The organism is Saccharopolyspora gregorii, from assembly GCF_024734405.1.
Lineage (GTDB): Bacteria > Actinomycetota > Actinomycetes > Mycobacteriales > Pseudonocardiaceae > Saccharopolyspora_C > Saccharopolyspora_C gregorii.
The window spans coordinates 2,750,654-2,807,373 of record NZ_CP059556.1; the positions used below are offsets into that span (position 1 = coordinate 2,750,654).

The window sequence follows — 56,720 nt, forward strand, 5'->3', positions numbered from 1 at the left end:
ATCGGGACGGTGATCCCGGTGTCGGCGAGGGCCTGCTTCAGCCGGTCGATCTCGGTGCGCCGGGCCGCGTCGGTGGCGTCGAACGGGAACAGGTCGTCGTCGTGGAAGGTGAGGCCGGCGGCGCCGAGCTCGGCGAGCTTCTCCACCGCGTACCGGGTGTCCATCGCGGACCTGGTCGGGCCGCCGAACGGGTCGATGCCCCGGTAGCCGATGGTCCACAGCCCGAAGGAGAACCGGTCGGCGGGGGTGGGGGTGCGGCTCATCGGAAGTCCCTCCCACGAATTTGTTCTTGTGCAGAACATACTAGGCTTCCGAGTGATCAGCGGGCAAGATCCGGCGGACGGGGAGCGGATGCGCGGCAGCAACTCGGACCGCGTGCGGCGCGACAACCTCGCCGCCGTGCTCGACCTGGTGCACCGCACCGGGCCGCTGTCCCGGGCCGGCATCACCCGGGCCACCGGGTTGAGCCGTTCCACGGTCGCCGCACTGATCGCCGAGCTCACCGGCATGGGCCTGGTCGCCGAATCCGGTCCGCAGGGCACCGCCCGCGTCGGCAGGCCCTCCCCGGTGGTGCACCCCGACCCGGACTGCGTGGCGATCGCGGTCAACCCGGAACTGGACGCGATCACCCTCGGCGTCGTCGGCCTCGGCGGGGAGGTCCGCTCCCGCCGCCGGATCGAGATCGCGCGGCCCGGCACGGCGCGGACCGTCGAGGTCGTGGCCGCCGAACTCGGCTCCGCCGAACTGGACGGGAAGCGCATCGCCGGCATCGGCGTCGCCGTGCCCGGCCTCGTCCGCGACGGCGACGGCGTGGTGCGGTGGGCGCCGCACCTGGGCTGGCGCGAAGAACCGATCGCCGCCGAGCTCACCCGCGCCACCGGGCACCCCGCGTTCGCCGGGAACGACGCGACCCTCGGCGCGCTCGCCGAGCACCTGTTCGGCGCCGGAGTCGGCGTCCCCGACCTCGTCTACCTCAACGGCGGGGCCAGCGGTATCGGCGGCGGCATCATCGCCGGGGGGAGCCCGCTCGGCGGGACCGGCGGCTACGCGGGCGAATTCGGGCGCAACCGGCCCGCGATCCGCGACCCGGCCGACCGCGCGGTGCCGGACGGGACGCTGGAGGACGAGGTGAACCGGGCGCGGCTGCTGGAGCTGCTCGGGCTCGGCTCCGCCGACCAGCTCGCGCTGTCCGGGGCGCTGGCCGACTCGGCCGATCCGCGGGTGCGCGCCGAACTGGCGCGGCAGGCGCGGGTGCTCGGCGGGGCGGTCGGTGCCGCGGTCAACGTGCTCAACCCGCGGCTGGTGGTGCTCGGCGGGTTCCTCGCCGACGTGCTCGGTGCCGACCCGGCGCGGTTCGCCGACCTGGTGGCCGAGCAGTGCTCCGCGCCCGCGTTCGAGGAGGTGCGGATCGTGCCCGCCGCGCTGGGCGCCGACCTGCTGATGATCGGCGCGGGCCAGCTCGCGCTGCACCACCTGCTCACCGACCCGGCCGCCATCCGCACGCCCGCCGCGGAGGCGGAGTGAACGGCCCGTTCGTCCAATGGAGCTGGACGAACGGTCCGTTCACTCCCGACCAGGGCGCCGGGTGAACGGCCCGTTCGTCCAACGGGACTGGACGAACGGTCCGTTCACCCGCGGCGGATTCAGGCCGGGGGGTGCGGCGCGGGGACGAGCTCACCGGAGCCGACGTACTCGCGGGCGAACCGCTCCGCCTCGGGGTTGTTCCCGGCGAGCCACCGGACCCGGTTGCGGCGGGAGTCCAGCTCGGCCGCGGTGTCGGCGGCGTCCGGGGGCAGGTGCAGCAGCTGCAGCAGTTCCTCGGAGAACGCGAGCGTGTGCTCGGCCTGCACCCGCCGCCGCTCGCCGTACCCGTCCAGCGCGGCCGGATCGTCGTCGCGGTAGCGCCGCACGAGGGAGCCTGCGAGGTCGGCGGCGTCGGCGATGGCGAGGTTCATGCCCTTGGCGCCGGAGGGGGTCAGCACGTGCGCGGCGTCCCCGGCCAGGAACGCCCGCCCCCGCTGCAGCACACCCGCGATGCCGCTGCGCATCCGCAGGACGTCGGCCTCCCGGATGCGGACGATGCCCGGGCGGCCGGAGTCGGTGCCCAGCCGCCGGTCCAGCTCGTCGCGCATCCGCGCGGTGCTCCAGCGGGCGATGTCCTCGTCCGCGGGGACCTGCAGGTACAGCCGCCCGAGCGCGCCCGCGCGCGGCATCATGCCCGCGAAGCCGTCCGGGTGGATCGCGTACCGGATGCCTTCGACGGGCGCGGTGAGGTGGGCGAGCATCGTCAGCCAGTCGTAGGGGTACCGCCGCTGCACGTTGCCGCCGGTGCCGTCGGGGAAGGAGCGGGCGACGACGCTGCGCGCGCCGTCGCAGCCGACCACGTAGTCGCTCTCGACCTCGAATCCGGCGCCGCGCAGCCGCGGTCGGCGTCCGGTGAGGTCCACCTCCAGCACCGGCCGCTGGAAGCGCGGGGTGCGGTCGAGCGCGGCGAGCAGGTCCTGGACCAGCAGCTGCTGCGGGTAGATCCAGTGCCGGTCGCCGCCGGAGAGCGCCGCGTAGTCCAGCCGGAACGGTTCGCCGTGGACGACGACGTCGCACCAGCCGTGCCGGGTGGCGCGGGCGAGCAGCCCGTCGGCGAGGCCCCAGCGGCGCAGGTGGTCGACGACGCGGTGTTCGACGAGCCCGGCGCGCGGCGAGTTCTCGACGTGCTCCCGGGAGTGCTGCTCGAACACCTGCGCGTCGATCCCGGACCGCTGCAGGACGTTCGCGAGCACCAGGCCCGCGGGCCCGGCTCCGACGATCGCGACCTGGGTGTGCTGCACGTCGGTCATCGCGCCGCTCCCGGGGGCGTGCGGTCGGCGGGGACGAATTCGGGGTTGAACAGTTCGCTGATGGCCACGGCCGGGATGTCGTGGTGCCAGATCAGGTAGGTCTTGAAGGCCGCGGGCGGTCGTCCCGGATCGGGGTGCCAAGCGCGGCGGCCGACGTGCAGCACGGTGCGCCGGAACCCGGTTCCCGCGGCGTGCAGTGCGAGGCCGAGCGGGGCGGTGCCGTCGGTGAGGCACCGTTCGGCGCCGGGGACGTCGGTGCGCGCCACGACCTGGTTGCTGGCGAGCACCCGGCCGTCGACGGCGGCCGTCGTGGAGCGCCGGACGATGAGTTCGTCCTGCGCGGTGACCTGCAGCAGCTCGGCGGCGCCGGTCGGGGCCGCGTCGGCGGGGACCCGGTCGTGCCGGGCGTCGCGGACGTGGGTGCGCAGTCCGGTGGCCGATTCCAGCAGCGTGGTGGTGAGGCCGTCGCTGCTGAGCAGCATCCGCGTGATCGGGGACGCGAACAGCGCGGCGTCAGTTGGATTCGCCGCGGTTCGGGTGAGGGCGAAGGGGTTCTCGTGCAGGACGAGCGGCCCGTTGTCGAGAAATGTCATGGTGCCTTGAGGGGATCGTCCCTGGATGCGATGCCGCGCGGATGCGGAATCGGGTCTCGGGTGGCCCGCTTCCGTTCCTGTTCCAGAGGAGTGAATGTGATCGTCCGGGACTCTAGCATGATCAACTTTGGGATTTCACCGGCCTTGATCATGGCGGTGACCAGTGCTGATGCTATTCGTCGTGATTCACGATAGTCGAAATGGCGCATTTGCCCCCGTGTTCCGCCGAGTGTCGCAATGGTGGTCCGGAAGGTGTTGCTGCGCTTTCAGCGTAGTCGCTTGAGCCTCTTGGTGGAGCGGTTTTCCGGCGGCCTCCGAAAATTCATCGGATGTGATCTCCTTTCCCGCTCAAGGAAGATTTTGCGCGTCATCGGAGGTGTCGCTGATTCCGCCGGGAGTCGCTTTCCGGCCCGGCGGCGGACCGTTCGCTCGGGGGGGCGCGCCTTCCGATGCGTCAGCCTCCGCTGTGCTGTTCAGCGCATGTTGACGAGTGCGGCGAGGGAAGCGGCGCTCGCCCGGGCGGGAAGGCGCGGAGCGGCGGTCCCTGCTCCAGCGGCGGATCCGGCGGCTGGTCGCCGCGACGATCACCCACCACGTGGTCGAAGCGGTCGTCGTGGTCACCGCCGGGTCCCAGGCGTCCTCGGTGGCGCCGAGCGGCCGTGTTCGCGGCGGGCTGAGCGATCGGCGGAATGGATCGGACGAACGGTCCGTTCACTCCGTGGAGGACGCGTCGGGTGCGGTGAGCCGCCCCGTGGGGTGGGTCCGGTACGACCGAAGTGGACGGAGCGTGCGCGCGCCGGTGCAGCGGAGGTCACCGCAGAATTCACCGGCATCACCCGAACGGGGCCTCTAGACTGGCGTGGCTGGGCGCGGGCGGTGGATCCGCGGCGCGCATGCCGTGCGGGGAACCGCACGACTGGGGAAGTGCCGAGGCCACCGGTTCGCGGGGGCGGCTCGGCGGCATCGCGACACCTTCGACTCCGCCCCGCGGGCGAACCGCTGCGGGGGCGGCAGCCGGTTCCGCCGCGCCGGTGGACCGACCGAGTTCTGCGAGAGGTATTGGAACCATGACCGACTCCACGGGGACCGTGGACGCGGGGACCGAGCGCGAAGCGGCACCGCCGCGGGCGAACGTGCTGTTGAGCGTGCTCGTCGTCTCCGCGTTCGTGATGATCCTCAACGAGACGATCCTGAGCGTCGCGCTGCGCGACCTCACCGTCGACCTCGACGTCTCCACCACGACGGTGCAGTGGCTGACCAGCGGGTTCCTGCTGACGATGGCGGTGGTCATCCCGATCACCGGCTTCCTGCTGGAGCGGTTCACGCCACGGCAGATCTTCCTGGCCTCGCTGACGATGTTCAGCATCGGCACCCTGCTCAGCGCGGTGGCGCCCGGTTTCGCGGTGCTGCTGGTGGGCCGCGTGGTGCAGGCCTGCGGTACCGCGGTGATGATGCCGCTGCTGATGACCTCGGTGATGCGGCTGGTGCCCGTCGCCAAGCGCGGCGCCACGATGGGCACGATCACCATCGTGATCGCGGTGGCCCCGGCGGTGGGGCCGACGATCGGTGGTGCGGTGCTGGCTTCGCTGAGCTGGCGCTGGATGTTCCTGCTGGTGCTCCCGCTGTCGCTGATCGCCCTGGTGATCGGCGCGGTCTGGATGCGGTTGGACGACGAGACGCGGCGGGTGCCGCTGGACGTGCTCTCGGTGGTGCTGTCGGCGGCCGGTTTCGGCGGCCTGCTCTACGGGTTGTCCTCCATCGGCGAGTCCGGCGGCGGGGGCGGCTCGGTGTCGCTGTGGCTGCCGCTGCTCGTGGGCGTGCTGGCGCTGACCGCGTTCGTGCTGCGACAGCTGCGGTTGCAGCGCGAGGACCGGGCGCTGCTGGACCTGCGCCCGTTCGGCCTGCGCTCCTTCGTGGTGGCGCTGGTGCTGACGGCGCTGCTGTTCATGTGCCTGCTGGGTGCGGGCGCGATCATGCTGCCGCTGTACCTGCAGACCGTGCTGGGGGCGAGCACCTTCACCAGCGGACTGGCGGTGCTGCCCGGCGGGCTCGTGCTCGGGCTGCTCGGGCGCCCGGTGGGCCGGTTGTTCGACCGGTTCGGCGCGCGGCGGCTGGTGATCCCGGGTGCGGGCGCGATGGCGGTGGCGCTGTGGCTGTTCGCCTCGCTGGACGCGCAGTCCTCGATGGTGTCGGTGATCGCGATCCACGTGCTGATGATGGCCGGTCTGGGCCTGATGATGACGCCGCTGATGACCGAGTCGCTGAGCGCGCTGCCGGACCACCTGCACTCGCACGGCAGCGCGATCCTCGCGACGTTGCAGCAGGTGGCGGGCGCGTTCGGCACCGCGGTGTTCGTGACCGTCGCGTCCGTGGGCAGCGCGGTGCCCTCCGGTCCGCCGGACGCCTCCGGGTTGCGGACGGCGTTCGTGGTGGCCGGGGTGATCGGCGTGCTCGCCTTCGGCACCTCGCTGTTCGTGCGGTCGAGCGGGCGGTCCGGCGACGACTCCGGTTCGGCGCGGACCGACGCGGATGCGGTGCGCGCCGGCCACTGACCCGCGGTTTCGACTCGGCGCGACCACCGGAGTGGTCGCGCCGAGTCGTGTTCCCGCCTCCCCCGCGGCAGGGCGCGCCGGCTGTTCGGGGGCCGCGGCGCGCCCTGCCCGCCTCCCGCGCGCGGGATCGCGGCGGCGGGAGGCGTCCCGGACCGGTGCGCGGGGGAGGGCGTGGGGCGCACCGGCCGGGAGGTTCACGGGCGAGGGGCGGTCTCCTCGTCGAGCAGGTGCGCGGGTGCGCGCGCCGGATCGTCGGCGCACTCGACCAGTTCCGGTCCGGTCGCCCAGATCTCCAGCCCGCCGGCGTAGACGACCTCGCGCACCGTTCTGCCCGCCACCGCGCCGGATGCCCGCGCCAATGCGTCCGCTTTTCCTTCGAACACCCGATCGGGCGTTTTCCGCTGCGACAAAGCCGTTCCTCCGAATAGACGCGGGTGCGGTGCGACAGAATCGGATTCACGCCATTCCGGCGTCCCCGCGATCCCGTCCCGCACAACGGTGGCCGGTTGCGCACCGGGACCACCAGAGCGCCGATCGCGTGATCGAGGAGAACAGCGACGACAGGTAGGTGTTGCATGGTCGCCACCGCAGGTACGCCCCGGGCCAGAGCCCTTTCCGCCGCGTTGCGCGATGCGCGGGAAACGCGCGGAGTGGGCCTCCGGGTGTTAGCGCGCCAGCTCGAGATCTCGCACACCCAGATCTCGCACTGGGAGACGGGGCACCGGGTCCCCGGCGTCGAAGTGGTCGCGATGATCCTCGCGGCGCTTCGGGTACCGCCGGGGGAGCGGGAACGCATCCTCGACCTCGCGCGCAACCTCGGCGAGCCGAGCTGGCTCACCGTCGGGATCTCCGGCATCCCGCAGCAGCTGGCGGGCGCGATCGAGTGCGAACGGGCGGCTTCGGCGATCGTGGAGTGGTCGCCGATGGGAGTTCCCGGCCTGCTGCAGACCAGCGATTACAGTCGCGCCATCCTCGAGGAGGCGGATCTTCCGGAGCACGATCTGGACGTGCGGGCGATGATCCGCGCGAGCCGCAGTGAGGTGCTGTCCCGACCCGAACCGCTGGAGTTCGAGGCGTTGGTCAGCGAGGCGGCGTTGCACGAGCCGATCGGCTCACCGCGCATCATGCGTTCGCAGATCACCCATTTGCTCCACATGAGCGAGAAGCCGAACGTCGTCATCCGAATCGTGCCGCTGCGTGCGGGTTGGCATCCGGGCTGGTCCGGCCCGTTCGTCATCTACGACTTCCCGTCGGCGCCCTCGGTCGTGCATTTCGAGCACTACAGTTCCGGAGCCTTCATCCCGGTTGAGCACGACCTGCGCGAATATCGCAAGGCGGTCGTCAAGATTCGAGAAGTTACCCTCAGTCCCGCTGACTCGCTAGACTATCTCGTGCAGGCTGGCGAGAAGTGGGAGGTCGGTTGATGGCGGCGATGCGGTGGCAGAAGTCCAGCTACACCAATCCGAACGGGAACTGCGTCGAACTGTCGAATCCGCGTGGTTTGATCCGGGATTCGAAGGATCCGCGTGGTCCGGTGCTGCGGGTGGACGTGGCGGGTTTCCTCGCTTCGGTCAAGCGCGGCCGCTTCGACCCGAGCTGACGAGTCCGCCGGTTCCGCTGAGCCGTGGTGCGACCGCCTGGGCCGTGCCGGGCCCGCGCGCATGCCGGGGTGCTGGTGCACGACTCCGGTTCGAGGGTGCCGCCGCGGCACGGTGTTCACTGATCCCCTGATCGTGCGAGTGAGCCGGATAGCGAGCGGGGGAGTGGGCACCGATGGAACTGCACCGCCCGGCGTGGCGGCCGATCGTGCTCATCGCCGGGGTCGTCGCCTTAGCGCACCTGGGCGTGGCAGCCGTGCCGCGCCGCTGGTTCGACGAGGACCTGGTGGTCGCGATCGGCCGCCACCACCTGGACTGGGGCGCGGTGGACCAGCCGCCGCTGACCCCGCTGCTGGCGCGGCTCGCCGACGCGATCGCCCCGGGCAACCCGGTGGTGCTCGCGGTTCCGGCGGTGCTGGCCACCGCGGCCGCGGTGGTGCTGACCGCGCTGATGGCCCGGGAGCTCGGCGGGGACGCGCGGGCCCAGGTACTCGGCGCGCTCGGTTCGGCGACCTGCGTGGCCGCTGCCCAGTTCGGGCACTGGCTGACGCCGTACTCGCTGGAACCCGCGCTGTGGGCGGTGCTGTTCCTGCTGCTGTTGCGGTGGATCCGCACCCGGGACGACCGGCTGCTGCTCCTGCTCGGCGTCGCCGCCGGGATCACCGCGCAGACCCGGTTCCAGGTGCTGGCGCTGGGCGTCGCGGTGCTCATCGCGGTCGCCGTGGCCGGGCCGCGCGACCTGCTGCGCCGACCCGCGACCTGGGCGGGCGTCGCGCTCGCGCTGCTGATCACGGCGCCGACGCTGGCCTGGCAGGCCGCCCACGGCTGGCCGCAGGCCGCGATGGGCGCGGTGGTGGCGGCCGAGAACCAGCTGATCTACGGCGGGCGGGCGCTGGTGGTGCTGCACGGGCTCGCGGTGATCGGGCCGCTGGCGCTCGGGCTCGCGGGCTGCGGGCTGGTGGCGATGGTGCGGGACCGGCGGTGGCGGGAGCACCGGTTCCTCGCGGTGGTGTTCGCAGTCCTGTTCACCGCGTTCGCGCTCGCCGCGGGACGGCACTACTACCCGTTGCCGCTCTACAGCGCTTTCGTCGCGATCGGCGCGGTCGCGCTGCAGCACCGCCGGGAGTCGGGGCGGCGGCGGGCCGCGTGGCCGGTCGTGCTGCTCAGCGGGGTGCTCGCCACCGGAGCGCTCGGGTTCACCTCGGTCATGGCCGCACCGAGGTTCGCGGACGCGCTGGTCGCGGCGTCCGCCCGCGCCTACCGGGACGTCCCGGCCGCCGAGCGGGACCGCACCGCGCTCGGCGCCGGCCCCTACGTGTACGCGACCTACTTGGACACCGCCGCGCCCGAGCTCAGCCTGCCGCCCGCGGTGAGCACGAATCGCGCCTACGGCTGGTTCGCGCCGCCGCCGGAACACCAGGACCGGATGCTGTTCGTCGGAGAGCCCGGCCGGTTGCGCGACCGGTTCGCCGCGGCGCGGCGGGTGGCGGTGGTGGACGCGCCGACCCCGCTGGGCACCTACGGCGGGCTCGTTCCGGAGCGCGCCGAGCTCTGGCTCCTCACCGGCCGCACCGCCCCGTGGGCGGAGATCTGGCCGGAGCTCCGGAACCTCACCCTCGACCCGCCCTGACCGCCTGCCTCGCGCCTTCTGCTGCGGAGCGCTCGGGTGCCGGACCCGCCGAGAACCCGTCGGTGGTCGCGCTGGATGGGGGCCGGCTGCTCAGCGGCCCCGCCGCCGGCAGGACACCGGCGAAGAACCATCGGGCCGGTTCGGGGACGGGCAGTGATCCCGGCCGCCCGCACGCGCTCGCGCTGGTGCCGACCAGCCGCGACCTCGCGGGCCGCGCGGATGCCCGAACCACCGCTCGACGCGGTGCCGTCCCGCACGGTTCCCGCCGCCCGGATTCCCGCGGACCGGCAAGCGGACGAGCATCGGGACGACCAGATGCAGGGACAGTCCTAAATAGACTCAAGGAAATCGGCTGGGCCACGCCGCCGTGCCCGCCCCGGTCCGCGCCGCCCGATGGCGATGCGGACCGGGTTCGGAATCGCACCCGACCCTGAGAACCAGCCCGGGATCGGTGCCGACCGGCTGCCGGCTAGCGCGGCCCCGGCGCCACGTCCGAGCGGGTGTTGGAGTCCGGCACGTCCCCGGGCAGCACGACCGGGTTCGGCGTCGGGCCGGGGCTCCACAGGCCCCAGTGGTCTTCCTCGTGGGTGTGCGCGGCCGCCGACGCGGGCAGCGCGTCCGGCTCGTACGGGTGCACCGCGTACAGCGAACCCCAGTCGTTGCCCAGGTCGTTGCGCAGGTACGTCGGCAGCTCCGTCATGCTCGTCGCCACGTTGAGGTACCCGAACGGCCCGCCCGCGTCCGGCGCCGACCAGCCCTGCCCGGTGCCGCGCACGTCCCCGCCACCGGAGACCCGGAACCGAGGCAGCTCGGCGATGCCGTGGTGGATCGAGGTCATGTTCAGGCACGGGTGCACCATCGCCGCCGGCCACTCCACGAACGCCGGAGCGTCGCCCACCACGTCCGTCATCCGGGTCAGCCGCGGCGCGCGGGGAGCGCTGACCGCCAGCCAGCCCTCCTCGCCGAGCGCGCGGTCCTCGGCGACGACCCGCACCCGGGTCGCCTCCGCCGGGGCCGCGACGCGGTGGTCCCGCCAGCGCTGCTCGTCGTCCTGCCCGATCGGATCGCGGCGCAGGATCTCGAAGCCCTCCGGGGTGTCGCGGCCGAACTCCACCGACAGCGAGTTCGCGCCCGAGGTGCGCCCGGCGGAGCTCACCACGATCGGCACCTCGCCGCTGGTGGCGCGCTCCGGCAGGTCGTACCAGCCGGTGCGCAGCTTCCCGGTGCTGGTCGGGGAACCGTAGCTGCCCCACACCGGCGCCTGGTCGCTGCCGAAGCGGTACGGCGGCGTCCACAGCGGCTGCCCGGTGTCGATGTTCCGGGTGTCCGGCAGCCCGCCCCGGACGAATCCGGCGTCGCTGCCGCGCAGGTACTCGTCCGGGGTCTCGTCCTCGTCGGTCTTCCCGTCCGGGACCGCGCGCCCGGGCTGCGGCGCCGGGGCGAGGACGCCGGACGCCGGATCGGTCTCGGCGTACACCGAGTCGGACAGCCCGCAGCTCGCCCCGGCCAGCTGGCGCACGTTGTCGGTGGCGAGGTTGTAGGTGTCCCAGCGCTCCGGGATCACCTTCGCCAGCGAGGCCAGCTCGGCGAGCATCAGCAGCGCGCACACGATCGACAGCGGCGCCGTGCCCAGCCGCAGCGCCCGCGACCGGTCCTCGGTCGGTGCCGGGGGGTTCCGGTCGTCGAGCTTGAGGTGCTCGCGCAGCGCCACGCCCAGCGCGACCGCCGCGATGATCAGGAACCCGGTGCTGAACTCGTAGCCCTTGATCGACGGCGGCTTGTCGAACCACGGCACGCCCCAGCCGGAGGCGTACCACCAGGCGTTGGTGCCGGTGAACGTGAACGCCAGCACCACCATGAGCCCGCCGAAGAACACCGCGCGGTTGCGCTTCGACCGCAGCACCGTGCTGCTGGTCGCCAGCGCGGTCAGCGCGGCCACGGCACCGCCGACGGCGGCGAGGATGCCGAAGTGGTGGGTGTGCTTGGTCGGCGTGAGCGCCAGCGCGACGAAGTACAGCCCGGCGACGGTGAGCAGACGCCTGGCCGGCCCGAGCGCGGCACCGCGGATCCGGCCGCGCCGCAGCAGCACCACCGCGCACATCGCCAGGCACAGGATCAGCAGCAGCACCGGGAACCGGCGGGTCAGCGAACCGTCCGGGGACATGCCGAACAGCAGCTCGTAGCGGCTGAGCTCCTGGTACCAGGCCTGCGACGGCCCGATCTCGGAGCGCACCGCCGTGGCGTCGGCGACCGTCTGCAACGACTGGTCCCCGAACGAGGCGACCAGCACCACCAGGCCGGCGGCCGCGACCGGGCTCAGCACCGCCACCCAGCCGAACCGCTCCGCGCGGTCCCGCACCAGGTGCAGCAGCGGTTTCGCGGCGGCCAGGAACGGCAGCACCGCGACCATGCCGTGCGGGTTCACCGCCACCGAGAACGCGGCGACGATCAGCCCGAGCGCGGCGGGCGCCAACCGGCGGGTCGCCACCGCGTACTCCACCGCGCACAGCGCCAGCAGCGCGAGCACCACCACGACCGGTTCCGGGCGCAGCCCGTTGTCGTAGGGCAGCCAGCAGGCGAGGAACACCGCGGCCGCGGCCCACCCGGCGGCGCGGCTGCGGCGGACCCGCTGGCCGAGCCGGGGCAGCACGAACCGGCTGATCAGCACCCAGCTCAGCAGGCCCATCAGCAGCGCGGGCACCCGCAGCCACGGCGTCGCCGTGGACACCGACACCCACAGGGACTGCAGCTCGACGAACCAGCCCATCGGCGCGACCGGGCCGGAGAACCACCGGTAGAAGTCGTTGACGTAGCCGAGGTCACCGCTGACCCGGGCCATCGTGAGGAAGTACCCGTCGTCGGAGGTCATCGCTCCGATCAGCCACCACGCCAGCAGCGCGGCGGCCACCGCCGCGTCCCGCCCGGTGGGCTTCCACCGCCCGCGGCCCAGCCGCACGGGCCGCCGCCCGGCGAGCGCGTCGATCCGGTGCAGCGCCCCGAGCGCCCCGGCGCAGCCGAGCACCGCGAGCACCATCGCCGCGATCTTCAACGGGGTGGGGTGGCTGTCGTAGCGGTCGTCCACCTGCGCGGAGAACGACAGCCCCCGCACGTCGTCGACCGCACCGTCCACATCGGAGTAGATCCCGGTCAGCTGCGGCCGGGCGTCGCCGCCGACGCGGGCGAAGGTCTCGTCGCCCACCGAGGCGGTGGTGGCCCGGCCGTCGGAGTGCACCCGCACGGTGCAGTCCCCGGCGGGCAGCGCCGCGGTGCCGAGCTGCTGGCCCTGCGAGATCAGCCGCAGCTGCCCGTCGTGCACGTCCAGCCGCAGGCCGGTGAGGTCGCCGTACTCGGCCTTCGGCGGGTTGGTGCTCAGCAGCACCGCCGGGTCCGGGCTGCGCTCGTCGAGGCCGCGCGCGGTCGCGCACGGGATCTCCAGGTCCAGCCGGATCGGCTGGTACGCGGACAGCGGTGCGGACACCGCCTGGGTCCCCTGCGGGGTCGGCCAGCGCAGCTCGGTGATCTCGAACCGCACGGGCAGGAACGGCACGAGCACCGCCGCGACCGCACCGATCAGGCCGCAGACCACCGCGATCCACCGCAGTGGTCGTTCCCGTGTGGACACCGGGTTCACCTTCCTTCTGCCGGAGACGGGCCGCGCACGGCCGAAGCGGTGAGCGCCGCACAACCGACGAGCACCAGTACCACGATCATCGCGTACCGCAGTCCGAAGTGGTCACCGAGGGAACCGAGCAGCGGCGGCCCGACGAGGAACGCCAGGTAGCCGGCGGTGGCGACCGCGCTGACCCGAGCGGTGGAATCCCCGCCACCATCTCCCGCAGCCGAGATCGCCAACGGGAACCCGAGCGCGGCGCCCAATCCCCACAGCACCACCCCGGCGGACGCGGCCACCGGACTCGACGTGAAGATCACCGCGATGAGCCCGAGCGCCGCCAGCCCCGCGCTCGCCCGCACCACCGCGGCACGCCCGAACCGGACCACCAGCGCGGAACCGGCGAAGCGCCCGGTCGTCATCGAAGCGGCGAACGCCGCGAACAGGACCGTCCCCGAAGCCGGGTCGAAACCGTGCGCGTCCACCATCAGCAGCGGCAGCCAGTCGTTCGCCGCGCCCTCCGCCAGCGCCATGCCCAGCACCACGCAGCCGATCAGCGCGATCCGCGGCTGCGTCCACAGCGCGAACTGCTCCCGGGCGGCCGCACCGGCACCGCGCCGCGAACCACCGCGCTGCTTGCCGAAACCGGTCGGCACGGCCGGAACGACCGCGGTCGTGATGATCCCGGCGAGCACCGCGACGCCCAGCAGGTGCCACTCGACGGCGACCTCGGCTCGGGTGAACACCATGCCGAGCACCGCGCCCGCCACCGTCCCGGCGCTGAAGGTGCCGTGCAGCAACGGCATCAGCGGGCGCCCGGCGAGCCGCTCGACCTCGGCTCCCTCCACGTTCGTCGCGATCTCCGAACAACCCATGCCCAGGCCGAACAGCAGCAGCCCGGCGAACGCGCCCGGCGCGGTGGCGAGCGCCGTGGCGACGCCGAGCACGGCGAGCCCCGCCACCGCCAGCGCCATGCTCACCGCGATCACCGGCCGGGTGCCGAAGCGCCGCACCACCGGCCCGGCGGCGAGGATGCCGGTCATCGATCCGACGGAGAGGCCGAACAGCACCAGGCCCATCTCGCCGGTGGAGGCGGCCAGGGCGTCGCGGATGGCGGGCGTGCGGGTCACCCAGGAAGCCAGCGAGACGCCCAGCAGCAAGAAGATCCACTGGAGTGCGCGGCGGCGGCCGGTGGGGGCGGTCGGCGGCGCGCCGCCACCCGGGTGCTCGGTCATGGTTCCTCTCGGTGGCGGCGTGAACGCAAGCCGTTGCGTACGACCGTACGCAATGATGCGCACGAGCGTACGTGAGAGGGTTTCGGGATCGACCGGCCTCCGCCCCGCCCGGGCCCGCATCGGACGCGAGGTCACCCATCGACTACCTTCTGTCGAGGTGACGCGGGACATGCCACCGAAGGGCCGCCGGTTCGACCCGCAGCGGCGGGCGCGCATCATCGACGCGGCACTGGGGCTCATCGCCGACGAAGGCGTCGCGGGCACCTCGCACCGCAAGATCGCCGCCCGCGCCGACGTGCCGCTCGGCTCGATGACCTACCACTTCGCCAGCATCGACGAGCTGCTGCGCGAAGCGTTCTCTCGGTTCACCGGCGCGGTCATCGCCCGCTTCGAACGACGGCTCGGCGCCGCGCACGGCATCGCCGAAGCGCGCCTCGCGGTCGCCGAGCTCATCCACGAAGACCTGTTCGCCACCCGGGCCGACCTGGTGCTCACCCACGAGCTCTACGCGCTCGCCGCCCGCGAACCCGCCTACCGCGAGCTGATCGACGAGTGGATGCGGCGCAGCCAGGAAGCCCTCGGCAGGCACTTCGACGCGGACACCGCGCGCGAACTCGACGCGCTGATCGAAGGGCTCACCATCCACCGCGCGCTCGGCACCAGGTCCGGCGACGACCGGGAACTCACCCTCGACGCGATCCGCCGAATCACCGCGGGAGCCGGCGAGGCGGAGTAGCGCCCGAGGCGGGGCGGGCCCGGTGCCGGGGAATCCCGTGGGAGATCCGGCCTGAGGAAGCGGCTGGCCTGAGAAAGCGGGCGACCCGAGTAAGCGGGTGGCCTGAGGAAGCGGCCGGCCTGAGTAAGCGGGTGGCCTGAGTAAGCGGGTGGCCTGAGTAAGCGGGTGGCGCTGGAGAAACGCGGGCAGCACTGGTGAATCCAGGCACCGCTGGAGGATCCGGAACCGGCCGAGGCTCATCCAGGCGGCGCTGGAGAACCTGCGGCTCCGGGCGGTCCCGAGCAGGGGACCTGGCGGGGCGCCCGGCCGCGGAACCGCGACCGGGCGCCGCGGCCTCACTTCGGGTCGAGCACGAACACCGGGATCAGCCGGTCGGTCTTCTCCGCGTAGTCCGCGTACGACGGGAACGCGGCCACCGCCCGCTCCCACCACTGCGCACGCTCGTCGCCGGACACCTCGCGGGCCAGGTAGTCGCGGATGGTCGTCCCGTCCTGCAGCGAGATCTCCGGGTGGGCCTTGATGTTGTGGTACCAGGTGGGGTGCTCCGGGGCGCCGCCCTTCGAGGCGATCACCGCGTAGCTGCCGTCGTGCTCCACGCGCATCACGGGTGTCGGGCGCAGCTTGCCGGACTTGGCGCCGCGCAGCGTCAGCAGCACGATCGGCGCGCCGCGCACCTCGAGGCCCTCGGTGGTGCCGGTGCGGCGGATCTGCTCGACCTGCTGCCGGACCCAGTCGGGCACGTTGCCGTTCTCGTCACTCATACCGCCCGCAACCACGGCCACCCGTGATTCATTCCCCCGAATCCCCCCACCCGAGGTGAGTGGCCCACCCACCCAGCGAGCCGGGTCGAATGGGCCACTCACCTATCGCGACCCGTGGGTAGGGCGCCAGGTGGGTGGCCCAACCGCCCAGCGAGCCGGGTCGAGCGGGCCACTCACCTGCATCCCACCGAGGGCCGCTTACTAGGTGAGTGGTCCGCTGGCCCAGTGTGCTGGGGTGAGTGGGGCGTTCACCTGGGGGTCAGCGGGGGAGTGGGGCGGGTGGCGCGTCCGACGGGTCGGTGGCGGCGGCGAACGACCAGAACAGGAGGGCGATGCCCAGCGCTCCCGGATCCGGTTCGCCGAGCGCCCGTTCCCCGACGTAGCTGGCCCGGCCCATCCGGGCCCGCAGCCGCGCGGTGCCCTCCGCGCCGTCGGCGGCGGCGCGGGCGGCGGCGGCGAACCCCTGCTCGACAGCGTCCACGGCGGGGGCGAGCGCGTCGACCAGCGTCCGGTCGCCGACCTCCGCCTCGCCGACCCGCTGGATCGCGGCCAGCCCCGCACCGGTCCCGGCGCGGAACCCGGCGAGGTCGTCGGACTCGGCGAGCGCGCGGGCGATCTCAGTGAACAGCAATCCGAACAGCGGGCCGCTGGTGCCGCCCACCTCGTCCAGGAACACCTCGCCCAACGCGTCGAGGGCGCGGCCGCCGTCGGCGTCGAAGCGGGCCACGGCGGTGCGCACCCCGGTGCGCAGGTTGTCGCCGAAGTCGCCGTCGCCGCTGCGCTGGTCCAGCTCGGTCAGCTGCGCGTGCGCGTCCTCCACCGCGGCGGCGAACCGGCGCAGCACCGTCTCCTGCTCGATCATGATTCCTCCGAGGTACGCGGGAAGGCGGGCGTGATCGCGGGCGCGGTCCACCAGGGCCACCAGTCCGGTTCCATCCTGGTCACCGTCACCGAGAACCCGGCCATGTCCAGTGCGGGAACCAGGGTGCCGACCAGCGCTCCCGCCACGTCGAACCCGCGCCGCGCGAGCCCGTCCGAGACCAGGTCGTGCAGCCCGTAGAGCTCCAGCTGGGTGGTGCCGCCGAGCCCGTTGAGCACCGCGACCACCCGGTCGGGCCCCGGCGGCAGCCCGGCGACGAGCTCGTCGAGCAGCTTCTCCACCAGTTCCTCCAGCGGCGGCCGGGCGACGGTCTTGCGGGCCCGTTCGCCGTGGATGCCGACGCCGTACTCCAGCTCTGCCGCGTCCAGCGCGAACGACGGTTCCCCGGTGTGCGCGGAGGTCTGCGCGCGGGACGCGACCGCGAGGCTGCGCGAGGCCGCGGCGAACCGCCCGCCCAGCTCGGCGAGCTCGTCGAGGCCCAGGCCGGTGTCGGCGGCCGCGCCGAGCAGCTTCTCCACCACGACCGTCGCCGCGGTGCCGCGCCGCCCGGTCGCGGTCTCGGCCGACTCGGTGGCCAGGTCGTCGTCCACCAGCACCCGCCGCACCTCGACGCCCTCCAGGCGCAACCGCTCCGCGGCGATGCCGAAGTTGATCCGGTCCCCGGTGTAGTTCTTCACCACGTGCACGACGCCGTCCGGCCCGGCGGCGGCGCGGCTGGCCGCGAGGACCTGCTTGTTGTGCGGGGAGGCGAACACGCTGCCCGGTGCCACGGCGTCGAGCATCCCGCGGCCGAGGAACCCGGCGTGCAGCGGCTCGTGCCCGGAACCGCCGCCGGAGACCAGGCCGACCCGGCGGGCCGGATCGCGGTGCCGGGCGACGAGATGGGCCGGTCCCTCGCGCAGCTCCACGAGGTGCGCGTGCGCGCGGGCGAACCCGCGCAGCGCGGGCGGCACCGGGTCGCCGTCGGACGGGTGGAAGGGAAGGGGCATCAGCGGACCTCCTGGACGGGAGCGGTCGGTGCTCGGATCAGCGGACCTCCGGTTCGAGGTGGTCGCCGCCGAGCACGGGGCGTGGCGGGCTCACCACCGGGTGCGGCGGCGAGCCGGTGCGGCCGCGGAGCGCACCGATCATGATCGGAACCGTAGCGCCACCGGGGCTCGCGTAGAACCCGAACACGCCCGGTTCACCGCCGCACGACCCCCCCGGCTCGGCCGGTCCGTCGTGCACCGCGAGCACGCACTCGGGTACCCGCGGTCACGGCGAAACGCGCCTCCCGTCGAATTCGGCGCCGCCCCCGGTCGACCGCCGCCGTGGCGGAACTCCACCGCTCGCCTTCCGGCGTCGCGCAGCACTCGGGGGCGGCGGAACCTCGGCGGTTCCCCCGCTGCCGGGTCTCCCGCCGCGATCCCCGATGCGGCCGGTGGCGCGCGGCGGGTGGCTCCACCGGCCGGCCGGAAGCCGTCCCCGCTTGACCGTGCCCCTGGGGCATGGTGTGGAAAGGGGGCAAGAGCGGGAGGATCTCGATGGCGTGGAGCACGCGGCAGGTGGCGGAGCTGGCGGGGACGACGGTGAAGGCGGTCCGCCACTACCACCGGATCGGGCTGCTGGAGGAGCCGGAGCGGGCGTCGAACGGGTACAAGCGGTACGGCATCAGCCACCTGACGCGGTTGCTGCGGATCCGGCGGCTGGTGGACCTGGGCGTCCCGCTGGCGGAGATCGCGGTGGTGGAGGGCCCGGACGACCGCGCCGAGCAGGCGCTGCGGGCCCTCGACGCCGAGCTCGCCGCGAGCATCGAACGCCAGCAGCGGATGCGGGCGGAACTCGCGGCGGTGCTGCGGAACCGGACGCTGGCCGAGCTGCCGCCCGGGTTCGACGGGATCCGCGAGGAAGTCCCGCGCTCGGGCCGATCGCTGATGCTGCTGTACGCCAGGGTGTTCAGCCCCGAAGTGATGGATGCGCTGCAGGAGATCGTGTCGCGGCCGATGCTGCCGGTCGAGACCGAGTTCGAGGGACTGCCCGCGGACGCCGACGAGGCCACCCGCGCCGACCTGGCACGGCGCTACCTGCCCGAGTTCCACCGGCAGTACGAGGCGTACCCGGCCATGCGGGACGCGTGGCGGACCGCGCCGGGCGGGGAGGCGTACGCCGCCTCCGTCGTCGTCCCGGCGATGGTCGAGTACTACAACTGGGCGCAGCTGGACGTGCTGCAGCGGATGAACGCCCTGCTCGCCGAGGAGTGAGTCACTCGTGCTCGCCGTCGACGTAGTACCAGTCCCCACCGCTGCGGGTGAAGCGGCTGTGCTCGGTGAGCGACCCGGCGCGGCCGTCCAGCCGGTAGTGCGCGCGGAACCGGACCGTGCCCGCGGAGTCGAACGGGCCGCCGCCGCTGCGGTCCAGGACGTCGAGGCGGGTCCAGCGCTGCGCCGGGTCCAGCTCCACCGAGTCCGGCCGGGTCGACGGGTCCCAGGTCCGCAGCAGGTGCTCGGCGTCGCCGACGGCGAACGCGGCGAACCGCGAGCGCATCAGCTGTTCGGCGGTGGCCGCGCGGCGCGCGCCGGTGTGCAGCGGTGCGCAGCAGTCCGCGAACACGTCGCCGGAGCCGCAGGGGCATCGATCGGTCTTCACCGGCCCAGTCTCGCAACCGGGTGGTGCACGGCGGGATCCGGTGCCGCCGGTGCACGCCGGACCAGCGGCCCGCGCGCTTCGCTACTCTGGGGCCAGGGGAAATCTCGATCTTGCAGGGGAGTGCGTCCGTGGGACTTTTCGACGGCATGATGGGGAACGCGTCGCAGATCGATCCTCGTGCGGCGGCGCAGGAGTACGGCAGGCTGCTGGCCCGGGGCGAGGAGATCCACTCCGCGTACCGGCTGATCCGCGACTCGCTGCTGTTCACCGACCGGCGGCTGATCCTGGTCGACAAGCAGGGCATGACCGGGAAGAAGGTCGAGTACCACTCGATCCCGTACCGCAGCATCAGCCACTTCGCGGTGGAGACGGCGGGCACCTTCGACCTGGACGCCGAGCTGAAGCTGTGGTTGTCCGGCGCGTACGAGCCGATCGTGAAGCAGTTCGGCAAGGGCGTCGACGTGTACGAGGTGCAGGCCGTGCTGAGCGCGTACGTGGCGCGCTGATCGCGGGTGGTCCGCCCGCCCCCCGCGCGGGCGGACCGGTCCGCGGTGCGGCCCTCAGCCGCCTTCGGCGAGCCGCTGCTTGATGTCCGGCTTCAGCACCTTGCCGATCTTGGAACGGGGCAGGTCGGGCCAGAGCTCGATCCGCTTCGGCGTCTTCACCCCGCCGAGCCGTTCCCGCACGAACACCCGCAGCTCCTCCTCGGACGCCCGGGCGCCGGCCCGCGGCTGCACCACGGCGGTCAGCTGCTCGCCCCACTTCTCGTGCGGCAGGCCGACCACCGCGGCGTCCTGCACCGCCGGGTGCGCGAGCAGCGCCCGCTCCACCTCCGCCGAGTACACGTTGAACCCGCCGGTGATCACGACGTCCTTGGCGCGGTCGACGATGTGCAGGAAGCCGTCCTCGTCGAGGTACCCGATGTCGCCGGTGTGGTGCCAGCCGTGCCCGCTGACCTCCGCGGTCGCCTCCGGCGCCTCGTGGTAGCCGTCCATGACCAGCGGGCCGCGCACCACGATCTCGCCGCGCTCGCCGGTCGGCAGCAGCGCGCCCCCGTCGCCCAGCACCGCCACCTGGGTCAGCGGGCTCGGGCGGCCCGCGGCGGAGAGCCGCTCGGTGGCGATCGACCCGTCCGGGCGGAAGTGGTCGGCGGGCGCCATCGTCGCGATCATGTTCGGCGCCTCGGTCTGCCCGAACAACTGGCCGAGCACCGGGCCGATCCGGGTCAGCGCCTCCTCCAGCCGCGCCGGTGACATCGGAGCCGCGCCGTACCAGAGGCAGCGCAACGAGGTCAGGTCCGCCGCGTCCAGGTCGGGATGGTCCAGCAGCCCGTAGATCACCGTCGGCGGCAGGAACGCGTGCGTGATCCGGTGCCGCTGCACCAGCCGCAGGAACTCGCCGAGGTCCGGGTTCGGCATGATGACGATCTCACCGCCGAGCGCCAGGACCGGGAAGGTCAGCACCCCCGCCGAATGGGTCAGCGGGGCCAGCGCCAGGTATCGGGGCGACTCGCCGAACGGGTAGCTCATCAGCGTCGTCGCCGTCGCCGTCAGCATGTTCGTCGCGGTCAGCCGCACGCCCTTCGGCACCCCGGTCGTACCGCCGGTCCCGGCGAGCATGCACAGGTCGTCCCCGGCGCGCGGCACGCGCTGCTGCGGCGTGGCCCTGCGCTCCAGCCACTCGTCGAAGGTCCACGCGCCCTCGACCTCCCCGTCGAGGCACACCAGCTCGGTGAGCCGCGGCAGCTCACCGCGGATCCGCTGGACCAGCGGGGCGAACCGCTCCTGGAAGAACAGGCAGCGGCAGCCGAACAGCTCCAGCAGCTGCCGGTTCTCCGCCGCCTCGTTGCGCGGGTTCACCGGGCACCACACGGCCCCGGCCCGTGAGATGCCGAAGATGCAGGTGAGGGCGTCCGGGTCGTTGCCGGACAGCACCGCGACCCGGTCCCCGGGTTCGATGCCGGACCCCCGCAGCGCCCCGGCGACCCGCCAGGACAGCCGCTGCACCTCGGCGTACGAGCGGGTCTGCCCGCCCGTGGTCAAGCAAGGCCGGTCCCCGCCGAGGGAAGCGCCCTTGTCCAAGTAGTCGGCCAGCTGCACAGCTCATCGCCTCTCTGCAGAACTCGTCGTGCGCGTCGGCCCCCGCGGCTTCGCCGCTGACGAGGCGGCGGCGCGGGGCGCGGCGCGCGGCCCACCTCGTCGTGCCGGTCGGAGCGCCGGCCGCCGCGGACGGCGGCCGGCGCCACCGATCAGCGGTGGACCTCCAGGATCGGGTCGAGGACCAGGCCGAACGCGCGCAGCGTGCCCAGCAGCTCCCGGTGCCCGAACGCCTGGCAGCTGGAGGCGAACCCGACCTTCCGCGGCGGCTGCTGCAGCAGTTCCGCGGCGGCGTGCGCGTTGAGCAGCGCCGTCTGCTTGTAGTTGCAGTTGCCGTGGATCACGCAGTGCGCGCGCCCCAGCGGCCCGGAGGCGTGCACCGAGTCCAGCGAGGTGTTGATCCGCGGGTTCTCCCGCGGCGGCATCTCGCTGCGCACCCCGGCGGAGATCTCGTCGATCATCGCCAGCTTCTGCTCGGTGGACAGGCCTTCCATCTGCTCCATCGCCGAGGCCACGATCTGCGGCACCGCCTGCATCAGCGACCGGTCGAACACCCCGCCCAGCGCCCGCACGTTCGCCACCCGCGGGTCGTTCTTGAACCACACCGGGTGCGAGGTGCCGCCCCAGGGCAGCGCGAGCCCGACCTCGTGGTGGCCGGGCACCACCACGTCGTAGGTGCCGCGGTCGGCGGGCCACGGCACGTACTCGTTCTGCTCCAGGTAGAACGCGTCGGCCAGCACCGCGTTGGTGAGGATCGTGTTCGTGGAGGCGACCGTGGGGTGGCCCTTCCAGAACACCTGGATGTCCAGCGTGTCCAGCCCCGGCGTCTCCAGGCAGATGTTCGCCGCGATCTCGCCGATGGTGTACATCTGCGCGAGCCCCAGCGTCAGCAGCAGCCCGCGATCGGCGAACGCCGCGCCGTAGCGCTGCTCGACGTCGATCATCCAGTTCTGCTCGCCGTTGGTGTCGGTGTAGTGCGCGCCGATCTCCAGGCATGCCTGCACGACCTCGTGCCCGAAGCGGGCGAACGGGCCGACGGTATTGAGCACGACCGAGGCGCCGCGGAACTGCTCGGCGAGGGCTTCGGCGGTGTGCTCGACCTCGACGACGTCGTGCTCGACGGTGTCGATGCCGGGGACCGCGTCCACCGCGTCCTGCACCCGCTGCCGGTTGCGGCCCGCCGCCAGGAACGGGATGCCGTACTCGCGCAGGTACTCGCAGATGAGGCGTCCGGTGTAACCGGAGGCGCCGTAGACGACGACCTTCTTGTCAGTGGCCATGAACTGCTTCCTTCCGTGCTGGTGGGGGAGACCCGGTCACATGCCCATGCCGCCGTCGACGGGGAGCCCGGCCCCGGTGATGAACTTCGCGGCGTCGGAGGCGAGGAAGACCACGGCGTCGGCCATGTCGTCGACCTGCCCGAGGCGGCCCTGCGGGGTGAGGCCCACGACGGCTTCCGCGGCGGCCTCGGGGGAGGGGAACAACCCCAGCTCGGCGCAGTCCACCGCGAGCTGGTTGCCCATCGTGGTCGGCGTCAGACCCGGGTAGATGCAGTTCACGCGCACCCCGTAGCCGAGCTTCCCGGACTCGGCGGCGGCGACGCGGGTGAGCCGGTCGATGCCGGACTTCGTGGCCGAGTACAGCGCGATGCCGGGGAAGGCGATGGTCGCCGCGACGGAGGCGATGTTGACGATCGCCCCGCCCTGCCCGGCCGCGCCGCCGGGCCGCATGGCGCGGAACCCGTGCTTCACGCCGAGCGACGTGCCGAGCACGTTGACCTCCAGCATCCGGCGGACGTCGGCCGGGTCGAGGTCGGCGATCAGGCTGCTGATCTCCACGCCCGCGTTGTTCACCAGCACGTCGAGCCCGCCGATGGCTCCGGTGGTGCGCCGGACGGCCTCGGCCCAGCTGTCGTCGTCGGTGACGTCGAGCGGCACGAAGTGGGCGTCGGCGCCCGCTTCGCGCAGCGCCAGGGCCGTCTTCTCGCCCTCGTCCTGGAGCACGTCGCCGATCACCACGGCGGCGCCGGCCCGCGCCAGCGCCTCGGCCATGCCGGCGCCGAGTCCGCGCGCGCCGCCGGTCACCAGTGCTCTTCGGCCGGTCAGATCATCACTGCTCATCCGGAAATCTCCTCGTTGAGATCGGGGAAGCCGCACGGGCCGGAAGATCGTCCGTGCGGCGCGGATCACACCGTAGGCAAGTTTTTGGACAGTCGTCAAGAATTTTTTGGACGCTTGTCAAGAAAGATCGCGGACCGGGGCGCTAGACTGTGGCGTCAGCCGGAACCAGCCGACAGGACGGGCAAGTGACCGAGGTCGCGGAGACGAAGCGGAACAAGGTGGCCCGCCGCCAGGTCGACAAGTTCGAGGTGCGGCGCACGGAGCTCGCGGTGGCGACGCTGCACACGCTCGCCGACCTCGGGTACGCGCGGACCAGCCTGCGCGAGATCGCGCAGAAGTCCGAGTTCTCCCACGGGGTCCTGCACTACTACTTCGCCGACAAGCAGGACCTGATCACCCGTGCCGTCCGCCAGTACGAAGCCGTCTGCGTGACCCGCTACGACGGGGTGATCGCGGAGGCGACCAGCGCGCCCGAGCTGCGGGACGGGTTCATCGACGAGTTCTTCGCCTCGATGCGGGCCGACGCCCCGCTGCACCGGCTGTGGTACGACCTGCGCAACCAGAGCCTGTTCGAGGAGTCCTTCCGCGCGGACGTCGAGGAGATCGACCGGCGCCGCGAGGAGATGATCTGGCAGGTGATCGGCCGCTGCGCCGAGCTCGCGCAGGTCCGGCCCGCGACCTCGTCCGGGATCGCCTACGCGATGATCGACGGGATCTTCCAGCGGGGGCTGCGCCTCGCGCTGGCGGGCGCCGACGAGGAGATCGAACGGCTCCAGGACGAGCTGCGGCGGGTGCTGGTGCTGCTGGTCGACGAGCCCGGTTCGGCGGGCTGACCGAGGTTCGCGGGGGCGGGTCCGGAGCTGGGGTGCGACCGGGTGCCGGTCCTGCGCGGGGGTGCGTGATCCGCTTCGGCCGTGCGGGCTGTGCGAGCCGTTCCGGCGTCGAGGGGTGATCTCCCCCGGCGGTGCGTCGGCCGTTCCGGCGCCCGCCTCCTGATCCGCTCCGCGCGGCCCGCCGGCGGGTCGTTCTTCGCGCGCTGCTCCCGGCCCCCGTGGGCTCCGTCCCGCGTGGACGCGCGGTTCGGCGGTGCCCGGAACCGTTCCGCGCAATCAGACTTCGGTGTGAGGTCCCGTTCCGACTTTCGTCGTGCTTCCGGGAACGGAATCGCCGTCGTTCGCGTGCTGTCCCGCCATGCGGTCAGATTTCCCGGTTTTGTGGCTGGATGTCGCCGCGTTCTTGATTTTCCCATCTCGGTGTGCGGTCGCGTTGATTCGTGTTTGAAGCTGGTGAATACGTACTCCTTTTGGAGGTATCGAGTGCAGGTCTAGACCGCCAGACTTTCGGGATCGATCACGAGAAGATCGACCGCCTTCCGAGGTGGTCAAGTTTGTCTCTGGAGGTAACCCCATGGTTTCTCGTAGGCGGTTTCTCGGGTATTCCGCTGCGGCGCTGACCACGCCCTTCTGGGTGCAGGCGATCAACGCCCCGTTCGCTTCGGCCGCTCCGGAAACCCTGAAGTTCGTGCTGCAGAACAACTCCGGCACCACGGCGCACGCCTACATCGCCGGATTCTCGGACGCGGAGAAGAAGGCCGTGTTCATCCGGCAGGACGGCACCTCCTACTTCCCCGAGGCGGGTGGCCCCGAGCCGCAGCCGCTGGGCGAGGACCCCGCCATCCCGGTCGACGGCAGCGTCGAGGTCACCGTGCCGCGCATGTACGGCGCGCGGGTGTACTTCGTGACCGACGACAAGCTGGACTTCCAGGTGGTGCAGGGCGCGGACGGCACGACCTCCGTGGTGCACCCCAACTTCGTCTCCGAGGACGACTCGAACTACGGCAAGGACTGGACGTTCGCCGAGTTCACCCTCAACGAGGAGCAGCTCTACGCGAACATCAGCTACGTCGACTTCGTCGCCGCGCCGATCGCGCTGCACCTGAAGGCCGGCAGCGGTGACCAGGAAGTCCCGGGCATGCCCACCGGTGCGCTCGACGGTGTCGCCCAGGGCCTGCGCGACCAGGGCGAGAACTGGCCGAAGCTGGTGCAGGAGGCCGACGGCAAGGTCGTCCGGGTGCTCAACCCGAACCACCGCGCCGCCGACTTCGAGGGCTACCTCGAACCGTACGTGGACGAGGTGTACGCCAAGTACGCCGGTGAGTCGATCTTCGTCGACACCCAGCGCGACGACCTCGGCGTCATCGAGGGCAAGGTCGAGGGCGACGCGTTCGTCTTCGGCTCGGAGCGGTTCGAGAAGCCGTCCTCGGTGGACATCTGGGGCTGCAACAGCGGCCCGTTCGCGAACAACCCGGAGAGCGACTCCCAGGAGCGCCTGGCGATCGTGCCGCGGCTGGCGGCGGCGTTCAACCGCACCACGCTGCTGATCAACCCGAACCAGCCGCAGGACGAGGACCCGGCCACGTTCTACCAGAACGAGATCACCAACCACTACGCGCGCGTGGTGCACGAGAACCTGCCCGACGGCAAGGGCTACGCGTTCGCCTACGACGACGTCAGCTCGAACGCGGGCGAGGACCACAGCGGCAAGGTCAACGCCGGTGACCCGGAGGTCTTCACCCTGACCCTCGGCGCCATCCGCTGATCACTCCGCACGAACCGGCGGCCGGCCTGCACCCGCGGGCCGGCCGCCGGCGTGCGCGCGGCGCCTAAGGTGGTCGGCACGGATTCCCGCCCGACACCGAGGAGACGCCGTGGAGTTCACCGGCCCGCGAGCCACCACCAGGGCACCCGCCGAGTGGTTCACCGGCGACGTGTGGTTCGACGTGATCCACGTCGGCACCGAGCCCTCGCGGCTGCGCGCGAACCTGACCCGCTTCGCGCCCGGGGCCCGCACCCGCTGGCACCACCACGCGGTGGGGCAGACGCTGCACGTGGTCGCCGGGGTCGCGCTGGTCGGCACCCGCGACGGCACGATCTTCGAGGCGCAGCCCGGGGAAACGGTGCACTGCCCGCCCGGCGAGGAGCACTGGCACGGCGCCGCCCCGGACCGCTTCATGGAGCACCTCGCGCTGTGGGAGGCGCCGGACGACGACCGGCCCGAGACCAGCTGGCTGGAACCGGTCACCGAGCAGCAGTACGACGGCCCCCGCACCCGCCGCGGCTGATCGCTGCGCCACGTCCGCCGCGGGTGACCCTGCGCCCGTTGCGGTCGGTCGCGGCCCGGAGACCGCTGCGGCCGAGCTCCGCCCCGCGCCTGCTGCGGTCGAGCGCTGTCCTGCGCCTGCCGCGGTCGGTCGCGGGCCCGCGACCGCCGCTCACCCGGCGCCCGGTTCGGCGAGCATCGGCACCAGGAAGCGGCGGGCCACCTCGCGGACCTGCTCGTCGTCGTCCAGGTCGACCAGCTCGCTGGGGGTGACCAGGAACGAGGCCGAGACGCGGACCATCAGCTCCGCGACGACCTCCACGTCCACCCGCTCCGGCACGTGCCCGTCGCGCTGCTCGCGGCGCAGCTGCTCGGCGAGGAAGCGCCGCACGGTGGCCATGGTCCGCCCGCCGTCGGTGAGCATGGACGGCACCATCACCTCCGGTTCGACCTCCATCAGCCCACCGATCAGCGGGTTGCCGCGGATGGCGCGCAGTGCGCTCGCGAACCCCAGCACCACCCGGTCCGCGGCGGTGCGGGCGTGGCGGATGTCGGCGAGGAACCGGTCGAAGTACCGGCGGAACTCGCGGCGCACCACGTGTTCGACCAGGGCGTCCTTGGTGGCGAACCGGCGGTAGACGGTGATCCGGGAGACCCCGGCCCGGCGCGCCACGTCCTCCATGGTGGACCGCCGCAGGCCCAGGCGGCAGAACTGCTCGTAGGCGGCGTCGAGGACGCGCGCGGTGGTCTCGTCGGTGTCCTCGACGCGGTCGACGGCCTCGGTGAACGCGCGCTCCAGCAGCGATTCGGGGTCGTGCGGCGTCATGATCTCGGACAGTACAGGTTCCGCGGCGCCGGATCCCCGGTTCGCGCCACCGGGGTCCGGCCGCCGCGGTCGTGCCTTCGGAGCAACGGTGCTCCCCCTTCCACCCGAGCGGGATTGCGGTGAACGACGGGAATGCGGGCCGCACGCCGGTCCGGGGCTGGTGCCCGGGCGCGTCCTGTGCTTCGCTTCCTGATACGCAGTAGCGGATCTTGTTTCACCGTACCAGCGATCTTCCGGTGCGACGGCCCGAACCGGCTCCACCGCGCACGCCGCTGCTGCACGTGATCACCCCGCACCTCGCGATCCAAGGACTCGAGGAGAAGTTCAGGACATGAGCGAACAGGGCACACCCGAACCGGGCGGACGCGGACTCGTGGGCAGGCGCGGACTGCTCGCGGCAGGCGGCGCACTGGGAGCGCTCGGCGCGCTGAGCACCGCCGCCCCCGCCATGGCGTGGACCTGGCAACCCAGCGGTTCCGTCGTCGGCACCGGCGAAGGCGCCGACCCGCGCTGGGTCTGGGACGAGGTCGCCGACCCCCTCGTCGGATCGCTGCTCGACAGCGGCGCGGTACCCCGCGTCAACGAACTGCTGCGCGAGTGGACGACCAACGGGCAGGACCTGCCGAAGGGCCTGCCCACCGAACTGCGGGACTTCATCGAAGAAGCCCGCCGGAAGCCGGACTGGGCGGACCCGCGCAAGCTCGACCTCGCCTACCGGTTCAACGAGAAGCGCGGCCTCTACCTCGGCGTTCTCTACGGCATGGCCAGCGGCATGATGAGCACCGTCATCCCCAAGGAGGCCCGCGCCGTCTACCACTCCTACGGCGGCGCGAACATGAAGGACCGCATCACCAAGACCGCCAAGCTCGGTTACGACATCGGCACCCCGAACGCCTACGCCGACGACGGCTCGATGATCGTCACCTGCGTCAAGACCCGCCTCACCCACGCCGGCGTGCGCAACCTGCTGCCGAAGTCGGCGCAGTGGAGCGACGTCGCGCCCGAGGACATCCCGATCAGCCAGGCCGACATGATGGTCACCTGGCACAGCCTCGCCACCACCGTGAACCGCAAGATGGTGGAGTGGAACGTGCCGATCCCACCGGAGGAATCCGAGGCGTACCTGCACTCCTGGCAGCTGTGCGCGCACATGCTCGGCATCGCCGACGAGTACATCCCCGCATCCTGGGAGCAGGCGAACCTGCAGGCCGACCAGGTGCTCACCCCCATTCTCGCGCCCACCGCCGAAGGCGTGAACCTGGCCGACATCCTGATGGACTTCGGCAAGGAGATCGACGGCTCCATCCTGAGCAGGCCCGTGATCGGCGCGCTCACCCGGTTCATGCTCGGCGACCAGGTCGCGCGGTGGCTGATGATCCCGGACGAGCCGATCTGGGACCCGCTGCTGAACACGCTGTGGGGCCCGTTCATCGCGGTCCGCGAAGGGCTGCTGCAGAACTTCCCCGGTTCGCAGCAGGCCTACTGGACGTTCGACGAGGTGCTGCGGCAGGCGGTGCTGCTGTTCCTGTCCCGCGGCGACTACCCGATCAGCATCTCCATCCCCACCGGCAACCGGCCGGGGTGATCCGGCGGCGCCGCGCCGAACGCGCGCCCGGCGCGGCGCCCGCCCGCCGCGGGCCGCGGGTTCAGTCCGATGTGGACGTTCTGCGCAGTGCGGTGTCCAGTGCCGCCACCAGTTCCGCGACCCGGTTCCGCGCGGTCGGTGGTGCGGGGTAGCGGCGCAGGACGTCGACCACGGTCAGATCGGCGAGGCGGTGCCACCGCGCGAGCGCCGCGTCGCCGACCGCGCGGTCGTCCCCGGCGCCTAGCTCGGCGACGCGCGCGGCGCTCGCGGCGGCGCGCAGCACGTGCCCCACCTGGGAGGCCCGCGCGATCGGGTGCAGGTACGCGGCGGACGCGGCGTCCCCCGCCGACCGGGCGGCCAGGCGTGCGGGTTCGGTGCCCGCTTCCCGGGCGGCGCGGTGCGCGTCGAGCGAGGCGGCCCGTTGCAGCCTGCTCCGCCGCGCGCCGTCGGCGAACTCCCGCGCCGCCTCGATCGCGGCCCGCGGCCGGCGGTCGCCCGGGCAGGCATCCTCGAACACCGGCAGCACCTCCTGCGCGGCGAGCAGCGCGTACCGCGCCACCGCCCGCAGCTCGTCCCCGCTCAGCTCGAAATCGCCCACGGCCACCTCATCGCCCGCCCGCCACGTACCGCCTCCGGGGCCGGGCCGGTCGCCGCTCACGCGAGGTGGTCGCGTTGGAAGACGCCCATGCGCAGCGCGTTGTGGTAGTGGCCGCCGGCGAAGAACTCCTCGCGGAGCTCGCCCTCGGTGCGGAAGCCGAGCTTCTCGTAGACGTGGATCGCCTTGGTGTTCTCGGTGCTCACCAGCAGGTAGATCTTGTGCATGTTGAGCACCGCGAACGCGTAGTCCAACGCCTGCCGGGTCGCCTCCGCGGCCAGCCCGCGGCCCTGGTGGTCGGGGGCGACGATGATCTGGAACTCGGCGTTGCGGTGGATGTAGTCGATCTCCACGAGTTCCACCAGGCCGCCGCGCTCGCCGTCCGCCTCGATCACGAAGCGGCGCTCCCGGGTGTCGTGGATGTGCCGGTCGTAGATGTCCTGCAGCTCGACCAGCGCCTCGTAGGGCTCCTCGAACCAGTAGGTCATGATCCGCGAGTTGTTCGTCAACCCGTGCACGAACGGCAGGTCGTCGCGTTCCAGGGCACGCAGGCGGAGGCTCATTCCAGCCATCCTGGTCGCGGCGACCGCGCCGTTCAACCGAACCGCCGGCGCCGCGCGGTGGGGTCCGAATCGCCGACGCGGCGCGGCGGTGCCGGAAGCCCCGGCGCCGCCCGGCGGGGAACGGGATCCGGCGCCGCCGGACGGCGTCCGCAACCCCGGCGCCGCGTGGTGACGCCGGATCAGGCCGCCGGGCGCCAGCCCAGCGCGGGTGCCAGCTTCGTGGCCATGTCGGTCAGGATCTGCACGTAGTCGTCGTGGTCGAAGGTGAACGGCAGCGCGAACGACACCTCGTCGACCGCGCGGAACGCCGCGTGCGCGGCGAGCCGCTCGGCCAGCTCCGCCGAGTCGCCCACCAGGTCCGGCGCGTACATCATCCGGGCCGGGCCGTGCGTGGTGGTGGTGCGCGGCAGCCGCTGGGCGGCGTAGCGCGCGTACTTGTCGCGTTGCGCGGGCGTGGCGCTGTCGGTGGGAATGACCACCAGGCCCTGCGAGACGCGGGCCCGCTCGCCGTCGGGGTGGTGGGCGCGGAACCGTTCGACCAGCGACAGCTGGACCTGCTCGAAGTCCGCGGAGCGCTCCGCCTTGACCACGTTGCTGACCAGCAGGTTCAGCCCGTTCCGCCCGGCCCACTCGGCGGAGCGCAGGCTGCCGCCGCCGTACCAGACGCGCCCGGCCAGCCCCGGTGAGTGCGGCTGCACCCGGTCGGAGAACACCTCGATGCCCTCGGTGCCGCTGAACCCGGTGACGGGTGCGCCGCCGAGGAAGTCCAGCAGCCGCTCCGCCCGGCCGTAGCCGAGGTCCTCCGCTTCGGCGGTGTCCGGGTACAGCGCCCCGCGGACCCGCTCGAAGTGCATCGGCGGTCCCGCGCTCACCCCCGGGTTCAGCCGCCCGCCGGAGAGCACGTCCACGGTCGCCAGGTCCTCCGCCAGCCGCAGCGGGTTCTCCCAGCCCAGCGGGATCACCGCGGTGCCCAGGTCGATCCGGCTGGTGCGCTGGGTCAGCGCCGCGAGCACCGCGGTGGGGGAGGAGATGCCGTACTGCAGGTGGCGGTGGCGCACCCACGCGATGTCGAAGCCGAGCCGCTCGCCGAGTTCGACGATCTCCAGCGTCGACTCGTGGCCGGGCCGCGGATCGTCCCCGTCGAACAGCCCGATGGTCAGGAATCCCAGTCTGCGCAGGGGTCTTTCCAGTTCAGGCACGGCGCCCTCCGTCCGCTCGCTCCGGTCACCGCGATCAACGCGACCGCGCCGCCGGCTAGTCCCGGGCGCGGTCGCGTCTCACCTGCCGGGATCGTGCCGCGCTGAGCTGCGGTTTCCCCGCCGGGTGCGGCCGGGAGCAGGTTCCGGCCGGACTCCGGGGCGGAGCGCGTGACCGGGCGCACCGGTCGCCGCCGGAGGACTCGCCGCGGGGACCCGGTGGTAATGTCCCGGACCTGTGTTGGATCCCGTCTGGCTGCGGACGTTCCTGGAAGTGGCCGATTCAGGTGGCTTCAGCCGCGCCGCGCGCGCCCTCGGGCTCGGGCAGCCCGCGGTGAGCCAGCACGTGCGCAAGCTGGAGGCGGCGGTGGGCCGCTCGCTGCTGGTCCGCGACAGCCACACCGTGGAGCTGACCGGTGACGGCGAGGCCATGGTCGGCTTCGCCCGCGACATCCTCGGCAGGCAGCAGCAGGCCCTGGACTACTTCGCCGGGCCGGAACCCAGCGGGCGGGTCCGGCTGGGAGTGTCCGAGGACCTCGTCTCCGATTGGTTCTCGCAGATCGCCCAGCGGTTCCAGCGGATGCACCCGCGGGTCGACCTGGACCTCACCGCCGGGCTCAGCACCCCGCTGCACGACCGGCTCGAACGCGGCGAGCTCGACATGGCGCTGATCAAGCAGCCGGGCAGCGAACCGTCCGGGCGCCTGCTGTGGCGGGACGAGCTCGTCTGGGTCGGCACCCCGGACACCCGGATCGTGCCGGGAGACCCGGTCCCGCTGGTGGTGTACCCGGAACCGAGCATCACCCGCGCCCGCGCGCTGTCCGCGCTGGAACGCGCGCAGCGGTCCTGGCGGGTCAGCTGCACCGCGGACCGGCTCAACGGGCTGAGCATGGCGGTGCGGGCCGGGCTCGGCGTCGCGGTGTTCGCGCGCAGCGTCGTCCCGGACGGGCTGGTGCCGGTCCGAGGCGGACTGCCTGCGCTGGACCAGATCGAATTCGTCCTCAGCGGACGCATCCCGGTGCGCGGCACGCCGATGAGCGCGCTCGTGGACATGATCGCCGCGGCCGGTCGCCCGGAGGTCGCGGACGCGCACCCGAAGATCGCGGACGCGCGCCCGGAGGTCGCGGACGCGCACTGAGCGCCGCCGCGATCGCGCCGCGCGATCGCAACCATCACGGCGCGCGCGTTGCCGCGCCCTCCCGCGCGGGCGAACACTGGGATCGGCCGTGCGGGTGATGGAGGCCCCGGCTCGCGCCGGAGCGGTGCCCACCTGCCGTGGACCGTCCGCAGTGGACCGAGCCGCATCCCGCACGCCTTCCGACTAGTGGAGGAGCGGGAATCGTGAGTTTGCCGGGTGGGTGGGAGCTGGTGCTCCTCGTCGGCGTCGTGGTGCTGCTGTTCGGCGCGGGCAAGCTGCCGGACCTCGCGCGGTCCGTCGGGCAGTCCGCGCGCGTGTTCAAGGCGGAAGCACGCGGCATGAAGGAGGACGAAGCCGCGGCGCGCGCCGCGCAGGGCCGGCTGAACCCCGGCGAGCAGGCCCCGGGCACGAGCGGCACCGAGGCGCGCGGCGAACGCCGCGAAGAGGCCGGGAGCTGACGAGAACCGGGAGAGCAGCGCAGTGGCCAGGACGCCGCGCCACCCGAACCACGGCCGCGGCCCGCGCCGCCGGTGGGGCAGGAGGCACAACCCCGACGGGACCATGACCCTCGTCGACCACCTCCGCGAACTGCGGTACCGGCTGGGCGTGGCGATGATCGCCGTCGTCTTCGGCGGGACCTTCGGGTTCTGGTGGTTCTCGCACCCGCTGTTCGGGGTGCCGTCGCTGGGCGACCTGCTGCTCGCGCCGTACTGCTCCCTGCCGCCGGAGATGCGGTTCAGCCCGGAACCCGGCCGGTGCCGCCTGCTGCAGACGAAACCGTTCGAGGTCTTCGTGCTGCAGCTGAAGGTCGGGATCGCCGTCGGCACCGTGCTGCTCAGCCCGGTGTGGCTGTACCAGCTGTGGGCGTTCATCACACCGGGGTTGAAGGAGGGCGAGCGCAAGTTCGCCGCCCAGTTCGTCGGGTTCGCCACGGTGCTGTTCGCCTCCGGCGGGCTGCTCGCGTACTTCGTGGTCCCGGAGGGGCTGCTGTTCATGGTCGGGTTCGGCGGGGACGCGTTCTTCACCGCCCTGACCGGGGACGAGTACGTCGGGTTCGTGCTGCTGATGCTGTTCATGTTCGGGTTGAGCTTCGAGCTGCCGCTGGTGCTGGTGATGCTCAACCGGGCGGGGATCCTGTCGTACGCGAAGCTGCGGAGCTGGTGGCGCGGCATCGTGTTCGGGCTGTTCGTCGTCGCCGCCGTCGCCACGCCCGGGCAGGACCCGATCTCGATGCTGGCCCTCGCCGCCGCGCTGTGCGCGCTGTTCGCCGTCGCGCTGGTGCTGTGCCGCCACCACGACCGGTCCCGGGCGCGTCGGCCGGGCGCCGCGCCGTCCCCGGACGAACCGTCCGCGATCGACCACCGGCCCACCGAACCGGACCGTTTCGCCGAGGAGGGCTCGTGGCGCGGTTAGACCAGGAGCGGACCGCCCCGCTGCGTCCCGTTCGCGGACGGCCGCGGACCGCCTCGCCGCGCCGCGCCCGCGGGCGACCGCGGGTGGCCGCGCGCACGGCGACCGCGCTGGCCTCGGCGCTGGTGCTGCTGGTGACCGGGTACGGCTGGAACGCGCTGGGGCGGCTGCCGGGCGCGGTCTCCGGCGGTTCGGGTTCCAGCGGCCCGGTAAACGTGCTGCTGGTCGGGCTGGACGGCCGGACCGACGCGCAGGGGAACCCGCTGCCGCCCGAGGTGCTGGAAGAACTGCGCACCGGGGACAGCGGATCGAGCCTCACCGACACGGTGATGCTGCTGCACGTGCCCGCCGACCGGAGCCGTGCGGTCGCGTACTCGCTGCCCCGGGACTCGTTCGTCGCCGTCCCGGGCCAGGGCGAGCACAAGATCAATGCGGCGTACGGGATGGGGAAGGCGCAGGAGCGGCGGCGGCTGGTGGCGGACGGCGTGGCCGATCAGGCGGAGCTGGAGCGCCGCTCCTCGGCCGCCGGGCGCGATCTGCTCGTGCAGACCGTGCAGCAGCTGACCGGTGTCGACGTGGACCACGTCGCCGAGGTGAACCTGCTGGGCTTCTACGAGCTCACCAGCGCGATCGGCGGGGTCGAAGTGTGCCTGAACGAGGCCGTGGACGACCCGTACTCCGGTGCCGTCTTCGCGGCCGGGCGCCAGGAGGTCGAAGGCGGCGATGCGCTGGCGTTCGTGCGGCAGCGCCACGGCCTGCTGCGCGGCGACCTCGACCGGGTGCAACGGCAGCAGGCGTTCCTCGCCGGGTTCGCCCGGCGCGTGCTCTCCGCCGGGACCATGGCGAACCCGGTGAAGCTGCAGCGGTTGCTCGACGCCGTCGAACGGTCGGTGGTGCTCGACGAGGACTGGAACCTGCTGGCCTTCGCCGCCGAGATGAGCGGCCTCGCCGGCGGCGACATCGAGTTCGGCACCATCCCGATCGTCGACCCCGAGTACGACACTCCCGACGGGCAGGCCGTGCAGGTCGACCCGCACCAGGTCCGGATGACCATCGCCCGGGTCAACGAAGGACTGCCTCCCACCCCGCCGGTCCCGGCCGCGCTCGCCGCGACCACCGTCGACGTGCTCAACGGCACGGACGTCGGCGGCCTGGCCGCCCGGACCCGCGACGCGCTGCTCGCCGCGGACGTCCCCGTCGGCGAGGTCGGCAACGGACCGGAGACCGGCCGCTCCCGCGTGCTGCACCACCCGGACGACGCCGAGGTCGCCCGCTTCGTCGCCGAGCACCTCGGCGGCATCCCCACCACCGCGGACCCGTCGCAACCCGCTGGCGAGGTGCGCGTGGTCCTCGGCGAGGACTTCGACGACGCGGCCGAGGAGTTCGCCCCACCCGCACCCCTGCGCCTCGACGGCCTCCAGGCCGCCACCCCGGCCCACCGCGCCCCCGACATCACCGCCGACGCCATCCCCTGCGTCAACTGATTCACCACCGCTTCGTGCGGCGGAGCTGGGTGGGGCGGCCGTCGGGGTCCATCAGGAGGCGTTGGGCGGGGCGCGCCCACAGGCGGGTGAGCGGGGACGGGTCCGGGCGGGCGTGGGCGCGGAGGTGGCCCGGCGGCCGGGCGGTCGCCCGGCCCTGCGCGTGCCAGCGGTCGAGCACGGCGGCGGACTCGCGCAGCACGTCGGCGCCGCGCACCGGGTCGGCGAGGTCGGCGGTGTCGCCGGGGGAGCGGCCGAGGTGTTCGGACCACAGGCGCAACCGCAGGTCCCGGGCGAACCCGGGGTCCGCGCCCTCGTCCACGACGGCCGCGGTCAGCTCCGAGTCGTAGGCCCAGGAGCGGCGGTTGAGGTTCGCCGAGCCGACCGCCGCCCAGCGGTCGTCGACGACGCAGACCTTCGAGTGCAGGTAGATCGGCAGCCCGGCGGTGTTCTCCAGGTCGTGCACGTCGACCCGGTCGCCGCCGGCCGCGCGCAGCAGGTCCAGCGCCTCGCGGTGCGCCACGTCGTTGGTCGCCGTCTCCACGACGCCGCCCTTCTCCGGGCGGTGCGGCACCACGGCGACCAGGCGCAACCGGGGTTCCCGGCGCAGTGCCGCCGCGAACGCCTCGGCCACCACCGGGGACCACAGGAACTGGTCCTCGACGTGGACGAGCCGCCGGGCGTGGCGCAGCGCCTTCGCGTAGCCGCGCGCGACGCTGCGCTCGCCGTCCGGCGCGAACGGGTAGCGCGGGCGCTTCGCCGGGTAGGTGCGCAGCAGCTGGACCGCCTGCTCCCCGGACCGCGGTGGCGGCGGGAGCCGGTCGGGCAGCGGGTCGGCGCGCCGGGCGAACAACCGGCGAGTCCGCGAGATCGGGCCGCGGCGGGACGCGGTGGCGTCGGCCCACCGCTCCCGGAAGCAGTGCTCCACGTCCTGCACCGCCGGGCCGCGCACCTCCAGGTGGGCGTCGTGCCAGGCCGGTCGCGCGCCGTAGCGGTCGTCGATGGAGGTCTGCACGTCCGGGTCGCCGTGGTGCTCGTGGTCGTCGCGGCGGCTCGCGCACGGGTCGATTCCGCCGAGGAAGGCCACGTCGGTGTCCGGCCGCTCGGGGCGGCGGACCACCAGGAACTTCTGGTGGTGGCAGCCGATCGGCCGCACCCGCTGGTCCAGCAGCGCGGCCCCGCCGTGGCGGCGCAGCGCGGTGGCGAACCGGCGGTTGTCCGGCACCAGGTCCCGCCGCAGCGTCAGGAACGGCCACCAGAACAGCGCGTGCACCGAGGCGCCGCGGCGCAGCGCCCGCAGCAGCAGCTCGCCGAGGGTGGTGCCCTCGGCGTCGAGCGGCTTGCCCCGGGTGCCGATCCAGGCGGAGAAGAAGATCCGGTCCCCGGCACCGACGTCGCGCAGCGCGGGGACGAGCCGGTCGAAGTACTCGGTGCCGTCGACCAGCGGGCGCACCGAGTTGCCGGTGGACCACGCGATCCCGGCGGGGTGCCGTTCGTCGAGGCCGGTGGCCGGGTTGCCGCGTTCGGCCGCGGTCAGCAGCCAGTGCGCGGGCAGGTCCGCGCGGGTGCGGGGCGCCGCGGTCGCGCTCTCCTCCAGCACGGGTCCCCCGCTCACCGCGTCCCGGAGGCCGCGCGCGCCGCGACGCGGAACTCCAGCTCGAAGTTGTCCAGCGTGTGCGGCAGCGGCCCGTCGGGTCCCAACTCGTGCTCGCCGTCCAGCCGGAACTCGTGGCCGCGCAGCAGGGCGGCGAGCAGGGTGCTCGCGGTGAGCAGCACCAGGTTCTCCCCGGGGCAGCGGCCGGGGCCCGCGCTGAACGGGACGAGACCCGGGTGCTGCTGGGCGGCACCGCCCAGCCAGGACTCGGGGGCGAACCGGTCCGCGTCGGGGACGGTGCCCCGGTCCCGGTGGAACAGCGGGGTGTAGATGAACAGGCCGCTGCCGCGGGGGATCGTGCGGCCGCCCCAGCTCGCCTCGGTGATGGCGTCGCGCAGCAGCGCGGGCGTGGTCGGCCACAGCCGCACCGATTCGAGCACGCAGGACCGCAGCAGCGGCAGCATCGGCGAGTCCGCGCCGTCGGCCTCCTCGCGCACGGCGCGCAGCCGCTCCGGCTGCGCGGTGAGCACCGCCAGCGCGCGGTACGCCACCATGGCGGCGGCGTCGAAGGCGAACAGCCAGTGCGGCACCTGATCCGCTCCGTCCACATCGGACGAATTACGGGCGATCACCCCGGCGAGGCTGCCGGGATCCGCCCGGGACAGGTGCGCGCGCAGCCGCCGGTCGAACTCGCGGCGGCGGGCGGTGCGGCGCGGGTGCAGGAACGCCCAGTTCGCATCCGAGCGCAGGCCGTTGAGCAGCTCGACCAGCCGCCGGTCGTCGCGGGCGCCGGCACCGAGCACGATGCGGCGCACGGCGCGCCACCACCCGGCGGCGAACGCGTCCCAGTCGAGCCGCCCGCCCGCGTGCTCGGCGAGCCGAGCGCCCTCCTCCGCGGTGATCTCGGCGATGCGCGGGCCCAGTTCGTGCACCGGCCGGTCGATCTCCAGCACGTCCTCGTTGAACTCGCGCCGCCGCGCCCGCGCTCGCCCGCGCGAGATCAGCACCGCGTGCGGCTGGAAGTGCCGCAGCGCGGTGCGCTTCTCCAGGTTCGCGGGGGTGAAGCGGTCCGCCGAGTCGCGCAGCACGTCCCGCACCTGGGCGGGATCGAGCACCACGGCGAACTCCCGGCCGGGGATCGGCAGCCGCAGCGGGCCGTCCCCGTACCGGGAGCGGAGTTCGGCGAGCAGCCGGATCGCGGACCGGTCGAGCTGCCTGCGCTCCGCGAACGCCATCACCCGCGGCCTGCGGACGATGACACCGGCGGCCAAGGTCGGCAGCAGCACGCGGGCGGCGATCCGGGCGGTGTCCGGGACCGACGCTCGCGGTGCCCGGGATGCGGGATCGAGCACGATCTCCCTCCTGTCCTGTGCGGGGCCACCCGGATACCCGCCGCAAGATCGGCTCACACGTTCACCCCGGGTGCGTTTCCCCGCCCACCGGGGCGAGGACTTCGCCGGTGTAGTAGCTGGAGAGCTGGTCGGCGGCGAAGAAGACGTACGACGGGGCGATCTCGTCCGGCTGGCCCATCCGCCCCATCGGCACGTGCTCGCCGAAGCCCTCCACCGACTCCTCCGGCAGCGTGGCCGGGATCAGCGGTGTCCACACCGGACCGGGCGCCACGCAGTTCACCCGGATCCCCTGCTGCGCCAGGGATTGCGCGAGGGACATGGTGAGCACGTGCACCGCGCCCTTGCTCGCCGCGTAGTCGATGAGGGTCTTGTTGCCGCGCAACCCGTTGACCGAACCGGTGTTCACGATCGCCGAACCCGCCGGCATGTGCGCGAGGGCGGCGCGGGTGAGCCAGAACGGCGCGTAGACGTTCACCTTGAAGGTGCGGTCGAACTGCTCGGTGGTGGTGTCGGTGAACCGCTCCACCGGCGCCTGGGTCCCGGCGTGGTTCACGAGCACGTCGAGCCCGCCGAGCTCGGCGGCGACCTCGTCGACGAGCCGCTGGCAGGCCGCTTCGTCGCCGAGGTCGGTCTTGTGCAGCTCGCACTGCCGCTGCTGGGCGCGGACGAGCTCGGCGGTGCGTTCGGCGTCGGCGTCCTCCAGGTCGGCGTGGTAGGCGATGGCCACGTCGGCGCCTTCCTTGGCGAACGCCACCGAGACCGCCCGCCCGATGCCGGAGTCGCCACCGGTGACCAGGGCCCGCTTGCCGTCGAGCAACCCGCGCCCGCGGTACTCGGTCATCTCGTCGCGGGGAGCGGGGACCATCCCCTCGGTCGCCCCGGGCGCGGTCTGCTGCTGGGCCGGGGGAGAGTTGCGTGCGGACATGGTGCTCCTCCTTCGTCGTGCGTTCGCGTGCTCACACGTGGTCGCGGGGGATGGAGTGCCGCCAGTTCTTCGACAGCACCCGCTCGTCGTCCTCGTAGGCGTCGAGCTGGGCGTGCAGCTGGAACTCCTCCGGCGTGGAGGTGAGCACGGTGCGGGTCACGGTCCGCACGTCCCAGCCGTCGCGCCGGAAACCCATCCGCCACACGTTCTCGCCGCGCACCGAGTCGAAGTCGTCGCCGGTCCAGCTGTAGCGCTCCCACGCGTCGCGGGCCAGTTCGAGGTCGATGTCGTCGAGCCGGACCACGCCGAGGTCCTTGACGACCTCCAGCGCCGACTCGTAACCGACGAGGTCGCGGGACACCGTCCAGCGCTCCTCCCCGGGCGACAGCGGGGTGGAGGAGACCGGCGGCGCCCCTTCCGGTTCCTCGAACGGCCGCACCTCCGGTTCGTCGGCGCCGCCGCGCCGCCACGGCAGCAGCACGCTGCTGCGTCCGGTGTGGACGGTGAGCCGCACCGGGCGCGGCGGCGGCCAGGCCAGCGGCCAGTAGGACGTGGACAGCGAGATCCGCAGCCGGTGCCCGGGCGGGAATGCCTGCGCCACCCCGTTGAGCGCCACCGACACCCGGTACCGCCGCCCCGGCACCAGTTCCGCCGGTTCGTCGTGCGAATCGCGGTGGGTGAGGTTCAGCAGGCCGTAGGTGACGCGGGTCGCCGAACCGTCCGGCCGCACGTCGGAGAGCCGGGCGGCGAGCATCGCGACCGGTTCGCTCACCTCCACGTCCAGGTCCAGCACCGGTGCGCCGAGGAGTTCGGCGCGCTCGGTGAACTCGTCGGTGTCGAACACCAGCGAGCCGCCGTCCTCCTCCCGCTGGTCGTAGGGCAGGTCCGGGGGAGCGTTGTAGGAGCACCACTTCCCGGCGAACTGGCCCACCGACAGCGGTGACTGCACCACCAGCTCGGCCTCCTCCGGTTCCTCGCCGGGCAGCCCGACGTGGTGCGGGCGCAGCGCGTGCCGCGCCGGTTCCACCAGCGGCGACGGCCATTCCGGGTCGCCCACCCAGCGGCCGGGCCGTTCGGCGTAGGCGGTGGACGGCGGCACGCTGTCCTGCATCCAGGTGGTGAGCATCGGCCCGTCCATGACGTCGTTGTCGACGCCCTTGAGCCAGCGGTCCCACCAGCGCACCAGCTCCTGCAGGAAGCCGACGGCGGGGCCGGGCTGGCCCAGGTGCGGGTACTTGTGCGACCACGGGCCGATCAGCCCCTTGCGCGGGACGTCGAGGTTCTCCAGCGTGCGGAACACCGCGTTCGAGTACCCGTCGGCCCAGCCGCTGACCGCCAGCACCGGGCACCGCACCGAGGAGTAGTCCTCGCACACCGAGCCGTGCCGCCAGTAGTCGTCGCGGCGCTGGTGCTCCAGCCACTCCCGCAGCCACAGGCCGCTGCCCTCCAGCCGCTCGTGCCACATCTCCCGCCAGCGGTCCCCGACCAGCGCCGGGTCGGGCGGGCAGGAGTTGTAGGCGAACATCGTCGACGCCCAGGACAGGTTGTCGCTGAGCAGGCAACCGCCCATGTAGTGCACGTCGTCGGCGTAGCGGTCGTCGGTGAAGCACACCGCGGCGATCGCGCCGAGGCTCTCCGGCCCGCGCGCGGCCAGCTGCAGCGCGTTGAAACCGCCCCAGGAGATGCCCATCATCCCGGTGCGGCCGGTGCACCAGGGCTGCTTCGCGATCCACGCGAGCACGTCCTCGCCGTCGCGCAGCTCCTGCTCCAGGTACTCGTCGGTGAGCACGCCCTCGGACTCGCCGCTGCCGCGCAGGTCCACGCGCAGGCACGCGTAGCCGTGCCCGGCCAGGTACGGGTGGTGGATCGAGTCGCGCAGCGCGGTCAGGTCACGCTTGCGGTACGGGATGAACTCCAGCACGGCGGGGCACGGCTCGTCGTCGGAGGACACCGGCCGCCAGATCTTCGCGGCCAGCCGGGTCCCGTCCGGCAACGGGATCCACACGTGCTCCTCGGCGCGGACCTCGTGCGGGAGGTTCGTCACCGCCCTCATGCGGTTCCTCCTGTTCGGTCGATCTCGAAGGGCAGGTCGTGGACGCAGCGCTCGTACTCCTCCTGCAGCCGCTGCGGGTCGGCGGCACCGATGTAGAGGTGGGCCAGTTCGTAGCTGTAGCTGTCCTGGTCGGGCAGCTCGGACAGCCGGACGCCCTGCTCGGCCATCAGGTGCACCCGGACGCCGGGGTGTTCGCTCTCCACCGCGGCGACCTCCTCGGCGGTGGGGGCGCGGCGCACCACGCCGTCCTCGAACGTCCGGTAGAACCACTTGCCGGCGACCGCGTGCTCCCCGCGGCGGTGCGGGAAGTCCGGGTCCCGGCCGAGGCCGAGCTGCACCAGGATCTGGTGGTTCGGCGCACCGTCCACGTCCTCGAACAGCGGCGCGTGCGACTGGGAGTGCCGCGCGTTGATCTCCAGCAGGTGCACGGCGCCGGACTCCTCGTCCCAGAAGAACTCCACGTTGAACGGGACGTGGCGGAGCCCGATGTGCTCGATGACGCGCCTGGTGGCGTCGGTGATCCGCCGGATCACCTCCTCCGGCAGCGAGGACGGGTACTGGTAGCGCAGGAAGCTCGACGTGCCGGGGTACTGCACGGAGTCGATGACGCCGTGGACCCGCACCCCGTCGCCCGGGTCGTAGCCCTCCACGGTGACCTGCCGCCCGCTGACCGCCTCCTCCGCGACGCAGGAGCGCCCGCCCGCGTCGGCGATCTCGGCCGGGAGGTCGATGCGGGCCAGGACGTCCTCGAACGGCTTGCCGACCTTGTCGATGCCCTCCCGGATCTCGCCGAGCGCGGAGCGGAACTCCTCGTCGTCGGTGACGCGGTAGGCCATCTGCGAGGAGAAGGACTTCACCGGTTTGACCCACATCGGGTAGCGCACGTCCGCCGGGGGCGCGGTGTCCTCGTCGACGTCGACGAGGCCGAAGCGCGGCACCTCGTCGATGACCTCCGACTGCACCACCCGGCTCCAGTACTTGTGCTCGCACTGCACGACGGCACGCAGGTCGGCGCCGGGCAGGCCGCGCCGTGCGCACAACATCGGTACCAGCGAGCTGACCGGGAAGTCCCAGTAGCCGACGATCGCGTCCACCGGCCCGTCGAAGGCGTCCAGTTCGCGCTCGGCCTCCGCGAGCAGCGCGGGCAGGTCGATCTCGTCGACGTGCACGAGCCGGTCGACGTCCAGCAGCGGGTGCAACCGGCAGTCGGAGAGTGCGGGCAGGCCGCGCAACGTGTCCAGGTTGCGCTCGTCGAGACCGAGTACGAAGACGTGGGAGACCATGCTTTCCTCACCGTGCGGGGACTTCGCACCCGCCTACCCCGCGTGGTCCGCCCGCAATCATCGCGGGCGATCAGCGGTGATCGCCGGCACCAGCGGTGTGCGCGACCGGGCGGGCGGGTAGTCCTCGGCTCCGAGCGGACGCCGAGCGATCGGAGAGGCGATGCTGCAGCAGGTCCCGCGACGCGAACCCCCGCCCGCCGAAGAACCCGACGCCCCCGAGGTCCCGGACCCGCCGACCGCTCCCGCACCGGAACCACCCCGGGAGCCGGCGAAACCGGACGCGCCGGAGGCGCCCGCGAAACCCGAACTCCCCGACCCGCCGACCGGGTGAGCACCGGGGCCCGCTCGACGGTCGTGGTGATCACCCACGACCGCCGGGACGAACTGCTGCGGACGCTGGAGCACATGACGGCGCTGCCCGAACGGGCGCCGGTGATCGTCGTCGACAACGCCTCCGGCGACGGCAGCGCGGAAGCCGTCCGCGCTCGCTTCCCCGAGGTCACCGTGCTGGTGGAGCCGGTCAACGCCGGTGCGGTGGCGCGCAACCACGCGGTGCGGTGCGCGACCACCCCGTACGTGACGTTCTGCGACGACGACGTGCGCTGGCAGCCGGGGGCGATCCGCACCGCGGTCGACCTGCTGGACCGGCACCCGGACATCGGCGCGGTGATGGGCCGCTGCCTGGTGGAACCCGATCTCGTCGAGGATCCGCTGACCCCGGAGCTGCGCGACTCGCCGGTGCCCGCGCCGCCGTGGCTGCCGGGCACCGCGCTGCTGAGCGTGATGGCCGGGCTGACCACCGTGCGGGTGAGCGCGTTCCGCGCGGCGGGCGGCTTCTCGGAGCGGTTGTGGCTGGGCGGCGAGGAGGAGCTGCTGGCGATCGACCTGGTGCGCGCCGGTTGGTGGCTGTGCTGGGCCGAGGAGGTCGTGGTGCACCACCGCCCGTCCGGGCGCCGCGACTCGCGCGGGCGGCGCAGGCTCGGCATCCGCAACACCCTGCTGACGACCTGGGCGCGGCGACCGCTCGGGGCGGCGCTGCGGCGCAGCGCGAGCGTGCTGGCGGGCTGCCCGAAGGACCGGCACACGGTCGCGGCGGTCGGCGGGGTGCTGCGGGCGCTGCCGTGGCTGCTGCGGGAACGGCGGTGCGTCCCACCGGAGCTGGAAGCGCAGCTTCGGCTGCTGGAAGAACCGCAGCGCACCTCGGTGGCGCGCCGCTACGTCGGCTGAGCCGCCATCCCGCGAGCAGGGCTCAGTGGCCGAGCAGGCGGACGGCCGCTTCGACTCGACGAGGCAGCCGCTGCCGCCGGGCCAGCGCTTCCGGCAGGCGCCGCAGCGCGCCGGGCAGCGCCGCCCGCGCCACCGGGTCGCGCACCGCGTCGCGCAGCAACCGGGCCGACTCCGCGGTCGCCGTCCGAAGTGGACGGCGCAACCAGCTGATCAGCACCCCGTTCCGCCGCTCGGTGGCGTCCCGCCGGTGCGAGCTCTGCCGGTGCGGTGACGGGTGGTGGTGGGCGACGACCGACGCCACGAACGCCAAGTCCCAGCCCGCGGCGGCCAGGTCGTAGGACAGCAGCTTCTCCTCGCCGACGAAGAACAGCAGCGGGCTGAACCCGCCCACCGCCGCGAACGCCTCCCGGCGCACCACCGCCGAGCAGGCCGTGAACCCGAGCAGCGCCGGGCCGGGCACCGGGTGCGCGCCGCGCAGCGGGCTGCGCGCCATCTCGGCGACCACCGGGTCCGGCCGCTCTTCCGGGCCCACCAGGGTCGTGGCCGCCACCAGCGCCAGGTGCGGGTGCGCGTCGAGCACGTCCTCGGCGGTGGCCAGCGCGCCCGGCGCCCACCACGAGTCGTCGTCGCTGAACGCCACGTACGTCGTGTCCGCGTGCCGCACGCCGAAGTTCCGCGCCACCGCGCCCAGGTTGCGCGGCGAGGTCAGCACCCGGACGTCCGGGAACTCGCGGTGCACCGCGGGGGCCAGCGGCACCGCGGATCCGTTGTCCACCACGACGACCGGGGTGCGCGGGTGGGACCGCGCGTGCGCGCCGAGCGTGCGCAGCAGTTCCCGCTCCCGGTCCCGGGTGGCGATCACGATCGTCGTGTCCGTCGCGGTGCTCATCGGAGCGACCTCCGCCGCCGCGGCGGTGCGAGGGGAGCGGCACCGCGGCGCAGCGCGGCGGTGACGGCCCCGGTCAGCCCGGCCATCCGGTGCTCGTCGATCCGGTCGAAGGCGTACGAGCGGTCGCCGTAGAGGTCGAGCGTGGCGATCACCTCGTCGCCGAGCAGCAGCGGCGCGCACAGGAAGCTGTGCACGTGCAGGGTGCGCGCGCACAGCGCGAAATCCGGCCAGTGCGTGCGGATCTCGGTGGTGTTGGCGCGGGCGGTGCGGCCCCGCGCCGCCTCGACGCACGGCCCGCTGCCGAGCAGGAACTGCACCAGGTCCAGCTGGCGCGCCCGCCGATCGGTGCAGCACCGCAGGTCCGGCTCCCCGCCGGTCACGACCACGACCCCGGCGCTGGCCGCCTCGGGCGCGGCGGCGCGCAGCAGCGCCGAGCAGTCTCCGACGGCCGCCACCGCTCAGCTCCCGGCGCTCGGCGCGGGCACCGCCGGGGCGGCGGCCCGCAGCTCGGCCAGCACGGCGGTGATCCCCGCGCGCCGCGCACCGGTGGCGAGCTCGCCCGCGCGCCGCGCACCCCGCGCGGAGGTGCACCACGCCCACCGCGCGTCGAGCACGCCACTGCCGGCGAGCACCTCCTCGGCAGCGGCCACCGCGGGCCATCCCCAGGCGGTCGCCTGCGCCGCCACCTTCCCGCCGCCGCGCACCGGATCGACCGCCAACGCGGGCACCCCGGCGCCGAGCGCGAACACCAGGCCGTGCAACCGGGTCGTGACCACCACGTCGGTGCGCGCCACGAGCGCCGCGAACCGCTCCGGAGTCCCGCAGTGGTGCCACGAACCCGGATCCAGCCGGGTGTCCAGCTCGACCGGCGCGCACGCGACCCCGGCCACCCAGGACCGCAGCACCCGGTGCACGTCCTCGTGCCGACCGCGCCCGCCGTACTCCGGTTGGCCACCGGCGAGCACGATCCCCGCCACCGGGACCTCGGCACGCCCCACCTCCGCGGCCAGGTCGACCGCGGGCGCGCTGCCGGGCGCATCGCGCGGCAGCACCCGGTGGAAGCCGGTCACGGCGGGATCCGACCAGTCCAGCACGGACGCGCCCACCGCGATGCGCCGGGCGCGCGGGAACAGCCGGTGCACCTCGCGCACCTGCGCGCCGTGCAGCGGTCCGCACGCGAACACCACGACGTCGTAGTCCCGCCGCGCCGCCTCCGGCACGGTCAGCTCCCCGGGCCGGAAACCGGGGCTCCAGGCGACGTCGCAGCGGAACCCGGCCGAGGCGGCGGCACCGGCCACCGCCTCGGCGGCGGCGACATCACCCGCCGTCGCCTCCCCGTGCAGGAAGCTCGCCCAGCCGAGGACCAGGACCCGCATGCGCACTCCCTCCGGTTCGACCCCCACGTCGGCCTACCCGGTCGCGGGCGGCGCTACCCCCGGGTTTCGTCGCGGCGTGCGCGGGGGTACTCGGCTCATCAGGTCCGGGCTCATCGGGTCCGGGCTCACCCGGCCGGGGCTCACTGGGCTGGGGCTCACTGGGCTGGGGCTCACTGGGCTGGGGCTCACTGGCCCGGGGGCCAACCGGGTCGAGGACTCATCGGGCTCGGCGCACCGGCTCGGCGCGCACCGGGCCGGGAGCGAACCGGACCGGGATCGACCGGCCCGGGGAGGGGGAACCGTTGTCCCACAGGCACTTCCGCCGCGCGGTGGTCACCGGCGGCGCAGGATTCCTCGGCGCGCACCTGTGCCGATCGCTGGTGGAGACCGGCACCGACGTGCTGTGCGTGGACGACTTCAGCACCGGCGACCCGCGCAACGTCGCCGACCTCGCCGGATCCGACCGGTTCCGGGCGGTGCGCCACGACGTCACCGAGCCGCTGGAGATCCCCGGCCCGGTGGACCTGGTGGCGCACCTGGCCTCGCTCGCCTCACCGGAGCACTACCAGCGGCTCCCGGTCGAGACCATCCTCGTCGGCGGCAGCGGGTGCCGGAACGCGCTGGAACTGGCGGCGGCGAAGGGAGCGCGCTTCGTGCTCACCTCCACCAGCGAGGTCTACGGCGACCCGCGCGAGCACCCGCAGCGGGAGAGCTACTGGGGCAACGTCAACCCGATCGGCCCGCGCGCGGTGTACGACGAGGGCAAGCGCTACGCCGAGGCGTTGACGCTCGCGTTCGCGCGGCAGCGCGGCGTGGACGCCGGGATCGTGCGCCTGTTCAACACCTACGGGCCGGGCATGGCCGAGGACGACGGGCGCATGGTGCCGTCGTTCATCCGCAGCGCCCTGCGCGGCGATCCGCTGGTGGTCCTCGGTTCCGGCGAGCAGACCCGATCGCTGTGCTGGGTCGGCGACACCGTGCGCGGCATCCTCGACCTCGCGCGCCACGGCGGCACCGGCCCGATCAACATCGGCAACCCGGACGAGCGGACCGTCCTCGACGTCGCCGAGCTCGTCCGCGAGCTCACCGGAACCCGCTCGGCGATCGAGCACCGCACCGCCGCCACCGACGACCCGGCGCGCCGCTGCCCGGACATCGCACTGGCCGCGACGCTGCTGGGCTGGACCCCGCGCGTCGAGCTGCGCACCGGCCTGCGGTGGGCCGTCGACGGGCTCGCCGCGGAGTGGGGGCTGCCGCTGCCCGCCGCCGGCCGCAGCGCGGTCGGCCGGTGACGCGGCCGTCGACGGGACCGCCCGGTGACCGGGTGCGGCCGGCCGGTTTGGCCGCGCCCCGGCGGGGAAACCCCGCGCGGCGGACGGTTCCACGACCACGACCGGAGGAAGTTCGGCGATGGTGAGCTGGCAGAGCAGGCTGACGATCGGCAAGTACCGGCTGACCCGGCGCAAGCGCGTGTTCGCCGACCCGGCACTGCTGCGCCGCAGCGCCGAGAGCCACGAATCCGAGCACGCCCAGCTGCCCGCGTCGTTCCGCGACCGGTTCGAGGTCACCGAGCTCGACGTGGACGGCCACTCCTGCTGCACGATCGCCCCGCCGGAACCGCGCAGCCCGCGGCACGTGCTGTACCTGCACGGCGGCGCCTACGTGCACCAGATCGAGGGCGCCCACTGGGACTTCATCGATCGCCTGATCGCCCGCACCGGCGCGACGGTGTCGGTGCCGATCTACCCGCTCGCACCGGCGTACCGGTACTCGGAGACCCTGCCGATGGTGTGGTCGTCGTTCCAGCGCACCACCGCCACCGCCGCGCCGGAGGACCAGGTGGTGATGGGTGATTCGGCAGGCGGCGCGCTGAGCCTGCACCTCGCGCGGCGCTGCGCCGAGCTCGGTCTCCCCCAACCCGGTCGCCTCGTGCTCATCTCGCCGTGGCTGGACATCGCGGTGAGCCACCCGTCGATGCCCGCGCTCGACCGGCAGGACCCGTACCTGGCCATCGCCGGGCTGCGCGAGGCCGGGCTGCTCTACGCGGGAGATCTCGACCCGCACGACCCGCGGGTGAGCCCGCTGTACGGGCGGCTCCGCGGTCTGGCGCCGATGCGGGTGCTCAGCGGCACCCGGGACGTGCTGCTGTCCGACGCGCGGCGGCTGGACTCCCTCGCTCGCGCGAACGGCGCCGCGATCGACTACGAGGAGTACGAGGGCATGTTCCACGGCTGGATCCTGCAACGGCTTCCGGAGGCCCGGCACGCCCTCGACCGGACCGTGGACTTCCTGCGCGACGGGGCGGCGAACTCCCGCTGAGCCCGGCCTCGCGCCTGGCCGGGCCGCCACGCCGCGGATCCGGAACGCGGTATTTCCGCTCTGTGCGGGGAAAAACGGCGGCGCCGGGCCGGAGGCCGCGGTTTGGGAGAGCCGCTTCGCTGGGTAGCGATGTGGTGCGGGTCCTTCGACTTCTGGAGGAACGCGGCAGGAATCCTTCCGAAGTCCCGGAGGTCCGATCGTGCGCGTCCTCGGCATCAACGCGGTCTTCCACGACCCGTCCGCCGCGCTCGTGGTGGACGGGGAAGTCGTGGCGGCGGCGGAGGAGGAGCGCTTCTCCCGCCGCAAGCACGGGAAGGAACCGGTGCCGTTCGCGGCCTGGGAACAGCCGGTGCGGGCCGCCGCCTGGTGCTTGCGGCACGCGGGCCTCGAACCCGGTGAGCTCGACGCGGTCGCGTGCTCCTACGACCCGTCGCTGGTCGACCGGGACGCGCCGGACACCTACCCGGCCTGGGAATGGCTGCGCACGACCTACGCCGAGCACGCGCCCCGGTTCCTCGCGACGGCGCTGCCCGGGCTGCCGCCCGAGCGGGTGCGGTTCGTGCCGCACCACGTGGCGCACGCCGCGTCCGCCGGACTCGCCGCGCCGTGGCCGGACTGCGCGGTGCTCACCGTCGACGGCAGGGGCGAGAGCACGTCGATGCTCGCCGGGCACTACCGCGGCGGTCGGCTGGAAGTGCTGGCGCAGCAACGACTTCCGCACTCGCTCGGCCTGATGTACGAGGACCTGACCGAACACCTCGGGTTCCGCCGCTCCAGCGACGAGTACAAGGTGATGGCGCTGGCCGCCTACGCCGAACCCGAGTTCCTCCCCGAACTCACCGAGCGGATCCGTTGCGGCGGCGGAGGTTTCGAGGTCGACCCCGTCGACTGGAACCACTGGGCGCCGCGCCGCGCACCGGGGGCCGAACTGTCCGAAGTGCACGCGAAGCTCGCCGCCAGCGCGCAGGCCCGCGTCGAGGAGGTGCTGCTGGACCTGGCGAACTGGCTGGGGGAGCGGACCGGTGCCGACGCCCTCGCGCTCGCCGGCGGGGTGGCGCTGAACTGCGTGGCGAACACCCGGATCGCCGCCGACGGACCGTTCGAGCACGTGTGGGTGCAGCCCGCCGCCGGGGACGCGGGCACCGCGCTCGGCGCCGCGCTGCACGTCGCCGCCGAACGCGGACCGGTCGCGCCGATGGGCGGCGCCGACCTCGGCCGCGGCTTCACCGACGCCGAACTGCAGACCTGCCTGGAGGCGGCGCGGCTGCCGTACGAGAAGCCCGACGACGTCGGGGCCGAAGTCGCCGCCGCGGTGGCGCGCAACGAGGTCGTCGCCTGGTTCCAGGGGCGGTCGGAGTTCGGGCCGCGCGCGCTGGGCCACCGCTCGCTGCTGGCGCACCCGGGCCACGCGGACAACCTCGAACGGCTCAACGAGATCAAGGGGCGCGAGCAGTTCCGGCCGGTCGCCCCGATGGTCCGGGCCGAACGGGCCGGGGAGCTGTTCGCCCGCGGGCCGATCCCCAGCCCGCACATGCTGTTCGTGCACGACGTCGTCGAGCGCTGGCGGGATCGCATCCCGGCCGTGGTGCACGTGGACGGCACCGCGCGGATCCAGACCGTCGACGGCGACCGGGAACCGCTGCTCGCGCGGATGCTGAGCGCGTTCGAGGCCGAGACCGGGCTGCCGGTGGTGGTCAACACCAGCTTCAACACGGCGGGCCGCCCGATGGTGGACGGCCCGGTGGACGCGCTGGAGTGCTTCGGTTCCTCGCCGATCGACGTGCTCGCGCTCGGCCCGTTCGTGGTGCACCGCGGGAGGTGGGCGCGATGAGCGAGGCGGTGTACTCCGTGGTCGTCCCCACCGTGGGGCGGCCGAGCCTGCGCACCCTGCTGCACGCGTTGGAAGCCGCCGACGGCGTCCCACCGCGGGAGATCGTCGTCGTCGACGACCGCGCGAACCCCGCGCCACCGCTGGCGCAGGGCGTGGGTGCCACCCCGCTGCGGGTCGTCCGCACCGGCGGCCGGGGGCCGGCCGGGGCCCGCAACGCGGGATGGCGGGCGACCGGCACCGAATGGGTGGTGTTCCTGGACGACGACGTCGTGCCGGACGAGGACTGGAAGCGGCGGTTGCAGCACGACCTCGCCGCGCTGCCCCCGGAGGTCGCGGCCTCGCAGGCGCGCATCGAGGTCCCGCTCCCGCGGGACCGGCGGCCGACGGACTGGGAGCGCAACGTCGCGGGGCTCGCCGGGGCGTGGTGGATCACCGCGGACATGGCCTACCGCCGGGACGCGCTGGTGCGCTCCGGCGGATTCGACGAGGACTTCCCGCGCGCCTACCGGGAGGACGCCGATCTGGCGCTGCGGGTGCGCGCCACCGGCAGGCGGCTGGTCGCCGGGAGCCGCATCACCCGCCACCCGGTCCCGCCCGCCGGGTTCACCGCCAGCGTGCGGGCGCAGCGCGGCAACGCCGACGACGTGCTGATGCGGCGCAAGCACGGGCGCGGCTGGCGCACCAGGATCGGTGAAGGACCCGGCAGGTTGCCCGCGCACCTGCTGACCACGGGCGCCGCGGTGCTGGCGCTGCTCACCGCCAAGCACCCGCTGCCGAGCCGCACCGCCGCCGCCGTCTGGGCGCTGGCGACCGCCGAGTTCGCGCTGCGGCGCATCCTCCCCGGGCCGCGCACCGCGGCGGAGATCACCCGCATGGTGGTGACGAGCGCGCTGATCCCGCCGGTCGCGGTCCGGCACCGCGTCCGCGGCGAGCTGGCGCGGTCGCGTCCCCGGCGGAGCACGCCCGCCGCGGTGCTGTTCGACCGCGACGACACCCTCATCCGGGACGTGCCGTACAACGGCGAACCCGCGCTGGTCGAACCGGTGGCCGGGGCGGAGGCGGCGCTGCGGCGGCTGCGCGAGCGGGGGCTGCGGATCGGCGTGATCAGCAACCAGTCCGGCATCGCCCGGGGCCTGCTGGACGAGGCGCAGGTCGCCGCCGTCAACGACGCGGTGGAGCGGCGCCTCGGCCCGTTCGGCACCTGGCAGGTGTGCCCGCACGACGACGCGGCGCGCTGCGCCTGCCGCAAACCGGAGCCGGGCATGGTCGAAGAAGCCGCCGCGGCGATCGACGTGGCGCCCGCGGACTGCGTCGTCGTCGGTGACACGGGAGCCGACGTGGAAGCGGCGCTCGCCGCCGGGGCCCGCGCCATCCTGGTGCCGACCGCGCGCACCCTGCCCGCCGAGATCCGCTCCGCCCACCGGCGCGCCGAGGTCGCCGCCACCCTCGGCGAGGCCGTGGACCGGCTCCTGGGGGCCGCGCGATGAGCGCCCCCGTCCTGCTCGTGCGCTCCGACAACGTCGGTGACGTGCTGCTGGCCGGACCCGCGGTGCGGGCCGTGGCCGCGCACGAACGGGAGGTCGTGCTGCTCGCCGGGCCGCGCGGCCGGGCCGGCGCCGAACTGCTGCCCGGCGTGGACCGGGTGGTCGAGTGGTGCGTCCCGTGGATCGACCCGGAGCCCGGCGCGGTCGACCCGGCGCAGGTGCGGCGGTTCGTCGAGCTGATCGGTTCCATCGGTCCGCGCGCCGCGCTCGTGTTCACCTCCTTCCACCAGTCGGCGCTGCCGCTGGCGCTGCTGCTGCGGATGGCGGGCGTCGGCTGGATCGGCGCGATCAGCGAGGACTACCCGGGTTCGCTGCTGGACCTGCGCCACCGCGTCGAGGGCGATCCGCCGGAGTCCGAGCGGGCCCTGTCGCTGGCGCGGGCCGCCGGGTACGCGCCGCCGCCCGGCGACGACGGCGGGCTCGCGGTGCGGCGGCCGCTGCCAGACGTGTCCGGGCTGGTGGGCGAACCGGGCTACGTCGTGCTGCACCCCGGCGCGACCGCGCCCGCGCGGCAGTGGCCCACCGAGCACTGCGCCGCCGCCGTGCGCGCGCTGGCCGCCGCCGGGCACCGGGTCGTGGTGACCGGGGCGCCGCAGGAGAAGGCCCGCACCGCGCTGGTGGCGGGCGAGGACGGGCTGGACCTGGGCGGTCGCACCGACCTCGCCGGGCTGGGCGCGGTGCTGGACGGCGCCGACGTCGTCGTCGCGCCCAACACCGGGCCCGCGCACCTGGCGGCCGCGGTCGGCACGCCGGTGGTGTCCCTGTTCGCGCCCGTGGTGCCCGCCGAGCGCTGGGCGCCGCACGGGGTGCCGGTGGAGCTGCTCGGCGACCAGGGCGCGCCGTGCCGCGGCACCCGGGCCCGGGACTGCCCGGTGCCCGGGCACCCCTGCCTGTCCGGGGTCGGCCCCGACGAGGTGCTGCGGGCTGTGGAGCGGTTGCGGGGGGCGGTGCGGTGCGAATCCTGATCTGGCACGTGCACGGCGCGTGGACCACGTCGTTCGTGCAGGGCGACCACACCTACCTGGTGCCGGTGACGCCGCGGCGGGACGCCGACGGCCGCGGCCGCGCGCGGACCTACCGGTGGCCGGAGCGGGCCGTCGAGGTCGCCCCGGAGCAGCTGCGCACCGCCGAGGTCGACGTGGTGGTGCTGCAACGGCCCCGCGACCTGGAGCTCACCGAGCGGTGGCTCGGGCGCAAGCCCGGCGTGGACGTCCCGGCGGTGTACGTGGAGCACGACACCCCGCGCGGCGCCCCCGTCGACTCCGCGCACCCGGTGGCCGGGCGCGCGGACATCCCGCTCGTGCACGTCACCCACTTCAACTCGGTGTTCTGGAACAACGGCCGCGCACCCACCACCGTCATCGAGCACGGCGTCGTCGACCCCGGACCCCGCTACACCGGCGAGGAACCGCGGGCGGGCGTCGTCGTCAACGACCCGGTGCGGCGGGCCCGGATCACCGGGGCCGACCTGCTGCCGCGGTTCGCGGCGGCCGCACCGCTCGACGTGTTCGGCATGCGCGTCACCGAGCTCCCCGGACACCTGGGCCTGGACCCGGAGCGCGTGCGCGCGCACGAGGACCCGCCGCAGCGGGAGATGCACCGCGCGCTGGCCCGCCGCCGCCTCTACCTGCACCCGTACCGGTGGACGTCGCTCGGGCTGGCGCTGGTCGAAGCGATGCACCTCGGCATGCCGGTCGTCGCGCTGGCCACCACCGAGGCGGTCGAGGCGGTCCCGGCCGACGCCGGGGTGCTGTCCACCGATCCGGGGGCGCTCGTGGTCGCGGTGCGGGCGTTGCTCGCGGACGCGGACCTGGCGCGCGAGATGGGCGGGGCCGCCCGCCGCGCGGCGCTCCGCCGCTACCCGCTCAGCCGGTTCCTGGCCGACTGGGACGTGCTCCTCAAGGAGGTGACGGCATGAGGTTCGACCTGGTCTCCGAGCACGCGAGCCCGCTGGCCGCGCTCGGCGGCGCCGACGCGGGCGGGCAGAACGTGCAGGTGGCGGCGCTCGCCGCGGAACTGGGGCGCCGCGGCCACGAGGTCGTGGTGCACACCAGGCGGGACTCCCCGGAGCTGCCGCCGAACGTGCGCGCCGCCGCCGGGGTGACCGTCGCGCACGTGGACGCCGGCCCGCCCCGCCCGCTGCCGAAGGACGAACTCCTGCCGCACATGGCCGAGTTCGGCGACCGTCTCGCCGCCCGCTGGGCGGTGCGGCCACCGGACCTGGTGCACGCGCACTTCTGGATGAGCGGGGTGGCGGCGCACCGCGGTGCCGCCGGGCTCGACGTCCCGGTGCTGCAGACCTTCCACGCGCTGGGCCGGGTCAAGCGCGCCCACCAGGGTGCCGAGGACACCAGCCCCCCGGAGCGGGAGGCCGTCGAGGCCCGGCTCGCCCGGGACGCGGACCTGGTGCTGGCGACCTGCTCGGACGAGGTCCGCGAGCTGGTGGCGATGGGCGCACCGCGGCACCGCCTGCGGGTGGTGCCCTGCGGCATCGACCTGGACGTGTTCGCCCCCGGCCCGCGGCCGGAGCGCGGCGGACGCCCCCGCGTCCTCAGCATCGGCCGCCTGGTGGAGCGCAAGGGCGTGGACACCGCGATCCGCGCGCTCGCCGAGATCCCCGACGCCGAGCTCGTCGTCGTCGGCGGGCCGGGCGCCGCCGAGTGGGACGCCGACCCGGAGGTGGCGCGGCTGCGCGACGTCGCCGCGCGGCACGGGGTGCGCGACCGGGTCCGCTTCGCCGGTCAGGTGCCGCACGACGAGACGCCGGACTGGTACCGCTCGGCGGACGTGGTGGTGAGCGTCCCCTGGTACGAGCCGTTCGGGACGGTGCCGCTGGAGGCGATGGCCTGCGGCACGCCGATCGTGGTCACCTCGGTCGGCGGGCACCTGGACACCGTGGTGCAGGACGGCACCGGCCTGTTCGTCCCACCGCGCGACCACCACGGGCTGGCGCGCGAGCTGCGGTCCCTGCTCGCCGACCGGGGTCGCCGGGACCGGCTCGGCGCGGCCGGTGCGGCGCGGGTCCGGGAACGCTACGGCTGGGCGGGCCTCGCCGACGAGGTGGAGACCGCCTATCGGGGAGCGGTGCGCCGCCGGACGCCGCTGCCCGCGCGGACGGGAGGCGCGCGATGATCGAACGGCACTTCGCGGACCTGGCCGACGCCGCTGCGCGCACCAGCGCCTCGGCGGCCACGATCGAGCAGTGGGGGCGGCGGCTCGCCGACGTCCTCGGCTCCGGCGGCAGGCTGCTCGCCTGCGGGAACGGGGGCAGCGCCGCCGAGGCCCAGCACCTCACCGGCGAGTTCGTGGGCCGGTTCCTGCACGACCGCAGGCCGTACTCGGCGATCTCGCTGCACGCCGAGACCTCCGCGCTCACCGCCGTGCTCAACGACTACGGCGAGCAGGAGATGTTCGCCCGCGGGGTCCGGGCGCACGGCCGCCGCGGTGACGTGCTCATCGCGCTGTCCACCAGCGGCCGCAGCCAGAACGTGCTGGCCGCGGTCAAGAGCGCGCACGAGATCGGCATGACCACCTGGGCGTTGACCGGGCCCGCGCCGAACACGCTCGCCGCGATCTGCGACGGGGCCGTGGCGGTGGAGTCGCCGAGCACCGCCACCGTGCAGGAGCTGCACCTGGCCCTGGTCCACGCGCTGTGCTCGGTGTTCGACGAGGTGACCGGGGTGACCGCGGGAGGAGGGCGTTGACCGTGCGGCGAGGACCTCTGGTGGTGGTCGGCGACGTGCTGCTGGACGTCGACGTGCACGGCAGCGCTCGGCGCACCTGCCCGGACGCGTCCGCGCCGGTCGTCGACGTGGCGAGCCGCGAGCGGCGTCCGGGCGGTGCCGGGCTGGCGGCCTCGATCGCCGCCCGCGCGAACGCGGAGGTCGTGCTGGTCACCGGCGTCGGCGGGCAGGCGGGTGCGGACGTGGTGCGGCTGCTGGGGGACCGGGTGCGGCTGGCCGGTCTGCCGTTCTCCGGGGAGACCCCGGGCAAGACCCGCATCCGCTCCGGCGGGCGGACGTTGCTGCGCGCCGATTCCGGCGACGGGCGGGTCCTGGACGGGCCGCTGGACCCGGAGCTGCCGGGGCTGCTCCGCTCCGCGGGCGCGGTGCTGGTCTCCGACTACGGGCGCGGTGCCACCGCGAACCCGTTCCTGCGGCGGGCGCTGCGGCAGCTGCCCGCGGACGTCCCGCTGGTGTGGGACCCGCACCCGCGCGGTGGCGTGCCGGTCGGCCGCGCCGACCTCGTCGTACCGGACCTTGCCGAGGCCGTCGCGTTCACCGGCGGGTCCGATGTGGACGATCCCGCGCTGCTCGCCCGCGCCCTGCTGCGGCGGTGGGGGTGCGGCGGGGTCGCGGTCACGCTCGGCGCCGCCGGAGCGGTGGTGGTGCCGCAGGCGGTCACCGGCCGGATCCCGGTGCAGCCGGCCCCGCCCGGCGCGGACGCGTGCGGCTCGGGGGACTGCTTCGCGGTGATCACCGCGCTCGCCCTCGCCGACGGGGCCGATCCGGTGGAGGCGGTGACCGAGGGGGTGCGGCGGGCCGGCCGGTTCGTCGCCTCCGGCGGTGCCGCGCAGCTGTCGGAACCGGAACCGCGTCCCGGCAACGGCGGCACCGGCACCGCGTTCGAGGTGGCGGAGCGGGTGCGGCGCGACGGCGGGCGGCTCGTCGTCACCGGCGGCTGCTTCGACCTGCTGCACCCGGGGCACGTGCGGCTGCTGGAACGCGCGCGGGAGCTCGGCGACGCGCTGGTGGTCTGCCTCAACTCGGACGACTCGGTGCGGCGGATCAAAGGGGCGCACCGCCCGCTGGTCGGCCACGCCGACCGCAAACGGCTGCTGGAGGCGCTCGAATCGGTCACCGCGGTCGTCGTGTTCGACGAGAGCTCGCCGTGCGCGCTGCTGGAACGGCTGCGGCCCGACGTGTGGGTCAAGGGCGACGACTACGACGTGGCGACGCTGCCCGAAGCCGAGGTGGTGCACCGCCACGGCGGGCGCACGGTCCTGGTGCCGCAGATCGCCGGGTATTCGACGAGCCGGCTGCTGACCTCGCTGCGGTCGGCCGGGTGAACGACGGGAGGAGTATCGATGGAACCGGTGGGGAACGTGCTCATCACCGGTGGGGCGTCCGGCTTGGGCGCCGCCACCGCGCAGGAGGTCCGCGAC

At 73.8% G+C, this 56,720-nt stretch carries 53 protein-coding genes (2 of these 53 running past the window's edge); 28 read left to right on the forward strand and 25 right to left on the reverse strand.

Annotated elements, in window-relative coordinates; translation table 11 throughout:
* On the reverse strand, positions 1-263 hold the beginning of the coding sequence (gene xylA / locus H1226_RS11795; protein ID WP_258349037.1) for a xylose isomerase. It extends 931 nt beyond the left edge of the window; 263 of the gene's 1,194 nt are visible here — the first part of the coding sequence; the start codon lies at positions 261-263; its stop codon lies off the left edge, out of view.
* Positions 264-315: 52 nt separating this feature from the next.
* Between xylA and H1226_RS11800 the strand changes: the two genes are divergently transcribed.
* Positions 316-1,524, forward strand: a complete 1,209-nt coding sequence (locus H1226_RS11800; RefSeq protein WP_258349038.1) for an ROK family transcriptional regulator — start codon at positions 316-318, stop codon at positions 1,522-1,524.
* A gap of 119 nt (positions 1,525-1,643) precedes the next feature.
* Here the strand turns inward: H1226_RS11800 and H1226_RS11805 are convergent, their stop codons facing one another.
* On the reverse strand, positions 1,644-2,834 hold the full coding sequence (locus tag H1226_RS11805) for an FAD-dependent monooxygenase (protein WP_258349039.1): 1,191 nt from the start codon (positions 2,832-2,834) through the stop codon (positions 1,644-1,646).
* Entirely contained in the window at positions 2,831-3,427 is a 597-nt protein-coding gene (locus tag H1226_RS11810) for a hypothetical protein (RefSeq protein ID WP_258349040.1), read from the reverse strand. The genes H1226_RS11805 and H1226_RS11810 overlap by 4 nt, the downstream gene beginning before the upstream one ends.
* Positions 3,428-4,494: 1,067 nt before the next feature.
* Between H1226_RS11810 and H1226_RS11815 the strand changes: the two genes are divergently transcribed.
* A complete protein-coding gene (locus H1226_RS11815; protein WP_258349041.1) occupies positions 4,495-5,979 on the forward strand; it encodes an MDR family MFS transporter in 1,485 nt (494 codons plus the stop codon).
* 194 nt (positions 5,980-6,173) lie between these two features.
* On the opposite strand, the gene H1226_RS11820 is transcribed toward H1226_RS11815, so the two are convergent.
* Entirely contained in the window at positions 6,174-6,338 is a 165-nt protein-coding gene (locus H1226_RS11820; RefSeq protein ID WP_258349042.1) for a hypothetical protein, read from the reverse strand.
* Positions 6,339-6,554: 216 nt separating this feature from the next.
* On the opposite strand from H1226_RS11820, the gene H1226_RS11825 reads away from it, so the two are divergent.
* From H1226_RS11825 to H1226_RS11835, 3 genes are all read left to right on the forward strand, one after another.
* Entirely contained in the window at positions 6,555-7,403 is an 849-nt protein-coding gene (locus H1226_RS11825) for a helix-turn-helix domain-containing protein (RefSeq protein WP_258349043.1), read from the forward strand.
* Positions 7,403-7,579 carry a DUF397 domain-containing protein gene (locus H1226_RS11830; RefSeq protein WP_258349044.1) on the forward strand — a complete coding sequence of 59 codons (177 nt, stop codon included), beginning with the start codon at positions 7,403-7,405 and terminating at the stop codon, positions 7,577-7,579. The genes H1226_RS11825 and H1226_RS11830 overlap by 1 nt, the downstream gene beginning before the upstream one ends.
* 173 nt (positions 7,580-7,752) lie before the next feature.
* A complete protein-coding gene (locus H1226_RS11835) occupies positions 7,753-9,207 on the forward strand; it encodes a glycosyltransferase family 39 protein (RefSeq protein ID WP_258349045.1) in 1,455 nt (484 codons plus the stop codon).
* Between the two features lie 469 nt (positions 9,208-9,676).
* Here H1226_RS11835 and H1226_RS11840 read toward each other — a convergent pair whose 3' ends face one another.
* Together H1226_RS11840 and H1226_RS11845 are read right to left on the reverse strand one after the other, a co-directional pair.
* The gene (locus H1226_RS11840) at positions 9,677-12,829 is read right to left on the reverse strand and encodes an arabinosyltransferase domain-containing protein (RefSeq protein WP_258349046.1); all 3,153 of its coding nucleotides are present in this window, start codon (positions 12,827-12,829) and stop codon (positions 9,677-9,679) included.
* A gap of 5 nt (positions 12,830-12,834) precedes the next feature.
* Positions 12,835-14,052, reverse strand: coding sequence for an MFS transporter (locus H1226_RS11845; protein WP_258349047.1), 1,218 nt, complete (start codon positions 14,050-14,052; stop codon positions 12,835-12,837).
* 169 nt (positions 14,053-14,221) lie between these two features.
* Here H1226_RS11845 and H1226_RS11850 point away from each other — a divergent pair, with 169 nt between their 5' ends.
* Positions 14,222-14,788 carry a TetR/AcrR family transcriptional regulator gene (locus H1226_RS11850; RefSeq protein ID WP_258349048.1) on the forward strand — a complete coding sequence of 189 codons (567 nt, stop codon included), beginning with the start codon at positions 14,222-14,224 and terminating at the stop codon, positions 14,786-14,788.
* A 335-nt stretch (positions 14,789-15,123) separates the two neighbouring features.
* On the opposite strand, the gene H1226_RS11855 is transcribed toward H1226_RS11850, so the two are convergent.
* From H1226_RS11855 to H1226_RS11865, 3 genes are all read right to left on the reverse strand, one after another.
* Entirely contained in the window at positions 15,124-15,549 is a 426-nt protein-coding gene (locus H1226_RS11855) for a nitroreductase family deazaflavin-dependent oxidoreductase (RefSeq protein WP_258349049.1), read from the reverse strand.
* Positions 15,550-15,808: 259 nt separating this feature from the next.
* Positions 15,809-16,411, reverse strand: a complete 603-nt coding sequence (locus H1226_RS11860; protein ID WP_258349050.1) for a DAK2 domain-containing protein — start codon at positions 16,409-16,411, stop codon at positions 15,809-15,811.
* Positions 16,408-17,418, reverse strand: coding sequence for a dihydroxyacetone kinase subunit DhaK (locus H1226_RS11865; protein WP_258349051.1), 1,011 nt, complete (start codon positions 17,416-17,418; stop codon positions 16,408-16,410). Before H1226_RS11865 ends, H1226_RS11860 begins: the two co-directional genes overlap by 4 nt.
* Before the next feature lie 534 nt (positions 17,419-17,952).
* Here H1226_RS11865 and H1226_RS11870 point away from each other — a divergent pair.
* Positions 17,953-18,669 carry a MerR family transcriptional regulator gene (locus H1226_RS11870; protein WP_258349052.1) on the forward strand — a complete coding sequence of 239 codons (717 nt, stop codon included), beginning with the start codon at positions 17,953-17,955 and terminating at the stop codon, positions 18,667-18,669.
* 1 nt (position 18,670) lies between these two features.
* Here the strand turns inward: H1226_RS11870 and H1226_RS11875 are convergent, their stop codons facing one another.
* The gene (locus H1226_RS11875) at positions 18,671-19,054 is read right to left on the reverse strand and encodes a YchJ family protein (RefSeq protein WP_258349053.1); all 384 of its coding nucleotides are present in this window, start codon (positions 19,052-19,054) and stop codon (positions 18,671-18,673) included.
* A 128-nt stretch (positions 19,055-19,182) separates the two neighbouring features.
* Here H1226_RS11875 and H1226_RS11880 point away from each other — a divergent pair, with 128 nt between their 5' ends.
* Positions 19,183-19,560 (forward strand): PH domain-containing protein, encoded by a 378-nt coding sequence (locus H1226_RS11880; protein WP_224959910.1) that lies wholly within the window; start codon positions 19,183-19,185, stop codon positions 19,558-19,560.
* A 54-nt stretch (positions 19,561-19,614) separates the two neighbouring features.
* On the opposite strand, the gene H1226_RS11885 is transcribed toward H1226_RS11880, so the two are convergent.
* From H1226_RS11885 to H1226_RS11895, 3 genes are all read right to left on the reverse strand, one after another.
* Positions 19,615-21,153, reverse strand: coding sequence for an acyl-CoA synthetase (locus H1226_RS11885; protein WP_258349054.1), 1,539 nt, complete (start codon positions 21,151-21,153; stop codon positions 19,615-19,617).
* Positions 21,154-21,302: 149 nt separating this feature from the next.
* A complete protein-coding gene (locus tag H1226_RS11890) occupies positions 21,303-22,430 on the reverse strand; it encodes a DUF5938 domain-containing protein (protein WP_258349055.1) in 1,128 nt (375 codons plus the stop codon).
* A gap of 36 nt (positions 22,431-22,466) precedes the next feature.
* Positions 22,467-23,270, reverse strand: coding sequence for an SDR family NAD(P)-dependent oxidoreductase (locus tag H1226_RS11895; protein WP_258349056.1), 804 nt, complete (start codon positions 23,268-23,270; stop codon positions 22,467-22,469).
* Positions 23,271-23,455: 185 nt separating this feature from the next.
* Between H1226_RS11895 and H1226_RS11900 the strand changes: the two genes are divergently transcribed.
* The 3 genes from H1226_RS11900 to H1226_RS11910 all read left to right on the forward strand — a co-directional run bounded on the left by H1226_RS11900 (position 23,456) and on the right by H1226_RS11910 (position 26,391).
* Complete coding sequence (locus H1226_RS11900) at positions 23,456-24,103, forward strand: TetR/AcrR family transcriptional regulator (protein WP_258349057.1); 648 nt, start codon at positions 23,456-23,458, stop codon at positions 24,101-24,103.
* A 574-nt stretch (positions 24,104-24,677) separates the two neighbouring features.
* Positions 24,678-25,868 carry a glycoside hydrolase family 64 protein gene (locus H1226_RS11905; protein ID WP_258349058.1) on the forward strand — a complete coding sequence of 397 codons (1,191 nt, stop codon included), beginning with the start codon at positions 24,678-24,680 and terminating at the stop codon, positions 25,866-25,868.
* A gap of 109 nt (positions 25,869-25,977) precedes the next feature.
* A complete protein-coding gene (locus H1226_RS11910) occupies positions 25,978-26,391 on the forward strand; it encodes a (R)-mandelonitrile lyase (protein WP_258349059.1) in 414 nt (137 codons plus the stop codon).
* A gap of 150 nt (positions 26,392-26,541) precedes the next feature.
* On the opposite strand, the gene H1226_RS11915 is transcribed toward H1226_RS11910, so the two are convergent.
* The gene (locus H1226_RS11915; RefSeq protein WP_224959920.1) at positions 26,542-27,195 is read right to left on the reverse strand and encodes a TetR/AcrR family transcriptional regulator; all 654 of its coding nucleotides are present in this window, start codon (positions 27,193-27,195) and stop codon (positions 26,542-26,544) included.
* Positions 27,196-27,526: 331 nt separating this feature from the next.
* On the opposite strand from H1226_RS11915, the gene H1226_RS11920 reads away from it, so the two are divergent.
* Entirely contained in the window at positions 27,527-28,780 is a 1,254-nt protein-coding gene (locus H1226_RS11920; RefSeq protein WP_258349060.1) for an oxygenase MpaB family protein, read from the forward strand.
* Positions 28,781-28,841: 61 nt separating this feature from the next.
* Here the strand turns inward: H1226_RS11920 and H1226_RS11925 are convergent, their stop codons facing one another.
* The 3 genes from H1226_RS11925 to H1226_RS11935 form a co-directional block, all read right to left on the reverse strand.
* A complete protein-coding gene (locus H1226_RS11925) occupies positions 28,842-29,378 on the reverse strand; it encodes a putative immunity protein (RefSeq protein WP_258349061.1) in 537 nt (178 codons plus the stop codon).
* A 56-nt stretch (positions 29,379-29,434) separates the two neighbouring features.
* Positions 29,435-29,938, reverse strand: coding sequence for a spermidine N1-acetyltransferase (gene speG, locus H1226_RS11930; RefSeq protein ID WP_224959930.1), 504 nt, complete (start codon positions 29,936-29,938; stop codon positions 29,435-29,437).
* A 179-nt stretch (positions 29,939-30,117) separates the two neighbouring features.
* Positions 30,118-31,128: an LLM class flavin-dependent oxidoreductase gene (locus tag H1226_RS11935; protein WP_258349397.1), complete on the reverse strand. Its 1,011-nt coding sequence runs from the start codon at positions 31,126-31,128 to the stop codon at positions 30,118-30,120.
* 244 nt (positions 31,129-31,372) lie between these two features.
* Between H1226_RS11935 and H1226_RS11940 the strand changes: the two genes are divergently transcribed.
* From H1226_RS11940 to H1226_RS11955, 4 genes are all read left to right on the forward strand, one after another.
* The gene (locus H1226_RS11940) at positions 31,373-32,272 is read left to right on the forward strand and encodes a LysR family transcriptional regulator (RefSeq protein ID WP_258349062.1); all 900 of its coding nucleotides are present in this window, start codon (positions 31,373-31,375) and stop codon (positions 32,270-32,272) included.
* A 203-nt stretch (positions 32,273-32,475) separates the two neighbouring features.
* Positions 32,476-32,730 (forward strand): Sec-independent protein translocase subunit TatA, encoded by a 255-nt coding sequence (tatA, locus tag H1226_RS11945; protein WP_258349063.1) that lies wholly within the window; start codon positions 32,476-32,478, stop codon positions 32,728-32,730.
* Positions 32,731-32,752: 22 nt separating this feature from the next.
* A complete protein-coding gene (gene tatC / locus H1226_RS11950; protein ID WP_258349064.1) occupies positions 32,753-33,685 on the forward strand; it encodes a twin-arginine translocase subunit TatC in 933 nt (310 codons plus the stop codon).
* Positions 33,673-35,166, forward strand: a complete 1,494-nt coding sequence (locus H1226_RS11955; RefSeq protein WP_258349065.1) for an LCP family protein — start codon at positions 33,673-33,675, stop codon at positions 35,164-35,166. The genes tatC and H1226_RS11955 overlap by 13 nt, the downstream gene beginning before the upstream one ends.
* Position 35,167: 1 nt before the next feature.
* Here H1226_RS11955 and H1226_RS11960 read toward each other — a convergent pair whose 3' ends face one another.
* From H1226_RS11960 to H1226_RS11980, 5 genes are all read right to left on the reverse strand, one after another.
* Positions 35,168-36,778, reverse strand: a complete 1,611-nt coding sequence (locus tag H1226_RS11960) for a phospholipase D-like domain-containing protein (protein WP_258349066.1) — start codon at positions 36,776-36,778, stop codon at positions 35,168-35,170.
* The gene (locus tag H1226_RS11965; protein WP_258349067.1) at positions 36,775-38,109 is read right to left on the reverse strand and encodes a cytochrome P450; all 1,335 of its coding nucleotides are present in this window, start codon (positions 38,107-38,109) and stop codon (positions 36,775-36,777) included. Before H1226_RS11965 ends, H1226_RS11960 begins: the two co-directional genes overlap by 4 nt.
* A 61-nt stretch (positions 38,110-38,170) precedes the next feature.
* Positions 38,171-39,034, reverse strand: a complete 864-nt coding sequence (locus tag H1226_RS11970; protein ID WP_258349068.1) for an SDR family oxidoreductase — start codon at positions 39,032-39,034, stop codon at positions 38,171-38,173.
* Positions 39,035-39,065: 31 nt separating this feature from the next.
* Positions 39,066-41,087: a CocE/NonD family hydrolase gene (locus H1226_RS11975; RefSeq protein WP_258349069.1), complete on the reverse strand. Its 2,022-nt coding sequence runs from the start codon at positions 41,085-41,087 to the stop codon at positions 39,066-39,068.
* A complete protein-coding gene (locus tag H1226_RS11980) occupies positions 41,084-42,370 on the reverse strand; it encodes an ATP-grasp domain-containing protein (protein ID WP_258349070.1) in 1,287 nt (428 codons plus the stop codon). The genes H1226_RS11975 and H1226_RS11980 overlap by 4 nt, the downstream gene beginning before the upstream one ends.
* A gap of 160 nt (positions 42,371-42,530) precedes the next feature.
* On the opposite strand from H1226_RS11980, the gene H1226_RS11985 reads away from it, so the two are divergent.
* Together H1226_RS11985 and H1226_RS11990 are read left to right on the forward strand one after the other, a co-directional pair.
* Positions 42,531-42,701 (forward strand): hypothetical protein, encoded by a 171-nt coding sequence (locus tag H1226_RS11985; protein ID WP_258349071.1) that lies wholly within the window; start codon positions 42,531-42,533, stop codon positions 42,699-42,701.
* Positions 42,698-43,597 (forward strand): glycosyltransferase, encoded by a 900-nt coding sequence (locus H1226_RS11990; RefSeq protein ID WP_258349072.1) that lies wholly within the window; start codon positions 42,698-42,700, stop codon positions 43,595-43,597. The genes H1226_RS11985 and H1226_RS11990 overlap by 4 nt, the downstream gene beginning before the upstream one ends.
* A gap of 22 nt (positions 43,598-43,619) precedes the next feature.
* Here the strand turns inward: H1226_RS11990 and H1226_RS11995 are convergent, their stop codons facing one another.
* Genes H1226_RS11995 through H1226_RS12005 form a run of 3 tightly spaced genes read right to left on the reverse strand, consistent with a single transcriptional unit; the run spans position 43,620 to position 45,862 of the window.
* A complete protein-coding gene (locus tag H1226_RS11995; RefSeq protein WP_258349073.1) occupies positions 43,620-44,486 on the reverse strand; it encodes a glycosyltransferase family 2 protein in 867 nt (288 codons plus the stop codon).
* The gene (locus tag H1226_RS12000; protein WP_258349074.1) at positions 44,483-44,941 is read right to left on the reverse strand and encodes a GAF domain-containing protein; all 459 of its coding nucleotides are present in this window, start codon (positions 44,939-44,941) and stop codon (positions 44,483-44,485) included. The genes H1226_RS11995 and H1226_RS12000 overlap by 4 nt, the downstream gene beginning before the upstream one ends.
* Positions 44,942-44,944: 3 nt before the next feature.
* The gene (locus H1226_RS12005; RefSeq protein WP_258349075.1) at positions 44,945-45,862 is read right to left on the reverse strand and encodes a polysaccharide pyruvyl transferase family protein; all 918 of its coding nucleotides are present in this window, start codon (positions 45,860-45,862) and stop codon (positions 44,945-44,947) included.
* A gap of 302 nt (positions 45,863-46,164) precedes the next feature.
* Between H1226_RS12005 and H1226_RS12010 the strand changes: the two genes are divergently transcribed.
* From H1226_RS12010 to H1226_RS12055, 10 genes are all read left to right on the forward strand, one after another.
* Positions 46,165-47,154 carry an NAD-dependent epimerase/dehydratase family protein gene (locus H1226_RS12010; protein ID WP_258349076.1) on the forward strand — a complete coding sequence of 330 codons (990 nt, stop codon included), beginning with the start codon at positions 46,165-46,167 and terminating at the stop codon, positions 47,152-47,154.
* A 118-nt stretch (positions 47,155-47,272) separates the two neighbouring features.
* Positions 47,273-48,181, forward strand: a complete 909-nt coding sequence (locus H1226_RS12015; RefSeq protein WP_258349077.1) for an alpha/beta hydrolase — start codon at positions 47,273-47,275, stop codon at positions 48,179-48,181.
* Between the two features lie 199 nt (positions 48,182-48,380).
* Positions 48,381-50,012: a carbamoyltransferase family protein gene (locus tag H1226_RS12020; RefSeq protein ID WP_258349078.1), complete on the forward strand. Its 1,632-nt coding sequence runs from the start codon at positions 48,381-48,383 to the stop codon at positions 50,010-50,012.
* Entirely contained in the window at positions 50,009-51,499 is a 1,491-nt protein-coding gene (locus H1226_RS12025; protein ID WP_258349079.1) for an HAD-IIIA family hydrolase, read from the forward strand. The genes H1226_RS12020 and H1226_RS12025 overlap by 4 nt, the downstream gene beginning before the upstream one ends.
* The gene (locus tag H1226_RS12030) at positions 51,496-52,521 is read left to right on the forward strand and encodes a glycosyltransferase family 9 protein (protein WP_224956784.1); all 1,026 of its coding nucleotides are present in this window, start codon (positions 51,496-51,498) and stop codon (positions 52,519-52,521) included. Before H1226_RS12025 ends, H1226_RS12030 begins: the two co-directional genes overlap by 4 nt.
* On the forward strand, positions 52,509-53,474 hold the full coding sequence (locus H1226_RS12035; RefSeq protein ID WP_258349080.1) for a glycosyltransferase: 966 nt from the start codon (positions 52,509-52,511) through the stop codon (positions 53,472-53,474). The genes H1226_RS12030 and H1226_RS12035 overlap by 13 nt, the downstream gene beginning before the upstream one ends.
* On the forward strand, positions 53,471-54,688 hold the full coding sequence (locus tag H1226_RS12040) for a glycosyltransferase (RefSeq protein WP_258349081.1): 1,218 nt from the start codon (positions 53,471-53,473) through the stop codon (positions 54,686-54,688). The genes H1226_RS12035 and H1226_RS12040 overlap by 4 nt, the downstream gene beginning before the upstream one ends.
* Entirely contained in the window at positions 54,685-55,260 is a 576-nt protein-coding gene (locus tag H1226_RS12045) for a D-sedoheptulose-7-phosphate isomerase (protein ID WP_225043989.1), read from the forward strand. Before H1226_RS12040 ends, H1226_RS12045 begins: the two co-directional genes overlap by 4 nt.
* Before the next feature lie 2 nt (positions 55,261-55,262).
* Positions 55,263-56,624 (forward strand): PfkB family carbohydrate kinase, encoded by a 1,362-nt coding sequence (locus H1226_RS12050; protein ID WP_224956780.1) that lies wholly within the window; start codon positions 55,263-55,265, stop codon positions 56,622-56,624.
* Between the two features lie 18 nt (positions 56,625-56,642).
* Positions 56,643-56,720, forward strand: the 5' portion of a protein-coding gene (locus tag H1226_RS12055; protein WP_224956779.1) for an SDR family oxidoreductase. The gene runs 612 nt beyond the window's last position; only the first 78 of its 690 coding nucleotides appear in the window; the start codon lies at positions 56,643-56,645; its stop codon lies off the right edge, out of view.

Excerpts from the sequence above, each read along its gene's own strand:
- H1226_RS11860 (WP_258349050.1), bottom strand. The coding sequence starts at position 16,411 with ATGATCGAGCAGGAGACGGTGCTGCGCCGGTTCGCCGCCGCGGTGGAG.
- H1226_RS11985 (WP_258349071.1), top strand. The coding sequence starts at position 42,531 with ATGCTGCAGCAGGTCCCGCGACGCGAACCCCCGCCCGCCGAAGAACCC.
- H1226_RS12005 (WP_258349075.1), bottom strand. The coding sequence starts at position 45,862 with ATGCGGGTCCTGGTCCTCGGCTGGGCGAGCTTCCTGCACGGGGAGGCG.
- speG (WP_224959930.1), bottom strand. The coding sequence starts at position 29,938 with ATGAGCCTCCGCCTGCGTGCCCTGGAACGCGACGACCTGCCGTTCGTG.
- H1226_RS11805 (WP_258349039.1), bottom strand. The coding sequence starts at position 2,834 with ATGACCGACGTGCAGCACACCCAGGTCGCGATCGTCGGAGCCGGGCCC.
- H1226_RS11995 (WP_258349073.1), bottom strand. The coding sequence starts at position 44,486 with ATGAGCACCGCGACGGACACGACGATCGTGATCGCCACCCGGGACCGG.
- H1226_RS11870 (WP_258349052.1), top strand. The coding sequence starts at position 17,953 with ATGGCGTGGAGCACGCGGCAGGTGGCGGAGCTGGCGGGGACGACGGTG.
- H1226_RS11970 (WP_258349068.1), bottom strand. The coding sequence starts at position 39,034 with ATGTCCGCACGCAACTCTCCCCCGGCCCAGCAGCAGACCGCGCCCGGG.
- H1226_RS11810 (WP_258349040.1), bottom strand. The coding sequence starts at position 3,427 with ATGACATTTCTCGACAACGGGCCGCTCGTCCTGCACGAGAACCCCTTC.
- H1226_RS11815 (WP_258349041.1), top strand. The coding sequence starts at position 4,495 with ATGACCGACTCCACGGGGACCGTGGACGCGGGGACCGAGCGCGAAGCG.
- H1226_RS11845 (WP_258349047.1), bottom strand. The coding sequence starts at position 14,052 with ATGACCGAGCACCCGGGTGGCGGCGCGCCGCCGACCGCCCCCACCGGC.
- H1226_RS11915 (WP_224959920.1), bottom strand. The coding sequence starts at position 27,195 with ATGACGCCGCACGACCCCGAATCGCTGCTGGAGCGCGCGTTCACCGAG.
- H1226_RS12045 (WP_225043989.1), top strand. The coding sequence starts at position 54,685 with ATGATCGAACGGCACTTCGCGGACCTGGCCGACGCCGCTGCGCGCACC.
- H1226_RS11890 (WP_258349055.1), bottom strand. The coding sequence starts at position 22,430 with ATGGCCACTGACAAGAAGGTCGTCGTCTACGGCGCCTCCGGTTACACC.
- H1226_RS12040 (WP_258349081.1), top strand. The coding sequence starts at position 53,471 with ATGAGGTTCGACCTGGTCTCCGAGCACGCGAGCCCGCTGGCCGCGCTC.
- H1226_RS11850 (WP_258349048.1), top strand. The coding sequence starts at position 14,222 with ATGCCACCGAAGGGCCGCCGGTTCGACCCGCAGCGGCGGGCGCGCATC.
- H1226_RS11980 (WP_258349070.1), bottom strand. The coding sequence starts at position 42,370 with ATGGTCTCCCACGTCTTCGTACTCGGTCTCGACGAGCGCAACCTGGAC.
- H1226_RS11975 (WP_258349069.1), bottom strand. The coding sequence starts at position 41,087 with ATGAGGGCGGTGACGAACCTCCCGCACGAGGTCCGCGCCGAGGAGCAC.
- H1226_RS12025 (WP_258349079.1), top strand. The coding sequence starts at position 50,009 with ATGAGCGAGGCGGTGTACTCCGTGGTCGTCCCCACCGTGGGGCGGCCG.
- H1226_RS11920 (WP_258349060.1), top strand. The coding sequence starts at position 27,527 with ATGAGCGAACAGGGCACACCCGAACCGGGCGGACGCGGACTCGTGGGC.
- H1226_RS11865 (WP_258349051.1), bottom strand. The coding sequence starts at position 17,418 with ATGCCCCTTCCCTTCCACCCGTCCGACGGCGACCCGGTGCCGCCCGCG.
- H1226_RS12015 (WP_258349077.1), top strand. The coding sequence starts at position 47,273 with ATGGTGAGCTGGCAGAGCAGGCTGACGATCGGCAAGTACCGGCTGACC.
- H1226_RS11830 (WP_258349044.1), top strand. The coding sequence starts at position 7,403 with ATGGCGGCGATGCGGTGGCAGAAGTCCAGCTACACCAATCCGAACGGG.
- H1226_RS11825 (WP_258349043.1), top strand. The coding sequence starts at position 6,555 with ATGGTCGCCACCGCAGGTACGCCCCGGGCCAGAGCCCTTTCCGCCGCG.
- H1226_RS11835 (WP_258349045.1), top strand. The coding sequence starts at position 7,753 with ATGGAACTGCACCGCCCGGCGTGGCGGCCGATCGTGCTCATCGCCGGG.
- H1226_RS12030 (WP_224956784.1), top strand. The coding sequence starts at position 51,496 with ATGAGCGCCCCCGTCCTGCTCGTGCGCTCCGACAACGTCGGTGACGTG.
- H1226_RS11905 (WP_258349058.1), top strand. The coding sequence starts at position 24,678 with ATGGTTTCTCGTAGGCGGTTTCTCGGGTATTCCGCTGCGGCGCTGACC.
- H1226_RS11855 (WP_258349049.1), bottom strand. The coding sequence starts at position 15,549 with ATGAGTGACGAGAACGGCAACGTGCCCGACTGGGTCCGGCAGCAGGTC.
- H1226_RS11895 (WP_258349056.1), bottom strand. The coding sequence starts at position 23,270 with ATGAGCAGTGATGATCTGACCGGCCGAAGAGCACTGGTGACCGGCGGC.